Annotated in this window: 41 protein-coding genes (2 of these 41 running past the window's edge); 23 read left to right on the plus strand and 18 right to left on the minus strand. The window is 66.9% G+C overall.

Translation table 11 applies throughout. The annotated features are described in order from the left end of the window. Positions 1–167, plus strand: partial view of a DNA-directed RNA polymerase subunit beta gene (rpoB, locus tag MasN3_RS02895; protein ID WP_281912159.1) — the 3' portion only. 3,943 nt of this gene lie to the left of the window's left edge; the window shows 167 of its 4,110 coding nt (coding positions 3,944–4,110); the start codon falls outside the window, past its left edge; its stop codon occupies positions 165–167. A 225-nt stretch (positions 168–392) separates the two neighbouring features. Then, on the plus strand, positions 393–4,640 hold the full coding sequence (rpoC, locus tag MasN3_RS02900; protein WP_281912161.1) for a DNA-directed RNA polymerase subunit beta': 4,248 nt from the start codon (positions 393–395) through the stop codon (positions 4,638–4,640). Between the two features lie 116 nt (positions 4,641–4,756). On the opposite strand, the gene MasN3_RS02905 is transcribed toward rpoC, so the two are convergent. Beyond that, positions 4,757–5,113 (minus strand): hypothetical protein, encoded by a 357-nt coding sequence (locus MasN3_RS02905; RefSeq protein ID WP_281912163.1) that lies wholly within the window; start codon positions 5,111–5,113, stop codon positions 4,757–4,759. A gap of 252 nt (positions 5,114–5,365) precedes the next feature. On the opposite strand from MasN3_RS02905, the gene MasN3_RS02910 reads away from it, so the two are divergent. Next, positions 5,366–8,137 carry an ATP-binding protein gene (locus MasN3_RS02910; protein ID WP_281912164.1) on the plus strand — a complete coding sequence of 924 codons (2,772 nt, stop codon included), beginning with the start codon at positions 5,366–5,368 and terminating at the stop codon, positions 8,135–8,137. Positions 8,138–8,231: 94 nt separating this feature from the next. Continuing rightward, a complete protein-coding gene (gene sodC, locus MasN3_RS02915; RefSeq protein ID WP_281912165.1) occupies positions 8,232–8,753 on the plus strand; it encodes a superoxide dismutase [Cu-Zn] SodC in 522 nt (173 codons plus the stop codon). A 106-nt stretch (positions 8,754–8,859) separates the two neighbouring features. Here sodC and hpaR read toward each other — a convergent pair whose 3' ends face one another. Next, the gene (hpaR, locus tag MasN3_RS02920; RefSeq protein WP_281912168.1) at positions 8,860–9,339 is read right to left on the minus strand and encodes a homoprotocatechuate degradation operon regulator HpaR; all 480 of its coding nucleotides are present in this window, start codon (positions 9,337–9,339) and stop codon (positions 8,860–8,862) included. A 117-nt stretch (positions 9,340–9,456) separates the two neighbouring features. Here hpaR and MasN3_RS02925 point away from each other — a divergent pair, with 117 nt between their 5' ends. Next, the gene (locus tag MasN3_RS02925; protein WP_281912170.1) at positions 9,457–10,398 is read left to right on the plus strand and encodes a bestrophin family protein; all 942 of its coding nucleotides are present in this window, start codon (positions 9,457–9,459) and stop codon (positions 10,396–10,398) included. Between the two features lie 24 nt (positions 10,399–10,422). Next, positions 10,423–11,931 carry an acetyl-CoA hydrolase/transferase family protein gene (locus MasN3_RS02930; protein ID WP_281912171.1) on the plus strand — a complete coding sequence of 503 codons (1,509 nt, stop codon included), beginning with the start codon at positions 10,423–10,425 and terminating at the stop codon, positions 11,929–11,931. A 140-nt stretch (positions 11,932–12,071) separates the two neighbouring features. Here the strand turns inward: MasN3_RS02930 and MasN3_RS02935 are convergent, their stop codons facing one another. The 3 genes from MasN3_RS02935 to MasN3_RS02945 form a co-directional block, all read right to left on the minus strand. After that, the gene (locus MasN3_RS02935; protein WP_281912172.1) at positions 12,072–13,721 is read right to left on the minus strand and encodes a M28 family peptidase; all 1,650 of its coding nucleotides are present in this window, start codon (positions 13,719–13,721) and stop codon (positions 12,072–12,074) included. A 64-nt stretch (positions 13,722–13,785) separates the two neighbouring features. After that, on the minus strand, positions 13,786–16,125 hold the full coding sequence (locus MasN3_RS02940; protein ID WP_281912174.1) for a M28 family peptidase: 2,340 nt from the start codon (positions 16,123–16,125) through the stop codon (positions 13,786–13,788). Between the two features lie 193 nt (positions 16,126–16,318). Further along, positions 16,319–16,984: an energy transducer TonB gene (locus MasN3_RS02945; protein WP_281912177.1), complete on the minus strand. Its 666-nt coding sequence runs from the start codon at positions 16,982–16,984 to the stop codon at positions 16,319–16,321. A 332-nt stretch (positions 16,985–17,316) separates the two neighbouring features. Here MasN3_RS02945 and MasN3_RS02950 point away from each other — a divergent pair, with 332 nt between their 5' ends. Genes MasN3_RS02950 through MasN3_RS02970 form a run of 5 tightly spaced genes read left to right on the plus strand, consistent with a single transcriptional unit; the run spans position 17,317 to position 22,505 of the window. Then, positions 17,317–17,970 (plus strand): response regulator, encoded by a 654-nt coding sequence (locus MasN3_RS02950; protein ID WP_281912179.1) that lies wholly within the window; start codon positions 17,317–17,319, stop codon positions 17,968–17,970. A gap of 8 nt (positions 17,971–17,978) precedes the next feature. Then, positions 17,979–18,911 (plus strand): hypothetical protein, encoded by a 933-nt coding sequence (locus tag MasN3_RS02955; protein WP_281912181.1) that lies wholly within the window; start codon positions 17,979–17,981, stop codon positions 18,909–18,911. Further along, entirely contained in the window at positions 18,908–20,422 is a 1,515-nt protein-coding gene (locus MasN3_RS02960) for a sensor histidine kinase (RefSeq protein WP_281912183.1), read from the plus strand. The genes MasN3_RS02955 and MasN3_RS02960 overlap by 4 nt, the downstream gene beginning before the upstream one ends. An 18-nt stretch (positions 20,423–20,440) precedes the next feature. After that, positions 20,441–22,129 carry a M14 family zinc carboxypeptidase gene (locus tag MasN3_RS02965; protein WP_281912186.1) on the plus strand — a complete coding sequence of 563 codons (1,689 nt, stop codon included), beginning with the start codon at positions 20,441–20,443 and terminating at the stop codon, positions 22,127–22,129. Between the two features lie 22 nt (positions 22,130–22,151). Continuing rightward, entirely contained in the window at positions 22,152–22,505 is a 354-nt protein-coding gene (locus MasN3_RS02970) for a ribonuclease E inhibitor RraB (protein WP_281912188.1), read from the plus strand. 33 nt (positions 22,506–22,538) lie between these two features. On the opposite strand, the gene MasN3_RS02975 is transcribed toward MasN3_RS02970, so the two are convergent. From MasN3_RS02975 to MasN3_RS02985, 3 genes are read right to left on the minus strand one after another with little or no spacing between them, the layout of a single operon-like run. Beyond that, on the minus strand, positions 22,539–23,288 hold the full coding sequence (locus MasN3_RS02975; RefSeq protein WP_281912189.1) for a LytR/AlgR family response regulator transcription factor: 750 nt from the start codon (positions 23,286–23,288) through the stop codon (positions 22,539–22,541). Continuing rightward, positions 23,285–23,986 (minus strand): ATP-binding protein, encoded by a 702-nt coding sequence (locus MasN3_RS02980; protein WP_281912190.1) that lies wholly within the window; start codon positions 23,984–23,986, stop codon positions 23,285–23,287. The genes MasN3_RS02975 and MasN3_RS02980 overlap by 4 nt, the downstream gene beginning before the upstream one ends. Positions 23,987–24,001: 15 nt before the next feature. After that, positions 24,002–24,493, minus strand: a complete 492-nt coding sequence (locus tag MasN3_RS02985; protein WP_281912192.1) for a hypothetical protein — start codon at positions 24,491–24,493, stop codon at positions 24,002–24,004. A 167-nt stretch (positions 24,494–24,660) separates the two neighbouring features. Between MasN3_RS02985 and MasN3_RS02990 the strand changes: the two genes are divergently transcribed. Beyond that, positions 24,661–25,977, plus strand: coding sequence for an alpha/beta hydrolase family protein (locus MasN3_RS02990; protein WP_281912193.1), 1,317 nt, complete (start codon positions 24,661–24,663; stop codon positions 25,975–25,977). A gap of 36 nt (positions 25,978–26,013) precedes the next feature. On the opposite strand, the gene MasN3_RS02995 is transcribed toward MasN3_RS02990, so the two are convergent. The 7 genes from MasN3_RS02995 to MasN3_RS03025 form a co-directional block, all read right to left on the minus strand. Next, on the minus strand, positions 26,014–27,207 hold the full coding sequence (locus MasN3_RS02995) for a glycosyltransferase family 4 protein (protein ID WP_281912194.1): 1,194 nt from the start codon (positions 27,205–27,207) through the stop codon (positions 26,014–26,016). Next, positions 27,207–28,418, minus strand: a complete 1,212-nt coding sequence (locus MasN3_RS03000) for a TIGR04063 family PEP-CTERM/XrtA system glycosyltransferase (protein ID WP_281912195.1) — start codon at positions 28,416–28,418, stop codon at positions 27,207–27,209. The genes MasN3_RS02995 and MasN3_RS03000 overlap by 1 nt, the downstream gene beginning before the upstream one ends. 16 nt (positions 28,419–28,434) lie before the next feature. Beyond that, positions 28,435–29,712, minus strand: coding sequence for a UDP-N-acetyl-D-mannosamine dehydrogenase (wecC, locus tag MasN3_RS03005; RefSeq protein ID WP_281912196.1), 1,278 nt, complete (start codon positions 29,710–29,712; stop codon positions 28,435–28,437). Further along, on the minus strand, positions 29,696–30,832 hold the full coding sequence (gene wecB / locus MasN3_RS03010) for a non-hydrolyzing UDP-N-acetylglucosamine 2-epimerase (protein WP_281912197.1): 1,137 nt from the start codon (positions 30,830–30,832) through the stop codon (positions 29,696–29,698). Before wecB ends, wecC begins: the two co-directional genes overlap by 17 nt. A 319-nt stretch (positions 30,833–31,151) precedes the next feature. Next, the gene (locus MasN3_RS03015) at positions 31,152–32,957 is read right to left on the minus strand and encodes a DUF885 domain-containing protein (RefSeq protein ID WP_281912198.1); all 1,806 of its coding nucleotides are present in this window, start codon (positions 32,955–32,957) and stop codon (positions 31,152–31,154) included. 16 nt (positions 32,958–32,973) lie between these two features. Then, entirely contained in the window at positions 32,974–34,110 is a 1,137-nt protein-coding gene (locus tag MasN3_RS03020; protein WP_281912200.1) for a branched-chain amino acid ABC transporter substrate-binding protein, read from the minus strand. A 61-nt stretch (positions 34,111–34,171) separates the two neighbouring features. After that, on the minus strand, positions 34,172–34,657 hold the full coding sequence (locus MasN3_RS03025) for an Lrp/AsnC family transcriptional regulator (protein WP_281912202.1): 486 nt from the start codon (positions 34,655–34,657) through the stop codon (positions 34,172–34,174). Between the two features lie 149 nt (positions 34,658–34,806). Here MasN3_RS03025 and MasN3_RS03030 point away from each other — a divergent pair, with 149 nt between their 5' ends. The 8 genes from MasN3_RS03030 to MasN3_RS03065 all read left to right on the plus strand — a co-directional run bounded on the left by MasN3_RS03030 (position 34,807) and on the right by MasN3_RS03065 (position 49,592). Then, positions 34,807–36,771, plus strand: a complete 1,965-nt coding sequence (locus tag MasN3_RS03030) for an aminotransferase class V-fold PLP-dependent enzyme (RefSeq protein ID WP_281914618.1) — start codon at positions 34,807–34,809, stop codon at positions 36,769–36,771. A 154-nt stretch (positions 36,772–36,925) separates the two neighbouring features. Beyond that, positions 36,926–44,989 (plus strand): GH36-type glycosyl hydrolase domain-containing protein, encoded by an 8,064-nt coding sequence (locus tag MasN3_RS03035; RefSeq protein ID WP_281912204.1) that lies wholly within the window; start codon positions 36,926–36,928, stop codon positions 44,987–44,989. 4 nt (positions 44,990–44,993) lie between these two features. Beyond that, complete coding sequence (locus MasN3_RS03040; protein WP_281912206.1) at positions 44,994–45,860, plus strand: outer envelope protein; 867 nt, start codon at positions 44,994–44,996, stop codon at positions 45,858–45,860. Positions 45,861–45,967: 107 nt separating this feature from the next. Next, a complete protein-coding gene (locus MasN3_RS03045) occupies positions 45,968–46,462 on the plus strand; it encodes an Hcp family type VI secretion system effector (RefSeq protein ID WP_281912207.1) in 495 nt (164 codons plus the stop codon). A 165-nt stretch (positions 46,463–46,627) separates the two neighbouring features. Next, complete coding sequence (locus MasN3_RS03050; protein WP_281912210.1) at positions 46,628–46,969, plus strand: hypothetical protein; 342 nt, start codon at positions 46,628–46,630, stop codon at positions 46,967–46,969. A gap of 1 nt (position 46,970) precedes the next feature. Further along, entirely contained in the window at positions 46,971–47,360 is a 390-nt protein-coding gene (locus tag MasN3_RS03055) for a hypothetical protein (protein ID WP_281912211.1), read from the plus strand. A gap of 171 nt (positions 47,361–47,531) precedes the next feature. Beyond that, the gene (locus MasN3_RS03060; RefSeq protein WP_281912213.1) at positions 47,532–47,885 is read left to right on the plus strand and encodes a hypothetical protein; all 354 of its coding nucleotides are present in this window, start codon (positions 47,532–47,534) and stop codon (positions 47,883–47,885) included. A gap of 63 nt (positions 47,886–47,948) precedes the next feature. Further along, positions 47,949–49,592, plus strand: coding sequence for a CehA/McbA family metallohydrolase (locus MasN3_RS03065; RefSeq protein WP_281912214.1), 1,644 nt, complete (start codon positions 47,949–47,951; stop codon positions 49,590–49,592). A gap of 4 nt (positions 49,593–49,596) precedes the next feature. Here the strand turns inward: MasN3_RS03065 and MasN3_RS03070 are convergent, their stop codons facing one another. Further along, complete coding sequence (locus MasN3_RS03070; RefSeq protein ID WP_281912216.1) at positions 49,597–50,172, minus strand: TMEM165/GDT1 family protein; 576 nt, start codon at positions 50,170–50,172, stop codon at positions 49,597–49,599. 131 nt (positions 50,173–50,303) lie between these two features. Between MasN3_RS03070 and MasN3_RS03075 the strand changes: the two genes are divergently transcribed. Both MasN3_RS03075 and MasN3_RS03080 read left to right on the plus strand, forming a co-directional pair. Beyond that, the gene (locus MasN3_RS03075; RefSeq protein ID WP_281912218.1) at positions 50,304–52,157 is read left to right on the plus strand and encodes a M1 family metallopeptidase; all 1,854 of its coding nucleotides are present in this window, start codon (positions 50,304–50,306) and stop codon (positions 52,155–52,157) included. Positions 52,158–52,186: 29 nt separating this feature from the next. Then, entirely contained in the window at positions 52,187–53,800 is a 1,614-nt protein-coding gene (locus MasN3_RS03080) for a serine hydrolase (protein ID WP_281912220.1), read from the plus strand. 105 nt (positions 53,801–53,905) lie between these two features. Here MasN3_RS03080 and MasN3_RS03085 read toward each other — a convergent pair whose 3' ends face one another. Further along, positions 53,906–55,477, minus strand: coding sequence for a S1C family serine protease (locus MasN3_RS03085; protein WP_281912223.1), 1,572 nt, complete (start codon positions 55,475–55,477; stop codon positions 53,906–53,908). Between the two features lie 121 nt (positions 55,478–55,598). After that, positions 55,599–56,399 carry a class I SAM-dependent methyltransferase gene (locus MasN3_RS03090; protein ID WP_281912224.1) on the minus strand — a complete coding sequence of 267 codons (801 nt, stop codon included), beginning with the start codon at positions 56,397–56,399 and terminating at the stop codon, positions 55,599–55,601. A gap of 388 nt (positions 56,400–56,787) precedes the next feature. On the opposite strand from MasN3_RS03090, the gene MasN3_RS03095 reads away from it, so the two are divergent. Continuing rightward, on the plus strand, positions 56,788–57,671 hold the 5' portion of the coding sequence (locus MasN3_RS03095) for a TldD/PmbA family protein (protein WP_281912225.1). Its footprint extends 751 nt past the window's final position; the window shows 884 of its 1,635 coding nt (coding positions 1–884); the start codon lies at positions 56,788–56,790; its stop codon lies beyond the right edge, outside the window.

Raw genomic sequence — 57,671 nt, forward strand, 5'->3', positions numbered from 1 at the left:
AGGAAATGCTGACTGTGAAGTCGGACGACGTGAATGGCCGTACCAAGGTTTACGAGAACCTGGTCAAGGGCGATCACGTGATCGATGCCGGCATGCCGGAATCGTTCAACGTGCTGGTGAAGGAAATCCGTTCGCTGGGTATCGATATCGATCTCGAGCGCAACTAAGCAGGGCCAGCATGGCCGCCAGCCTTCGGGCCCGGCCTGCTGCCTTTGAAACGTCGCCCCGACGCAGGTTGGGGCCTGAGCCCGGTGCATACCGGCTTACTTGGATCCCCGCCGGCGCGGGGATGACGCTTTCAAGGGTAGTGGGTCTGGCAAGCACCGGCGAAAATCGGTGAGAACCTGGCGGAAGTAGTACCAAGTACAGAATTCAATCACCTGGAGTGATACATGAAAGCACTGCTCGATCTATTCAAGCAAGTTCAGCAAAACGAGAGCTTCGACGCCATCAAGATCGGCCTCGCCTCGCCTGAAAAAATCCGTTCCTGGTCGTTCGGCGAAGTCAAGAAGCCGGAAACCATCAACTACCGCACCTTCAAGCCTGAGCGCGACGGCCTGTTCTGCGCCAAGATCTTTGGTCCGATCAAGGACTACGAATGCCTGTGCGGCAAGTACAAGCGCCTGAAGCACCGCGGCGTCATCTGCGAGAAGTGCGGCGTCGAAGTCACACTGGCCAAGGTGCGCCGCGAGCGCATGGGCCACATCGAGCTGGCCTCGCCGACCGCCCACATCTGGTTCCTGAAGTCGCTGCCGTCGCGTCTGGGCATGGTCCTGGACATGACCCTGCGCGACATCGAACGCGTGCTGTACTTCGAAGCCTACGTCGTGACCGATCCTGGCATGACCCCGCTGAAGAAGTGCCAGATCATGTCGGAAGACGACTACGCCGCCAAGTACGAAGAGTACGGCGACGACTTCACCGCATTCATGGGCGCCGAAGGCATCCGTGAACTGCTGCGCTCGATCGACATCCACCGCGATGCCGAAGCCCTGCGCGTCGAGCTGAAAGAGTCGAAATCCGAAGCCAAGATCAAGAAATACGCCAAGCGCCTGAAGGTGCTCGAGGCGTTCCAGCGCTCGGGCATCAAGCCTGAGTGGATGATCATGGAAGTGCTCCCGGTCCTGCCGCCGGAGCTGCGTCCGCTCGTCCCGCTGGATGGCGGCCGTTTCGCGACCTCCGACCTGAACGACCTGTATCGCCGCGTCATCAACCGTAACAACCGCCTGAAGCGCCTGATGGAACTGCGCGCGCCGGAAATCATTACGCGTAACGAGAAGCGCATGCTGCAGGAAGCAGTGGACTCGCTGCTGGACAACGGCCGTCGCGGCAAGGCGATGACCGGCGCCAACAAGCGTCCGCTGAAGTCGCTGGCCGAAATGATCAAGGGTAAGGGCGGCCGCTTCCGTCAGAACCTGCTGGGCAAGCGCGTCGACTATTCGGGCCGTTCGGTCATCGTGGTCGGTCCGCAGCTGAAACTGCACCAGTGCGGCCTGCCGAAGCTGATGGCCCTGGAACTGTTCAAGCCCTTCATCTTCAACAAGCTCGAACTGATGGGTCTCGCGACCACCATCAAGGCAGCCAAGAAGCTGGTCGAAATCCAGGAACCGGTGGTCTGGGACATCCTGGAAGAGGTCATCAAAGAGCACCCGGTCATGCTGAACCGTGCGCCGACCCTGCACCGTCTCGGTATCCAGGCGTTCGAGCCGGTCCTGATCGAAGGCAAGGCCATCCAGCTGCACCCGCTGGTCTGCGCGGCGTTCAACGCCGACTTCGACGGTGACCAGATGGCAGTCCACGTGCCGCTGTCGATCGAAGCGCAGATGGAAGCCCGCACCCTGATGCTGGCTTCGAACAACATCCTGTTCCCGTCGAACGGCGAACCGTCGATCGTCCCGTCGCAGGATATCGTGCTGGGTCTGTACTACGCGACCCGCGAGGCGATCAACGCCAAGGGCGAAGGCATGATGTTCCCGGACGTGTCGGAAGTCATCCGCGCGTACGACAACAAGGAAGTCGAGCTGGCCACCCGCATCACGGTGCGTATCACGGAGTACCCGAAGAACGCCGAGGGCGAATTCGACAAGACCGTGACCCGCTACGAGACCACCGTCGGCCGCGCCATCCTGTCCGAGATCCTGCCGAAAGGCCTGCCGTTCTCGGTGCTGAACCGCGCGCTGAAGAAGAAGGAAATCTCGAAGCTGATCAACACGTCGTTCCGCAAGTGCGGCCTGCGTGCGACCGTTGTCTTCGCGGACAAGCTGATGCAGTCGGGCTTCCGCCTGGCGACCCGCGCCGGCATCTCGATCGCCGTCGACGACATGCTGATCCCGGACGTCAAGAAGGGCATGATCGCGACCGCCGAAGCGGAAGTGAAGCAGATCGAGCAGCAGTACGCCTCGGGTCTGGTCACCGCCGGCGAGCGTTACAACAAGGTCGTCGACATCTGGGGCAAGACCTCGGACGAAGTCGGCAAGGCGATGATGGACCAGCTGAAAGTGGAGCCGGTCACCAAGCGCGATGGCACCGAAGGCACCCAGGAATCGTTCAACGCGATTTACATGATGGCCGACTCGGGCGCCCGTGGTTCGGCAGCCCAGATCCGCCAGCTGGCCGGTATGCGAGGCCTGATGGCCAAGCCGGACGGTTCGATTATCGAAACCCCGATTACCGCGAACTTCCGCGAAGGCTTGAACGTTCTGCAGTACTTCATCTCGACCCACGGCGCTCGTAAAGGTCTGGCGGATACGGCACTGAAGACCGCGAACTCGGGTTACCTGACCCGCCGCCTGGTCGACGTGACCCAGGATCTGGTGGTGATCGAGGACGATTGCGGCACCACCAACGGCACGCACATGAAGGCGATGGTCGAAGGCGGTGAAGTCATCGAGCCGCTGCGCGACCGTATCCTCGGCCGCGTCGCCGGTACCGACATTGTGAATCCGGAAACCCAGGAAACCCTGTTCGAAGCCGGCACGCTGCTGGACGAAGACATGGTCGAAGAGATCGAACGCGTCGGCATCGACGAAGTGAAGGTCCGCACCCCGCTGAACTGCGACACCCGCTACGGCCTGTGCGCCAAGTGCTACGGCCGTGACCTCGGCCGCGGCCTGCTGGTCAACGCCGGCGAAGCAGTCGGTGTGGTGGCGGCACAGTCGATCGGTGAGCCGGGTACCCAGCTGACCATGCGTACCTTCCACATCGGTGGTGCGGCATCGCGTGCGGCAGTGGCCTCGTCGGTCGAAGCCAAGTCGAACGGCACGGTCCGCTTCACCGCGACCATGCGTTACGTCACCAACGGCAAGGGCGCGCAGATCGTCATCTCGCGTTCGGGCGAAGTCCTGATCACCGACGACCACGGCCGTGAGCGCGAGCGTCACAAGGTGCCGTACGGCGCGACCCTGATCGTCAAGGACGGCCAGGTCGTCAAGGCCGGCACCCCGCTGTCGACCTGGGATCCGCTGACCCGTCCGATCATTACCGAGTACGCAGGCACCATCAAGTTCGAAAACGTGGAAGAGGGCGTCACCGTCGCTCGCCAGGTCGACGAAGTGACCGGCCTGTCGACCCTGGTGGCGATCGATCCGAAGCGCCGCGGTTCGGGCAAGGTCCTGCGTCCGCAGGTCAAGCTGCTGAACGAAGAAGGCCAGGAAGTGAAGATCGCCGGCACCGAACACGCCGTGACGATCGGCTTCCAGGTCGGCGCGCTGATCATGGTCAAGGACGGTCAGCAAGTCTCGGTGGGTGAAGTGCTGGCACGTATCCCGACCGAATCGCAGAAGACCCGTGACATTACCGGTGGTCTGCCGCGCGTTGCCGAACTGTTCGAAGCACGTTCGCCGAAAGACGCGGGCATGCTGGCCGAAGTCACCGGTACCGTCGCGTTCGGTAAAGAGACCAAGGGCAAGCAGCGCCTGGAAATCACCGACATGGACGGCAACAAGCACGAGTTCCTGATCACCAAGGACAAGCAAGTGCTGGTGCACGACGGCCAGGTGGTGAACAAGGGCGAGATGATCGTCGACGGTCCGGCCGATCCGCAGGACATCCTGCGCCTGCTGGGTATCGAAGCGCTGGCCCGCTACATCGTGGACGAAGTGCAGGACGTGTACCGTCTGCAGGGCGTGAAGATCAACGACAAGCACATCGAGGTGATCGTTCGCCAGATGCTGCGCCGCGTCGTGATCGTCGACGCCGGCGACACCGACTACATCGTCGGCGAGCAGGTGGAGCGTTCGGAGCTGCTGGAAGAGAACGATCGCATGGAAGCCGCAGGCAAGCTGCCGGCAACCTACGAAAACGTGCTGCTGGGTATTACCAAGGCATCGCTGTCGACCGACTCGTTCATCTCGGCCGCATCGTTCCAGGAAACCACCCGCGTCCTCACCGAAGCGGCGATCATGGGCAAGCGCGACGGCCTGCGCGGCCTGAAGGAAAACGTCATCGTCGGCCGCCTGATCCCTGGCGGTACCGGCCTGGCATTCCACCGTGCCCGCAAGGAGAAGGAAGTGTGGGAGGCGGAAGAGCGCCAGGCACTGCTGCAGCAAGAGAAGGCCAACATGGCCGCCGAGCTGCAGGCGATGGAAGACCAGCAGAATGCTGCGGCTTCGGTTGAGCAGCATCAGGGCGATGGCGAGTGATCGCTGTAGCTAGCTGAAATGAAGACGGCACCCCTAGGGGTGCCGTTTTTTTGCCGATGTTCTTTTACGAACATACCCGGCTCGACCGATCGCCCGGCTCACCTGCATACTCCAGTTCACTGTTTCGGCACGACCTTGGTAGCGATGGACGAGGTGGTCGGAGCACACGCACGCGTGCATCTCAGATAGCTCGCATCGCAGGCATCGAGCCTTTCCCGTTTGCGCTTGTGGAAATCGGACTGCTCCGCCGCCCGCGCCGGCACCGACTCCACCTGCCCATGGTTTGCTACACGCGCAAACCCGTTCTTTTCCTCGACCGGCGGCAGCTTGTCGAACCCGGTCAGCCGGCTTGCACGGCTCGTGCATTGCTGCTTCTCGGATGCGCACACCGAGGTGCACAAGGAAGGCTCGTCCGCTTGCGCCAGCGGCGCCATCAGGCCAAGCAGAGCGACGAGCAGGAGAGAACGATTCATGAGGATTCCTTTCGCTGAAGAGACAGCCCTGACTGACCGAGAAAACCATTCTAAATCGACTCACCACCTCAAGCGGGCAAACCCAGCCCGTACAGCGCCAACTTACCCACCCAGGGTAGGGCGCAAACGCACAGACACAATGACGACACGATGTTATCCATTTAACTCATCCGTACGCCCATCCCCTGTAATGACTGCTATGATCCACAGCTGAGTTAGCGATCCATTCACATTCATTGCCCAGCGAGCACCATGCCTTGGCCCTTTGACGCGGCTTCCGATGCTGCAAGCGCATCGACGACCATGTCGGAAATGGAGCGCCGCATGCGCGCCCATCCCTGGGAGACCACCCCGGTCGGCCCCGTCAGCAGTTGGCCCCAAAGCCTGAAACACGCCGTGCGCACCGTGCTCGACCTGCACATGCCGGCCTACCTCGCCTGGGGCGATGGCTACGTCCAGTTCTTCAACGACGCCTACATGCCCATCCTCGGCGCCAAGTTCGAGGGCGCGCTGGGCAACGACACCCGCGTCACCTGGCCCGAGGCCTGGCCGACCATCGCGCCGCTGTGGGAGCAGGTGCGCCAGGGCGCCACCTTCGGCCACGACGAATTCATGATGACCCTGCACCGCAACGGCTATCCGGAGCGGTGCTACTTCAGCCATTCCTACAGCCCGGTCTACGGCAACGACGGCAGCATCGGCGGCGTGCTGGCCACCCTGGTGGAGACCACCAGGGCCGTGCTGGGCGAGCGCCGCCAGACCTACCAGCTCAAGCTGGCCGACACCCTGCGCCGCGAGACCGAGTTCGCTCCGATGCTGAAGGCGACCATCCGTCTCACCAGCGAATACTTCACCGGCTCCAACGTCGCCTACGTCGAACTCGACGAGGGCAAGCGCACTTTCACCGTCAAGGAAGAGTGGAAGGACGGCGTCGAGACTGGCGGCGCCCAGGGCACGCTGCCGATCGACATGCTGTCGCCGAGCCAGATCGAGGCGCTGCGCGGCGGCGCCACCATCTGCATCAATGACGTCTCGACCGATCCGGAATGCGCGGCCGTCGCCAAGCCCTGCCTGATGCTCGGCATCCGTTCGGTGGTGGTGATCCCGCTGAAGGACGGCGACCGCCTGCATGGCGCCGGCTTCCTCTACAAGGACTATCCCTACCGCTGGACCATTGATGAGCGCACCCTGGCCGAAGACCTGGCGCGCCGCACCTGGGAAGCCTTGCGCCGCATCCGCGCCGAGGAAGCGCTGCGCGAAGAGACCCGCATGCTCGAGCTGCTCAACCGCGCTGGCAAGGTGCTGGCCTCCACGCTCGACATCGACACCCTGCTGCAGTCCGTCACCGACGCCGCCACCGCGCTGACCGGCGCCGAATTCGGCGCCTTCTTCTACAACGGCAAGGACGCCAACGGCGACGCCTACTTGCTATATACGCTCTGCGGCGCACCCCGCGAGGCCTTTGAAGGATTCGGCCACCCGCGCCCGACCCCGGTCTTCGCGCCCACCTTCAACGGCGGCGCGCCGGTGCGCAGCGACGACATCACCAAGGATCCGCGCTATGGGCGCATGGGGCCGCACCATGGCATGCCGAAAGGCCACCTGCCGGTGCGCAGCTACCTGGCCGCTTCGGTCAACTCGCGTTCGGGCGAGGTGCTGGGCGGCCTGTTCTTCGGCCACTCGCAGCCGAAGATGTTCGACGAGCGCACCGAGCAGCTCATCGCCGGCTTCGTGGCCCAGGCCGCGGTGGCGATCGACAACGCGCGCCTGTACGAGCTGGCGCAGCGCGCGGCCCGCGAGCGCGACGGCATCCTGGCCAGCGAGCGCGCCGCCAGGGCCGAGGCCGAGCGCCACAGCAAGATGAAGGACGAGTTCCTGGCCATGCTGGCGCACGAGCTGCGCAATCCGCTGGCGCCGATCACCAATGCGGCCCAGCTGCTGCGCATGCCCAGCGTCGACGAGAACCTGCGCCTGAAGGCCAGCAGCATCATCTCGCGCCAGGTGCGCCACATGACGGAGCTGGTGGACGACCTGCTGGATGTGTCGCGGGTCACGCGCGGCCTGGTCAAGCTCGAGACCGAGACGCTCGAACTGACCGGCGTGCTGCGCGCCGCGGTCGAGCAGGCGCGCCCGCATATCGAGGAGCGCAAGCACGCGCTGGCGGTGGAAGCGCCCATGCATCCGGTGGTGGTGGCGGGCGACCGCACGCGCCTGGTGCAGGTGCTGGTGAACCTGCTGAACAACGCGGCCAAGTACACGCCGCAGGGCGGCAAGATTACGCTGCGCCTGGAAGCCGGTCCGGAACAGGCGCGCATGACCGTCATCGACAACGGCGCCGGCATGGACGCCAAGCTGCTGCCGCACGTGTTCGACCTGTTCACCCAGGCCGAGCGCACGCCTGACCGCTCGCAGGGCGGCCTCGGGATCGGCCTGGCGCTGGTCAAGACCATCGTCCAGATGCACGGCGGCCAGGTGGAAGCGCACAGCGACGGGCCCAACCTGGGTTCCGCGGTGTCGGTGCTGCTGCCCTTGACCCGGGAGATCGAGTCCACCGTGGCGCCGGTGTCGCTGCGCCTGGCGCCGGCTTCGCAGCCGGTCGCGCCGTGCACGCTCACCATCGTCGACGACAATGTCGACGCGGCCCAGTCGCTGGCGGAGCTGCTGCGCGAGCAGGGGCATACCGTGCACGTGTTCGACGGCGCCATGCGCACGCTGGCGTCCACGGACATCCTCGACACCCACGCCTTCATCCTCGACATCGGCCTGCCGGACATGACCGGCTACGAGCTGGCGCGCCGCCTGCGCCGCGACCATCCGACGGCCAGCTTCATCGCGCTCACCGGCTACGGCCAGGCGCGCGACCGCGATCTGTCGAAGCAGGCCGGTTTCGAGCACCACCTGGTCAAGCCGGTGGAATTCCGGGCGCTGTCGGACACCCTGGCCCGGCTGCCGCAGTGCCGGCCCTCGCCGCAGACGGCGCAACAGGGTGTGACGCAGGAACCGGATATCGCAGGCGTCAGCTGAGGCGGCCCGCCCTCCGGGACATCCCCCATCGGGTGAGATGGAATACACTTGCGTGGCATTTTATTATCTCAACCGGATCTTGAAGGAGGTTTGCATGAACATTCGATGGATGTGCGCCGCCGTGCTGGGCGCTAGCTGCGCCCTTGCCAACGCCGCCGACATGAAGGTGACCATGAAGATGGCCACCGACAAGGGAGAGGGCGCCGATGTCGGCACCGTCACCGTCAGCGAGACCAAGTACGGCCTCGTGTTCACCCCGGCGCTGACCAAGCTGCCAGCCGGCCTGCACGGCTTCCACGTGCATGAAAACGGCAGCTGCGGCCCGAACCAGAAGGACGGCAAGACGGTGCCCGCGGGCGCCGCCGGCGGCCACCTCGATCCGGCCAAGACCGGCAAGCACGGCCTGCCCTGGGGCGAGGGCCATCTTGGCGACCTGCCGGCCCTGACGGTGGACGACAAGGGCAACGCCACCAACCCGGTGCTGGCGCCGCGCCTGAAGCTGGCGGACGTCAAGGGCAAGGCCCTGATGATCCATGCGGGCGGCGACAACCACGCCGACCATCCGGCGCCGCTGGGCGGCGGGGGCGGACGGATCGCCTGCGGCGTGATCCAGTAAGCTTCCCGGCAAGCTCAGGGCGTGAAATTAAATTTCATTCTTCATAAGAAAATGAAATAATATTTCACGCCTGCAACGCTCCGGCATCCTGCCGCCGGGGCGGAATTCACTCGTCCGCCGGAGCGTGGTGCTTCGGCAGTTCCACCTGCGGCACCGGGGTCGCCTGCGCCGCGATGAAGCCGGCCAGGGCGCTCGACAGGCCGTCCAGCACGTCTTTTCCCCACGTCTTTTCCATCAAGCGGTACTGACGTTCGATCAGCGGCGCGATCTCGTCGAACAGCGCGTCGCCCTTCGGCGCCAGGCTCACCATCACCCGGCGCGCATCGGCCGCCACGCGCTGGCGCTGCACCAGGCCGACTTCTTCCATGCGCGCCAGCACCCCGGCCATGCTCGGGCTCAGGATCTGGCACAGCTCGCACAATTCGCGCGGCTCGAGCTGTTCATGCTCGTCCAGGGCGCGCAGGATGCGCCACTGCTGCTCGGTCACGCCGAAGTGGTTCAGCACCGGGCGAAAGTGTGACATCAGCGCGTCGCGCGCCTTCAAGAACTGCTGCGGCAGGTCGCGGTTTGTTATGCGGCGGGACACGATTTACTCCAATTGGCGGTTCGATGAGCTTGACTGGCTAACATATTAGTGATTAACTTGCGAACATATTAGCGAATGCCGGCGCCTGCCGGTATCTTCTTTCAAGCGGCAAAGTTCGTGATTATCCGAGACAGGCCCTCCGGCCTCAAGCTGTTCCTGCTGCTGCGCGGCTCTGTCCTGCACCGCATCCTGCCCGTCCTCGCCGTGAACGTGGCGATCGCCATCGCGGTCACCTGGACGCACGGGGTGCTCGGCGGCCTGAAGATCACCGTCACCCCGATTCCCTTCACCCTGATCGGCCTGCCGCTCGCGATCTTCCTCGGCTTTCGCAACAATTCGGCCTACGACCGCTTCTGGGAAGGGCGCAAGCTGTGGGGCGAACTGGTGTTGCGTAGCCGCAACCTGGCGCGCCAGTGCACGGGACTGATCCAGGGCGAGGGCCCGGCCCTGGCCCGCAACGGCCTGCAGGACGTGCGGGTGCGCATGGTCCTGCGCGCCGTCGCCTTCTGCGGCTCCCTGCGCGACCTGCTGCGCCAGCACCCGCCCGACCCGCAGCTGGCGCGCTTCCTCGCGCCGCGCGAATTCGACCGGATGCAGGGCGCGCCCAACCAACCGGACTACCTGATGCGGCAGATGGGCCAGGACCTCGGCCAGTGCGTGCAGACGGGCCGCATCGACGCCTGCCTGGCCGCCGGCATCGACGCCACGCTGTCGGCGATGACGGCCGCCGCCGCCTCGTGCGAGCGCATCAAGAACACGCCGATTCCCTTCTCGTACTCGGTGCTGCTGCACCGCACCGCGTACATGTACTGCTTCCTGCTGCCCTTCGGCCTGGTCGACACCCTCGAGTTCATGACACCGGTGGTGGTGGCGATCGTGGCCTACACCTTCTTCGGCCTCGACGCCCTCGGCGACGAGCTCGAGGAACCTTTCGGCATGGAGCCGAACGACCTGCCGCTGGACGCGATCTGCCGCGCGATCGAGATCGACCTGCGCAGCGCGCTGGAGGACGAGGACATTCCGCCGCCCCTGCAGGCGGTCGACTTCCGTTTGATGTAATTCCGTAGCCCCTTCGAGGACCACATGCACCACGACGAACACGTTCTACACGACCGCATCCGCCTGCCGCAGCTGCGCGAACGCATCACCAGCGCCGCCCAGGCGGCCGCCTGGATCCGCGACGGCATGACCGTCGGCATGAGCGGCTTTACCCGCGCCGGCGACGCCAAGGCGGTGCCGCTGGCGCTGGCCGAGCGCGCCCGCCAGGAAGCCCTGAAGATCACCCTGATCACCGGCGCCTCGCTCGGCGGCGACACCGACAGGCAGCTGACCGAATCGGGCGCCCTGGCGCGCCGCATGCCCTTCCAGACCGACCCGGCGCTGCGCGCGGCGATCAACAGCGGCGAGGTGATGTTCGTGGACCAGCACCTGTCCGAGACCGTGGAACTGCTGCGCACCCGCCAGATCGCGCCGGTCGACGTGGCCGTGATCGAAGCGGTGGCCATCACCGAGACCGGCGGCATCGTCCCCACCACCTCGGTCGGCAACAGCGCCAGCTTCGCAATCCTGGCCGACAAGGTCATCGTCGAGATCAACCTGAGCCAGTCGCCGGCGCTGGAGGGCCTGCACGACATCTTCATCCCGAAGCACCGCCCGCGCCGCGAGCCGATGCCGCTCATGAACGTGAGCGACCGCATCGGCACCACCGCCATCGAGATCCCGCCGGAGAAGATTGTTGCCATCGTCTTCACCGAGAAGCACGACAGCGCCTCGACCATCCTGCCGCCGGACGCTGAGACCGCCGCCATCGCCGGACACCTGATCGACTTCTTCGGCGCGGAGATCGCCCAGGGCCGCCTGACCGAGAGCCTGATGCCGATCCAGGCCGGCATCGGCACCATCGCCAACGCGGTGGTGTCGGGCCTGAACGACGGACCGTTCAAGCACCTGACCATGTATTCGGAAGTGCTGCAGGATTCGACCTTCGAGCTGTTCGACTCTGGCAAGCTGGATTTTGCCTCCGGTTCCTCGATCACGGTGTCCGAAGCCAAGGGCCGCGAAGTGTTCGGCAACCTCGAGCGCTACAAGGACCGCCTGGTGCTGCGCCCGCAAGAGGTGAGCAACCATCCCGAAGTCGTGCGCCGCCTCGGCATCATCGCCATCAACACGGCGCTCGAGTTCGACATCTACGGCAACGTCAACTCGACCCACGTGTCGGGCACCCACATGATGAACGGCATCGGCGGCTCGGGCGACTTCGCGCGCAACGCCTATCTGTCGGTGTTCGCCACCAAGTCGGTGGCCAAGGGCGGCAAGATCTCGAGCATCGTGCCGATGGTCTCGCACGTGGACCACAACGAGCACGATGTCGACATCGTCGTCACCGAAGTCGGCCTGGCCGACCTGCGCGGACTGGCGCCGCGCGAACGGGCGCAGCGCATCATCGACAACTGCGTGGCCGAGCCGTACAAGGGGATGCTGCGGGAGTATGTGGAAGAGGCGAACCGGGGCGGGGGACAGACGCCGCACGTGCTGGAGAAGGCGTTCTCGTGGCATGTGCGCTACCGCGAGACGGGGTCGATGCTGCCCTGAACGGCGGCATGTGAATTGCTGCGAACCGTAGGGTGGTCGGCTTCGCCGACCGCGCGTTCAACCGGCCGGCGAGCAAACGCGCCGTCATTTCATACGTGATTTGAACGCGTGGGCGGGAGACCCGCCCACCCTACAACTGTTTATTTTGCCGCGGTGCGGCCCTTGCCGAACGGATCCCCCGCCTTCCACTGCGGCGCCTTCGGCGAATCCGCCACCATGCGTCCCAGGTTCAGCGTGAACTGCGCCTGCTGCACCATGCCCGACAGGTCCCAGGTCGGATCGTATTCGTCGTTGGCCTGGTGGTAGCGGGCGCCGTAGGCCTTGCGCTTGGCGTTGCTCGCTTCCACATCCTTCACCCAGCTTGAACCCGCGCCCACCGAGAACGCCGGCACGCCGGCCTTGGCGAAGCTGAAGTGGTCGCTGCGGAAGTAGCCGCCGCCCAGGTCGGGGCGGCTCGGGGCGATGCTCATGCCCATCTTCTGTGCGGTGGCGGCCGCCATCGCGCCCAGGTCGCTGCGCTCGCTGCCCGGGGTGCTCACGTCCTTGACCAGTCCCACGAAGTTCAGGCTGTCCAGGTTCAGGTTGGCCACTGTCTTCTCGATCGGCCACAGCGGCGCGGCGGCATAGGCCGCGCTGCCCAGCAGGCCCTGTTCCTCGGCCGCGACCCACAGGAACATCTGGCTGCGCTTGGCCGGGTTGCGCACGGCTTCCTGCGCCATCGCCAGCAGGGCGGCGGTGCCGGATGCATTGTCGACGGCGCCGTTGAAGATGGTGTCGCCCTCGGTACCCTGCTTGCCCATGTGGTCCCAGTGCGCGCTGTAGACCACCAGCTCGTCCTTCAGCTTCGGATCGGTGCCCGGCACGATGCCGGCCACGTTGAACTCGTTCAGGGTGCGCACTTCGGCGCGCGCCTCGCCCTTCACGCGCGCGTTCAGCACGACCGGCTTGAAGCCCTTGTCTTCGGCGGCCGCGCGCAGCTTGTCGAGGTCCTGGCCGCTGGCGGCGAACAGCTTGCGTGCGGTGGCGTCGGTCATCCAGCCTTGCAGGCCGGTGCCCAGCTTGCCCTCGGCCAGCTGGAAGCGCTCGGCGTTGGCCCAGCTGTTCTGCACCACGCTCCAGCCGTACGACGCCGAGGCGTCGGTGTGGATCAGCAGGACGCCGGCCGCGCCCTGGCGCGCCGCTTCTTCCAGTTTATACGTCCAGCGGCCGTAGTAGGTCAGGCCCTCGCCGTTGAAGCGCTTGGGTTCGGCGGCGGTCGGCTTCGGATCGTTCACCATCATCACCAGCACCTTGCCCTTGAAGTCCTGGCCCTTGAAATCGTCCCAGCCTTCTTCCGGCGCGTTGATGCCATAGCCCACGAAGACCATCTCGGCGTCGAGCAGGTGGTCGGCCTTGGCATCGCCCGGACCCCAGACCCAGTCGGCGCCGAACTGCGCGGGCAGCGGCTGGCCGCCCGCGAACAGGCCGATGGTGCTCTTCTCCGGCAGCGAGCGCACGCCGGCGATCTTCACCGGCTGGCGGAAGCTGCCCTTGTTGGCCGGCTGCAGGCCGATCGCGGCGCTCTGGGTTTCGAGGTAGGTGACGGTCAGTTCACCGCCGCGCTGGCCGGTGCCGCGGCCTTCGACGGCGTCGGACGCCAGGAAAGCGAGGTGGGCGCGCAGGGGCGCTTCCTTGACGGTGGCAGCCTGCGCGGACTGCGGCGCCTTGGGCGAGGCGGCGTGGGCCGGGTAGGCCAGCGCCAGGCTGCTTGCGAGGGCGGTGAGGACAACGGAGGAGACGATCTTGTGCATGGCTTCCTGCTGCTTGGTTAATCGGGGTGTGCACGGTGTGCGTCGAACATTGTATGCCAACTGTTCAGTAGAACCGCAACACATCCGCCGCGACCGTCGTGCCCGTTCCCGGCATGCGCGGCGGCGCGCCGGGCGGCAGCAGGTGTTCCGGCAGCCCCGGAATGCGTTCCTCGATCATCACCGCCAGCGGGTCGTCGTTCGGCGCGTCGATGGTGAAGCGCAGCAGCTGGTCTTCCATCCCGTACAGCGACAGCGACCACGGGCTCTCGCCTGAGGTCAGCACGCGGCCGTTGAGGGTGGAGCGGCGCGGCTTGGTGCCGGCCACCCACATCTGGATGTGCGGGGCGCTGTTCTTCGAGCGCAGCGTGAACTCCACCCGGCGCAGCGCGGGATTGGGACCGGGCGGGGCCAGGCGCGGATTGCGCAGCATATAGGCTTCGGGGAAGGCGATGCGGTCCTCGCGCGGCGCGACCGCGAACCACTGGCGCGGGCTGTGCCAGCCGAACACGTCGACGTAGATCGAAGGCTTGTCCAGGTTCGGGAACAACCCCTTCGACCAGGCGTCGAGCGGCTCGGGCGGCAGCAGCCAGTAGGCGCGCCAGCTGTTCATGTCCTTGAAGTAGACCAGGCGGTTCGGCGGGAGGATCGGCTGCTCTTGTACCGGTCTTTGCAGCGCCGGCCCCGAGGCCTGGCCCGGCAGCGCGACGCAGGCGGCGAATGCCGCCGCCACGCCGACGCCGACCAGGCGGCCAAGGGGCAGCAGCAGGAACAGGCTGGCGAAGCACAGCAGCGCCGCGGCGATCAGCACCGCCAGCACATACAGCCCCTGCGGGCCAAGCCCGGTCCAGGCGTCGCGCAGCGCCGGCAGGATGAGCAGCGGCGCGGGCGCCAGGCCGGCGGCCAGGATCAGGACGCGCAGCAGGAAGGGGCGCGGCGCCTCCAGCGCCGTGAAGGCGGCCAGCGCCGCCGCCAGCGGCCAGGCCAGCAGCCATGCGGCCTCCGGCGCCCACAGCAGGATGAGCAGCAGGGCCAGCGCCAGCCAGCTCATCGCGCCCAGGAACACGGGCACTGCGCCGGTCAGCCTGCGAAGCAGGTAGAGCGCGCCGACGAACAGGCAGGCGCCCGACACCAGGAAGACCACGCTTGGGGCCGTTTCCTGCGACTGCGCCAGCGCGCCAAGCTCGTGGCGCCGCTCCCACAACAGCATGCGCGCCGCCAGCAGGATCAGCGCCACGCCGAAGAAGCCCTGCACCAGCGGCGCCACCGTGGTGTCGGTCTCGCCCAGCGCACGGCGGTAGCCGCGCGCCAGCATCAGGCAGGACAGCGCCGCCAGGCCCCAGCACAGGACGACGGAATGCTGGACGCTGCCGAGCAGCGGCACGCTGAACCAGGCACGGGGCTGGTTGCTGCCGCGCGCGAGCGGCTGCGCGCCGAAATGCCTGGACAGGCGCAGCATGGTGTCGCCCAGGTGGCCCAGCAGGGCCGGGTCGAGGCGCTCCACGGCATCGAGCGCGCGCGTGCGGTCGAAGGGCCGGCCGGTGTTCACGAACAGCAGGGTGGGAGCGTCGATGGCGGCCAGGGGACCCATGCGCGGCGTGTCCGGCAGCAGCCGGTAGAAGCGCGCCATCAGCGAGGAGCCGCCCAGGCGGGGCACCGCCTGCGTCCAGCCGCCCAGCGCCCCGCTGCCGGCATTGCTTGCGGCGTAGAGCTGCAAGGGTCCGGCGCTGCCGACGGCGTCGAATTTCAGGGTCAGGCCGACTTCGCCTGCCACCGGATGCCGTTCGGCGAAGCCCTTGGCGCCGAGCGCACCCACTTCCTCGCCATCGAGGAACAGCAGCACGATGTCGTTCAGGTGCGCGTTCGGATGCGCCGGACCGAGGTGCAGCGCCCGCGCGGTTTCGATCATGGCCGCCACCTGGGCCGCCCCGCGCGCCGCGCCGAGCGTGGCGTTGCCGCTGTCGTAGTGCGCCGCCAGCAGCAGCGCCGGACGGCGCATCCGGTCCGGCGCGCTGCCGGGCAGGCGCACCACGATGTTGTGCACCACGCCGAGGGTCACGTCGGTGCCGCCCCAGAAACGGACGGTCGACTTCTGCACAGTGGTGCTTTGTACCTGCGGCCGCAGGCCGATGGCGCGCAGCTGTTCGACGATGTAGTCGCGTGCCCGTGCGTTGGCGGCGGTGGCGATCGGGCGCGGCTGTGCCGCCAGCACGGACACGTGGCGCATCATCCGGTCGAGTGCCGGTGGCGCGGCCTGGGCAACCGGCGCAGGTAGGGCCGCGGGGCGGCTGGCGGTCCAGGCCAGGATGGCCAGCATCGCAAGGGCAAGCAGGCCGGCCGCCAGCGCGGCCAGCGTACGCCTGTCGAGGGCGCGCGGCGGCGCCATCGGTGATCCAGCGGGAAGCATGCTTCTCTCTCCTCGTTATTTGTTTTGTGGGTGCCGTAGGGTGGTCGGCTTCGCCGACCGCGCGTTCGACTCCGGCTTGATCCGCCACTGCGCATGGGGAAGCTGAACGCGCGGCCGGGAAACCCGGCCACCCTACGGATAAGGCGAAAAAAAGCCCGCGATGAAAAGCGGGCAAGGAAGGGAACGGAAATGTTTATTCGAGCGTCCAGACGTAGGCGATCTGCCCCCATCCGGCCTGGGCGACGCCGTTGTTCATGGCGGGCTTGAACTGGCACAGGCTCAGGGCGTTCAGGGCGGCGCGGTCCAGTTCGCGGTGACCGCTGGTCTTCTGGACCCGCGCATCCTGCACCCGGCCGTCGGCGCCGACCAGCAGGGCCAGGGTCACGGTGCCGGTGTCGCCGTTGCGCGCCGCGTTGATCGGGTAGTCCGGCTTGGCGCAGCCGTCGGCATTGGCCAGCACGGCGCTGCCCATCTGGCCCGGGTTGCTGCTGGGCGGAGCCGCCGGAGCCGGCGGGGCGTCGTTGGTCGAGGGCTGCGCCGGTTCGACGGCCGCTTCGGGCTCGAGGCTGGCCTGGATCCGTTCCTCGGCCGGGGGCGGCGGCACCTCGACTTCCACCTTCGGCGCCACGATCGGCGGCTTGACGGCCTTCACCACGGGCTGCGGCAGCTGGGGTGGCGGGGGAGGGGGCGTCTGCGGCTGGATCCAGACCGTGGCGTCGTCGATCAGCTTGGGCAGGGTGATGCTCTTGGCGTTCATCACATTGACCAGGCCCATGGCCACCAGGGCATGCAGGCCGGCGACCAGCGCGAACTTCCCGGCCTTGCAGCCGGTCCCATCGTTGAGTTGCGTGAAGTGCATGGCGATCTCCTCTTCTTGTTGGGCGCTGCGATCGCATCGCAGGACTTTTTACTTAAGGAAAGATATGCATCTGACAGCTGATGGAATGAATATATGCTAGGGCTTGGTAGTGTGTAAAGCTATTTCTTGGTAATTTTGCTTCCACTTGTAAGTCTTCTTCGGGAAAACGCCGGGAATGGCTGGGGTCTCGCGTCGCGGCCCGTTGTATGAAATAATCCTCGTCATACCCGCATGCTTTCTGTTCCTTGGCACACCGTCCTGCCAGAGATTGGTAAGCATATGTAAGTGTCATATTGCGTGCGCCAAACTGGCGGGTAATCAACAGGAGTGAAATGGTGTCCGAACAGAAAAAACCGATCCGCGTCATGCTTGCGGACGACCACCCGATCGTCATGACCGGCTTTGCCATGTCGCTGGAGGCGGCCGGCATGCAGGTGGTGGGGCAGGCCAAGACCCCGAGCGAGGCGGTGGCGCTGTATGCGTCGCAGCAGCCCGACGTCGTCATCCTCGACATGCGCTTCGGGACCGAGCTCACCGGCCTCGATGCCGCGCAGAGCATCCTGAAGGACGACCCGCGCGCCAAGATCATCTTCCTGAGCCAGTTTGACCAGGACAGCCTGATCAAGGAAACCTACCGCATGGGCGCGCATGCCTTCGTCACCAAGGATTGCGACCCATCCGACCTGGTGACCGCGGTGCGCCATGCGCACGATGGCAAGCTGTACTTCCTGCCGCAGATCGCCTCGCGCCTGGCCAGCATGGCGGTGCGCGGCGACGTGACGCCGCAGTCGCAGCTGGACGAGCGCGGGCTGGAGATCTTCAAGCTGATGGCCGAAGGCATGACCAACGCCGAGATCGCCGAGAAGCTCGACCTGTCGACCAAGACCATCAGCAACATCAGCCAGTCGATCAAGGAAAAACTGGGCGTGCATCGCCAGGCCAACATCACCCTGCTGGCCGTGAAGCACGGCCTGATCGAACCTTAACCAAGCCGATGCGCCTCACGACGTCCCTGCGCGCGGCCGTGGCTGCGCTTGCGCTCCTTGCCGGCGCGGCCCAGGCGCAGCTTGCGGATCCGGTCCGCAAGGACGACGAGATCACCGGCTATCGCTTCCAGATCCTCACCGGCGACGACAGCGAGGTCACGCGCCGCATCGCCGAAGACCTGTACAAGCGCCTGGTGCCCACCTTCGCGGGCTTTCGCACCGAACTGGGCCAGAGCCGCCGCATGCTCTACGTGGCCATCGGCCCGGCCGCGCTGCGCGACGCCGTGGCGCGCCGCTGCGACTGCGTGATCATCTCCGCCTTCACCTCCAGCCAGGTGTGGCGTGCGCTCACCGCCAAGACCCCGGCCGCGCGCGCCGGCCTGATCACCGCCGTGTATGCCGAGCCGGCGCCGCCCGACCAGCTGCGCCTGGCCGCGCTGCTGTACGGCCGCCCGGTGCGGGTCGGCGCCATCCTCGGCGAAGACACCACCTTCCTGCGCCCGGCACTGGAGCCGGAGGTGGAAGTGCAGCCCTTCGCCCTGGGCGACGACATCAACCACACGCTCAACCGCATGACACGCTCCGAGGTGCTGCTGGCCATGCCCGACGGCGACGTCTACAACCCGGAGAACGTGCGCAACATCCTGCTCTCGACCTACCGCCGCAAGCAGGGCGTGATCGGCTTCTCGGCCGACATGGTGAAGGTCGGCGCGCTGGCCACCACCTATTCCGAGATCGAGGACATCAATACCCAGGTGGCCGAGATCGCGGCCGCCTTCGTCGTCACCGGCAACCTGCCGCCGCCGCAGTTCCCGCGCTACTTCCGCACCGTGGTCAACGAAGGCGTGGCGCGCTCGCTCGACGTGCGCGTAACCGACGGCGCGCGCCGCTTCTCGAACCTGCCGGCGCGGCTGACGGCACGCCAGGCGGCCAAGCCATGAAGCTGCGCTTCTGGCGCGGCTGGAGCATCGGCCGGCGCATGGCCTTCATCACCATGCTGCCGGTGACCTTCCTGTTCACCGCCTTCGTGTGGTACTCCTACTATTCGCACCGCGCCCAGGTGGCCGAGGAACTGGCCGAGCGCGGGCGCACCCTGGCGCGCGCGCTGGCCGAGACCAGCGAATACAACGTCATCTCGGGCAACCTGTCCGACCTGCGCCTGACCATCAACGGCCTGGTGCAGTCCGACAGCAGCATCTACCGCATCGAAGTGGTGGGCGTGGACGGCATCCAGGCCGTGCGGGTCGACTCCGAATCGGCCATCGACGCCCAGTCGCACCATTACGAGGCACCGATCAAGAAGCAGGTGGTGTGGATCAACCTGTTTACCGACAACGGCACGCCGCACGTGTCGGCCTCCAGCGACCTGCGTCCGCCCACCCTCACCACCGAGATCGTCGGCTGGGTGCGGGTGACGATGTCGCCCTCCAACATGATGGCCAAGCAGACCCGGCGCTTCCGTTTCGAGGTGGGCATGGCCGCGCTGGCGCTGGTGGTCAGCGGCGTGCTGGCCTGGGTGCTGGCGCGCTCGCTCACGGTGCCGCTGCGCGAGGCGATCGGCGCCCTGAGCCGCATCCGCAACGGCGATTTCCGCGTGCACCTGCCGGTCACGACCGGCGGCGAGGTGGGCGAGCTGCAGGCCTCGATCGGCGAGATGTCCCTGGCCCTGGACGAATCCAAGCGCGACCTGGAAAACAAGGTGGCCGAGCGCACCCGCGACTTGCTGGCCTCGCGCAACGAGGCGCTGCGCGCCGACGCGGACAAGCGCAAGCTGATCCAGAAGGTGAACTCGATCATCGAAGATGAGCGCAAGAGCATCGCGGTCGAGATCCACGACGAACTGAACGCGTCCCTGATCGCCGCGCGCCTGGAGGCGCAGTCGATCGGCGCGCTGGCCGCCAAGGCGCCGCCAAGCGCCGAGGTCGAGGAGATCGGTCGCAAGTCGCAGGCCATCACCAAGCTCGCCCTCGACCTGTATGCCAACGGCCGCCGCCTGGTGCGGCGCCTGCGCCCCGAGGTGCTCGACATGCTGGGCCTGCACGGCGCGGTGGAAGAGATGGTGCGCCACTACGACGGCAGCTCCGGCTGCAGCTTCGAGTTCCACGGCGAGGGCGATTTCTCGCGCCTGTCGAACGAGCTGGCGATTTCCGCCTACCGCATCGTGCAGGAAGCGCTGTCGAACGTGATGAAGCACGCCCACGCGACGTCCGCCCAGGTGCGCCTGGTGCTGGACGAAAGCGCCCAGACCCTGCGCATCGTGGTCGCCGACGACGGCAACGGCTTCGATCCGGCCAGCGCCTCGGAAGGCATCGGCATCATCGGCATGCGCGAGCGCGTATACGCCGTGCACGGCGTGATGGACGTGCGCTCCAGCGTCGGCGGCGGCACCGTGGTGGCGATCACGCTGCCGCTGCATGCGCCGGCCACCGTCACCCCGGCCCCAACGGTTTAACTTTCCATAGAAAACACGATGTCCACTGAACTGCTGACGCCCTTCGAGAAGGGCAATCTGAACCAGACCACCACGCATGCCGAGTGCATCGCCTGGTACCAAGACCTCGCACGCCGCTATCCAGGCGTGCTGCGCTTTTACCAGGTGGGCGTGTCGGACGCCGGCGTGCCGATCCACGCGGGCGTGGTGAGCGGCGACGGGGTGTTCGACCTCGAGGCGATCAAGGCCGCCTCCCGTCCGGTCTTCTTCAACAACAACGGCATCCATCCGGGCGAGCCGGAAGGCGTGGACGCCTGCATGGCGCTGGTGCGCGACTTCTGCACCCAGCCCGAGCGTCTCGCCGCACTGGGTAACACCGTGTTCCTGTTCGTCCCGCTGTACAACGTGGACGGCAGCCTGAACCGCGCCGACACCTCGCGCGTGAACCAGGACGGCCCGGAGCAGTTCGGCTTCCGCGGCATGAGCCGCCACCTCGACCTGAACCGCGATTTCATCAAGTGCGACAGCCTGACCGCGCAGGTGTTCAACAAGCTGTTCACGGCCTGGGACCCGGACGTGATGGTCGATACCCACACCTCCAACGGCGCCGACTACAGCTACACCATGACCCTGATCCACACCCAGCCGGACAAGCTGGGCGGCGAGCTGGGCGAATTCCTGCGCACGACCATGCTGCCGGCCATGTATGCCGACATGGAGCAGCGCGGCTGGCCGACCTGCCCCTATGTGAACCCGGTCAAGGACAGCCCGGACCACGGCATCGCCGACTTCCTCGAGACCGCGCGCTTCTCGACCGGCTACGCGGCCCTGCACCACACCATCGGCTTCATGCCCGAGACGCACATGCTCAAGCCTTTCAAGGACCGCTACGCGTCGATGCGCGCGCTGGTGGAGAGCGCGCTGGACTTCACGGTGCACAACGCCGCTCAGATCCAGGCGCTGCGCCGCGCCGCAAAGCAGCTTGGCCGCAGCCGTGCCGAATGGCCGATCCATTGGGCGATGGACGAGGCGAACCCGGATAGCTTCCGCTTCAAGGGTTACGAGGCAGGGTACAAGCCGAGCGTGCTGGGCAGCTATTCGCGCCTGTGGTACGACCGTTCGCGCCCCTGGGAGCGCGACATCGCCTGGTACAACCGCTTCCCGGCCGACATCCACGTGCCGGCGCCGCGCGCCTACGTGGTGCCGCAGCAGTGGCGCGAAGTCATCGAGCGCCTGCAGTGGAACGGCGTGCAGATGGAGCGTGTCGACGCCGACCGCGTCGAAGAAGTGGACTACTACCACATCGTCTCGGTCAGCTCGCGCCCGAACGCCTACGAGGGCCACATGTTCCACGACGACGTGGTGCTGGAGCGCCGCCGCAGCCAGGTCCAGTTGCGCGCGGGCGACTTCATCGTGCCGCTCGACCAGGATAATGCGCGCTATGCGGTCGAGACGCTCGAACCGCTGGGCCACGACAGCTTCTTCCGCTGGGGCTTCTTCAACAGCGTGCTGGAGAAGAAGGAAGCCTATTCGGACTACGTGTTCGAGGACCACGCTGCCGAGCTGCTGAACGACGAGCCGGCGCTGGCGGCCAGGTTCGAGGCATGGAAGGAAGCCCATCCCGCGCTGCTGGGCAACCAGGAGGCGGTGCTGGACTTCATCTTTGCGAACTGCGAGCGCTATCGCGAGCCGGAATGGCGCCGCTATCCGGTGTTCATGCTGGGCTGATCAGGGAAAGACAGGAGACGCCATGATTTCACTGGTTCAGTTGGAAGAGATGTTCGAGAGCATTCGGGAGGGGGCGGGGTGGGACATGTCCCAGCCTATGCTTTGGGGTTACTTCTTTAATGATAAGTCGCGGGAAAAGCTGGAATCGGTCTTGCCCGTCCTGGAAAAAGACGGGTATCGCTTCGTCGACCTGTTCGTTCCGGAACTCGACGAAGGACAGGCACCTTACTTCTTCCTGCGTGTAGAGAAGGGCGAGGTGCACGATCCGGCCAGTTTGTACCAGCGTAACGCCGAGTTCTATGCGCTTGCCGAGCGTTATGGTTTGGACAGCTACGATGGCATGGATGTCGGGCCGCTGTCCGGCCCCGATCATTGAGGCTGCCGCCTCCGTGCCAGGGTGCGAGGCGCCTCATGCGGATCGCTTGTTGAGGTGCTGCAGCGCGTCCGCCAGGGCCGGCATGTAGGTGCGGCTGGCGCGCAGCACGCTGCCGTCGCGCAGGCGCAGCAGGGCGTCGCGGTTGGTGAGCGCGCGCAGTTCGGCGATCATGTCCAGCCGCACGATGGTCGAGCGGTGCACGCGGTGGAACTGGCGTGGATCGAGCTGCATGGCCAGGTTGTGCAGGCGCTCGCGCATCAGCCAGGTCTTGCCGTTCGCGTGCAGGGTGGCGTAGTCGCCGTCGGCCTCGATGCGCTCGATATCGGCCACCGGCACCAGCACCGTGCGCATGCCGACACGCACGCTGAAGCTGCGCGCCGCAGGCAGGATCGGGGCCGCCGGGCGGCCCTGGCCGCGGTAGGGAAAGGCCAGCTGTGCGCGGTCCAGGGCTTCGTCCAGGCGTTCGTCGTCGACGGGCTTGAGCAGGTAGTCGAGCGCGGCCAGCCCGAACGCCTGCAGGGCGAAGCCGTCGTAGGCGGTCAGGAGGATCGCCATCGGCCGCTGCGCGGGCGTCAGCGCGGACAGCACCTCGAGCCCGGTCCTGCCCGGCATCTCGACGTCGACGAAGGCCAGGTCGGGCCGTAGCGCCGCGATGCCCGCATACGCGCTGTCGCCGTCGCCGAATTCGCCCGCCAGTTCGAAGCCGCTGCGCTGTGCCAACCTGATTTTCACCGCCAGCCTGGCCAGCGGTTCGTCGTCGACGATGACCACCCGGATGTTCATGCCGCCGCCTCCAGGCTGCGCAGGGGCAGGGCGATGCGCACGCCGAAGCGTCCATCGGCATGCCATCCCGCCTCGACCTGCTGCTGGTCGCCGTACAGGTGGCGCAGGCGCTCGCGCACGTTGGCCAGGCCGATGCCGCTTCCCCGCTGCGCCGGCGGCTGGCCGTCGTTCCATACCTCGACGACCAGCTGCGCCCCGGCGCGTTCGACACGGATGTCGAGCCGCCCGGGCGCGGCCAGCGGCGCGATGCCGTGACGGATCGCATTTTCGACCAGCGGCTGCAGCATCAGGTAGGGCACCACGCCGTGCACCGCGCAGAACGTGATCAGGGCCAGCCAGCAGCCGTCCAGGCCGCGGAACAGGTCGGCCCAGTCGTAGCCCTTCTCCAGCCTGAGCGAGATCGCCAGGCGCTGCCCCAGCAGGTTGTTGAAGACGGACATCGCGTAGCTGAGCGCCAGCAGCACCAGCGCCATGCGCGGCCAGGGCCATGCGCGGCGCCACATGGCCCGCTGCAGCAAGGCCAGCGGCATCAGCCAGGCCAGGCAGGCGGCGAAATACAGCGTGCGGAAGGCGGCCGCATAGCCGTGGCCGAAGGCGGGCAAGCCGAGAATGGCCATGCAGGCACAGACCGGCAACGCGGCCAGCACGGGGACGAGCAGGGCCGTCTCGACTTTCACGCTGGTGTCCGGCACTGTCATGTTCCGATTCTATCCTCAGTCACCCATCGAAAACAGCATCGAGCTGATTTTCCAGCCGTCTTCGGCGCGCACCATCTGCCAGCTTTCGCTGCCGCGGTTGGTCACCTTGCCGTCGACAAGGAAGTCGAAATCGAACCAGACCAAGGCGACCGCGCCATTGGTATCGATGCGCACGTTATAGAAGCGTTCCTCGACCGGTTTTTCCGAGGTCTGAATATATTCGGCAAACTTCTTCCAGCTCGGAGGCACCACCTTGCGTGCCTTTGGATGGCGCGCCTTGACCTGCGCCCAGGCCGCATCGTCGGCGACCGACAGCCAGCTGTCGTGGTCCTGCAGGAACAGGCTGCCGAGGGTCTTGCCGTCGCGGGCGGCGATGGCGGCCTTGAACTGCTCGACGACGGCGTTGATGGCCGCGACGTCGGCCGCACGGCCGCTAGCGCTATCGGCAGCCTGTGCCTGGCCGGCCAGGCAGAATGCGAGAAGGAGGGAAGAAACGAAAACGCGCATGGAAACTCCCGTGGTTGGAAAACTTTCACCTTAGGGAGAAGGCGGACGGCGGTCCAGCGCAATGCGCCGACCCGTGCACGCCGTGCGGCGAAGCGGTGAAGAGGCTCCACAATCTCTCCATGATGTCTGCGTATCCTGCCTGGACTGACCACTACCTGGATACTGCCATGAAGCCTTCCCTTGCACGCCTTGCCACCGCGCTGGTCCTGCTCGCACTTGCATCCACGGCGTCCGCCGATGCCACGATCAAGCGGTATATGTTCTCGACGCAGAAAGCGGAAGACATCAAGACGGAACTCGGCAAACTGAACGTGAAGCTCAGCCAGGAATGGAAAACGCCGGCAGCGGGACTTCCGATGCGGATGACGGGAGTCGGAAGCAGCGGCCTTCCGACCAGGTTCCTGATCGAGCAGGCCGGCGGCGGTGTTCATGTCTACGCCGAGCGCGGCCGTCCGCAACACCCGGCCGCGCCCCTTCCCTATGTGACGCAGGAGGTCGTTTTCGACACGCCCGATCCGGAGGTGTCCCCTGTGGGGACACTCAGTTATCCATCGGCGGGCGGCCCCTTTCCCGGTGTCGTGCTGGTCGCCGGCACCGGGCCGCATGACCGGGATGGCGGAATGTCCCTGCACAAGACGCTGGCGGTGCTGGCGGATCACCTGACCCGCCAGGGTTTCGCCGTACTTCGGTACGACAAACCGGGCGTCGGGCTGACGGGAGGCAAACGGCATCCCGACTCGACCACGGACGACTATGCCGCCGATGCGCTGGCTGCCGTACGCTTCTTGAAAATCCAGCCAAATGTCCGCGCCTCCCGGGTCGGCATCGTCGGGCACAGCGAAGGCGGCATCATTGCGGCCATGGTGGCGGCGCAGGCGCCGGCGGAGCTGGGCTTCATTGTCATGCTCGGCGGCACCGGCCTGCCCGGCATCGACATCAAGAGCCTGCAGGACGCTGCCGCGCGCCGCGCCGAGGGCATGGACGAATCCCTCGTCCTGCTCAACCGGTCGCAGGAACGCGCGCTGTTCGAGATTGCCGCAAGCGGCCGGACGCATCCTGACGCGCTGGCGGCCATGCGGGCAGCCACGCTTGCCTTGCCGCCGGAGACGAAAACCGCACTCGCGATCCCGCCGGAAGGCATTCCCGACGAAGCGTTCGACGCCTTGCTGACGCCCTGGTTCCGGCGCTTCCTGTCACTGGACCCGCGCCACTACCTGAATCGCGTCAGCTGCCCGGTATTGGCGCTGGGAGGAGAGAAGGATCTTCAGGTTCCACCCGCCGAGAACCTGAAGGAGATCGAACGTGCACTCACGGGCCGCTCTCCCCAGAGCGTCGTGCGCCAGCTCCCTGACCTCAACCATAACTTGCAGACCGCCAGGACCGGAAAGGCGAGCGAATACTTCCTGATCGACGAAACGATCGCGCCAACGGCCCTGGAGCTGATGTCGGCCTGGATGAAGAAGGTGGTGCGGCAGAGCGAGTGACGGCCGGACATGAAAAAACCGGGATACACCCCGGTTTCATCGTGCCTGGGCAGCCTTGCTTGCCAGGGCCGGCACCCGGCCCTGGCGCAGGATGGCCTGGAAGATCGCCAGCTGGCCTGCGGTGGTGTCGTCCCAGCTGAAGCGTTCCGCATAGCGCCGCGTCGCCGCGCGGTCCGGGTAACTGGCGCGCAGCTGGTGCACGCCCTCGGCCACGCCCTGCGGCGTGCGCTCGTTCATCAAGACGCCGGCCTCGGGGGCGGCGACCACTTCCGGCGTGCCGTGCACCCGGCTGGCCACCACGGGCGTGCCGCAGGCCATCGATTCGAGCAGCACGTTCGCCCAGCCTTCGCGGCTGGAGGACAGCACCATCGCATCGGCCGCGTTGTACTGCTCGCGCAGCTGATCCTGCGAGACCGCGCCGAGGAAGTTCACGCGGTGCTCGACCTTCAGGCTGCGCGCCAGGTTTTCCAGCATGGCCCGGTTCGGGCCTTCGCCGGCGATCACCAGGCGGGTGTCCGGCAGCAGGGGCAGGGCGCCGATGCTCAGCTCCTGCGCCTTCTGCGGCACCAGGTGGCCGACCGTCAGCAGGGTGAATTCCTGGTTGGGCTGGCGCTCGGTCGGGCGGAACAGCTGCAGGTCGACGCCGTTGCGCAGCGTGGTCACGCGCTCCGGGTCGCCGCCCAGGGCGACGACTTCGTCGCGCAAGGCATTGGCCACGGTGATCACCGCGTCGGCGCGCCTGATGGCCCACTTGATCATCCTGCGCGGCAGGGAAAATTGCGGGAACAGCGTCACGTCCGAACCGCGCGCGGTGATCACCAGCGGCTTGTTGAAGTAACGCGACAGCATGGCCGCGGCCACGCCGTCGGGATAGAAGTAGTGTGCGTCGATCAGGTCGAAGTCGAAGCCTTCGTCGATCAGGCGGCCGATGGCCGGCTTGGCCGCCTGGGCCAGCAGCAGGGGCGCCACGTTCATGCCGACCTTGGGCAGCACCAGGTAGGGCGGATGCTCGACCTGCAGGCCGAAGCGCACTTCGGAGCGCGGCACCCTGGCCTGGCGTGCATACTGGCCGAAGGCCGGATGCTTGAAGGGGAACCAGGGCGCCGGCGCCACCACGCGTGCCTCGACCTCGCCGCTGGCCACCAGATGGCGCAGCCGCGTCTGGACGAAAATGCCATGTCCAGGCTTTTCGCTGTTCGGGAACAGCGTGGAGAACGTCAGGATCTTCATCAGGCGGCGGCTCCCGTCAGGCGGCCGTAGACGCGCTTGTAGCGGGTCACGCTGGCTTTCCAGTTACGCTCGGTTTCCACGTACTCGCGGCCGGCGGCGCGCAGCTTCGGCCATTCAGCCCGGGCGTCCACCAGCTGGCCGACCTTGTCGGCCAGGGCCTGGGGGTCGTCCGCCTTGAACAGCACGCCGGTCTTGCCGTCCACGATCAGCTCCAGGTGGCCGCCGACGTCGGAGGCGGCCAGCACGCGGCCCTGGGCCATCGCTTCGAGCGGCTTGAGCGGCGTGACCAGGTCGGTCAGGCGCATCGACAGGCGCGGATACACCAGCACGTCGAGCAGGTCGTAGTACATCTGCACCTGGTCGTGCGGCACGCGGCCGGTGAAGACGACCTTGTCGGCAATGCCGAGATCCTTGGCCAGCTGGCGCAGGCGCGCGTCCTCGGGGCCGCCGCCAACCAGCAGCACGCGCAGGTCGGGGCGCTCGGCGGTGAGCGCCGGCACCGCGCGCAGCAGGATGTCCAGGCCCTCGTAGGCATAGAAGGAACCGATGAAGCCGATCAGGCGCGCGTCCGCCAGGCCCAGCTTCGCCTTCAGGGCCTGGTCGGCCACGCCGCCGACGGCGAACTTGTCGATGTCCACGGCATTCGGGATCACCGTGATCTTGTCGGTCGGGATGCCGCGCGCGACGATGTCGCGGCGCAGGCCTTCGCAGATCGTGGTCACGGCGTCGGCGCGTTTCAAGGCGTAGCTCTCCAGCGCCCGGGTCATGCGGTAGCGCAGGCCGTTCTCGGTGGCCGTGCCATGGTCGACCGCGGCGTCCTCCCAGAAGGCGCGCACCTCATACACCACCGGGATGCCGAACTTCTTGCCGGCGCGCAGCGCGGCAATCGCGTTCAGCGACGGCGAGTGGGCGTGCAGCACGTGCGGACGGACGGCCGGGATGATTTCCGCGAGGCGGCGCTCCAGGCTGTCGATCACCTGCTTCTGGTTCAGTAGCGGCAGCTTCCCCAGGAAGCCGTCGACCACCGGCGTGCGGTAGAAGTGCAGGCCGTCCACGGTTTCTTCCAGCTCGCTGCCGGAATCGTGTTTTGGCCCCGTGAGGTGAAAGGTTTCGCACCCCATTGCACGTTGTTCACGCAACACTGAGCGCGTACGGAACGTATAGCCACTTTGCAGCGGTATCGAGTGATCGAATACATGAAGAACGCGCATGTGCCGTTCGTTTGTTTCACTTGCGGGCGCTGGCGAACCCGCAGGTGTCGATAACAACTTTACCTTCAAACAATTCCTTCTTTAACGACTGAAATGGCTTGTGATTGACCAGCATGACGACGATCTGTGAGCGTGCCAGTGCGTCTCGCGGCGTCCGCAATTCGCCCTTGTCCAGGCTGGCCGGCAATGCTGAAATATTCGGCTCGACAACGATGACGCGGCAGTTGTGTGCCGAGGTGATGGCCGATACGATGTCCAGTGCCGGGCTTTCTCGCAGGTCGTCGATGTCCGGCTTGAACGCCAGGCCGAAGCAGCCGATCGTCACGTCGGATTCCTGGCGGCCTGGGTTGGCAGCAAGGTAACGTTCAATTTCCTGCCTGACGTTTTCCAGCACCCAGTGCGGCTTATGGTCGTTGACCTCGCGGGCCGACTTGATCAGCTTTGCCTCTTCCGGGGCGCTATGCACGATGAACCACGGGTCGACGGCGATGCAGTGTCCGCCCACGCCCGGGCCGGGCTTGAGCACGTTGACGCGCGGGTGGCGGTTCGCCAGCGCGATCAGTTCCCACACGTCGATGCCCAGCTTGCCACAGATGATCGACAGCTCGTTCGCGAATGCGATGTTGACGTCGCGGAACGAGTTTTCGGTCAGCTTGCACATCTCCGCGGTACGCGAATTGGTCTCGATGCATTCGCCCTGTACGAAGATCTGGTATAGCTCGATGGCACGTGCCGAGCATTCCTTGGTGATGCCGCCGATGATGCGGTCGTTCGAGACCAGTTCGTGAATGACCCTCCCGGGCAGCACGCGCTCGGGGCAGTAGGCGATGTTGATGTCGGCGGCGTCGTTCGGCCCCTGGGGAATCTGCAGGTCGGGGCGCTCCTCGGCCAGCCAGCCAGCCAGCTTCTCGGTCATGCCGACCGGCGATGTCGATTCGAGGATGACGAGGTCGCCTTTTTTCAGCACCGGCGCGATCGAGCGCGCCGCCGCTTCGACATAACTGATGTCCGGCTCGTGATTGTCGTGGAACGGAGTCGGTACGGCGATCAGGAAGGCGTCGGCGGGCTGCACGGTCGTCGTGGCCCTGAGGTAGCCCTGGTTGACCGAGGCACTGACGATCATGTCCAGGTCGGGCTCGACGATATGCGTGTGGCCGCCGTTGATGGTGTCGACCGCGTCCTGGTTGACGTCCACGCCGATGACGTTCTTCTTGCGAGAAGCAAACATTGCAGCCGTTGGGAGGCCAATGTATCCCAAGCCGATCATTGCGATGGTATCAAACGAGCTGCTCATGGTTTTCCCTCAAAAAGTTGACGATTTGCGAAGCGGATGTGCCGTCGCCATAGGGGTTGGCGGCGTTGCTCATCCGGGCGTATTCAGCGGCATCGGTCAGCAGGGTGCGGGCACCGTCCACGATCGACGATACGGAAGTGCCGACCAGGCGTACAGTTCCCGCGGCCACGGCCTCGGGGCGCTCGGTGGTGTCGCGCATCACCAGCACCGGCTTGCCCAGGGACGGCGCCTCTTCCTGGATGCCGCCCGAATCGGTCAGCAGGATGGAGGCTCGGTTCATCAGATAGACGAAAGGCAGATAGCTCACCGGATCGATCAGGTGGATGTTGGGGTTGCCTTTCAGGATGCGTTGTACCGGTTCCTGCACGTTCGGATTCAGGTGCACCGGATACAGCACCTCGACATCGTCGAGCCGGCTGATGGCGTTCAATGCGTGACAGATGTTCTCGAACCCGCTGCCGAAGTTCTCGCGGCGATGGCCGGTCACCAGTACCAGTTTTTTCCTGCTGTCGAGGAAGCTGAACTGCGACTCCATCTGGCGCTGGAGCGCTCCATCGGTCTCCAGGCGCTGGACCACGTCGAGCAGGGCATCGACGACGGTATTTCCGGTCACGCAGATATTTTTTGCAGGAATACCTTCCTTGAGCAGATTCTGCTTTGCGTGCTCGGTCGGCGCGAAATGCACTTTCGCGATCGCGCCCGTGAGCTTGCGATTGATTTCTTCCGGCCACGGGGAATAGATGTTCCCGGTGCGCAGGCCGGCTTCGACGTGGCCGACAGCGATCCGTTCGTAGTACGCCGCCAGGCTGGTGGCCATGGTCGTGGTGGTGTCGCCATGCACGAGCACGTAATCCGGGCGCCACTCCCGCAGCACCGTGCGCATCCCGGCCAGGACTTTGGCTGTGATATCGGACAGGTCTTGGCCGGGAGTCATGATATCGAGATCGAAATCAGGCCTGATCGAAAACAAGTCGAGTACCTGGTCCAGCATGGACCTGTGCTGCGCGGTGACACAGACTTTGACGTCGAAATCGGGAGCGGTAGCAAGTACACGTACCACTGACACCATTTTGATCGCCTCGGGCCGGGTCCCGAAGACGGCAAGTATCTTGAGGGTCATTTGCGCTTACTTCTTCGTGTATTTAAGTCAATTATTGCAATATTTTCCCTCACAAATGTTAGAAGCATTATTTCATTTCCGTGCCGCAATGATTCGCCGCAAGACGCTGGGGAAGCGTCTTCCTGGCTGAAGTGTCAGCAGGACCTGAATGCGCTATGGATGAATACTGTAAGGCTTCTGCAGGCTAAACAGCCGTATTTCGTCGCCATCGATACGTGTTGTGGCCTCTTCGCACCTGCTTCGGCATGAATATGCCAAGCGTTCCGCAGAGAGCCGTACTCGAGCGGGCATAAAAAAACCGGGGCGAACCCCGGCTTCGTCATCCTTTCGTCTCGGCGATCCACCGATCGATCTTCGCTTCCAGCACCGCCAGCGGCAGCGTGCCTTCCCCCAGCACGATCTCGTGGAATTTCGGCAGGCTGAACTTGCTGCCCAGGGCGGTCTCGGCGCGCTTGCGCAGCTCCATGATCTTCAGCGAACCGATCTTGTAGCCCAGCGCCTGGCCCGGCCACACCATGTAGCGCTCGATCTGCGCCCTTGCTTCGGCTTCCGAGTAGCCCAGCGTGTCCTGGAAATACTGGATGGCCCGTTCGCGGCTCCAGTCCTTGGCATGCAGGCCGGTATCCACCACCAGGCGCGCCGCGCGCAGCATCTCGTCGTTCAGGTGGCCGAAATAATCTTCCGGTTTCTCGAACAGGCCCATCTCCTTGCCCAGGGTCTCGGCATACAGCGCCCAACCCTCGGTGAAGGCATTGTTGCCGCCGAACTTGCGGAAGTTGGGCAGGCCCAGCTCCTGCACCAGGGCGATGTGGAAGTGGTGGCCCGGCTGGCCTTCATGCAGGTAGAGCGTGACCATGCCGGTGCTGCCGTACAGCTTCGGATCGTTCACCACCGACCAGAACACGCCCGGACGCGAGCCGTCGGCGGCTGGCGGGGTGTAGTGGTCCGAGGCGGTGGCGCGCGACAGTTCCGGTTCCAGGCGCAGGTCGAGCGGCGCCTTCGGCTTCAAGGTGAACAGGTCCGGCAGCTTGGCGCGCACCTTGGCGTCCAGCTCGCGGTAGACGTCGATCACCTGCCGGTCCGAGGTGAACGGCTTGTATTTCGGCTGCTCCGACACCCAGCGCGGCAGGCCGGCCGCCGGGCCGGTGTAGCCCATCTTCGGACCGGTGAGCGCGTATTCGCCCTGGATGCGCGCCACTTCCTTCAGGCCGATCTCGTGGATCTGCTCGGGCGTGAGACTGGTGGTGGTCATCGCCGCCACGCGCGCGGCATACCAGGCGGCGCCGTCCGGCAAGGCGTTCCAGCCGGTGCTGGTGCGCGTCTTCGGCAGGTAGTCCCGTTCCAGGTAGGTGGCCAGGCGTTCGAGCGCGGGATTGAGCTTGTTCGCGATCGTCTTGCGGTAGGCCTGCGCCAGGCTGCGCTTTTCAAGAGCCGTGAAGCTGGCCGGCATGTTCTTGACCGGCGTGTAGAAGATGCTTTCCTCGGTCCTGGCTGCCACCAGCTGCTTGAACTGCGGCAGGGCGGACTGGATCGGCTCGCGCGGCTGCACCACGCCGCGCTTGACCCCTTCGCGCATGTTCGCGATCGACTGGTCGATGTAGGGCGCCAGCTGCGCCAGGCGGCTCAGGTAGGCCCGGTAGTCGCGCACGGTAGTCAAGGGCTGGGCGCCCTGGCCGGAGGCGTAGTTCGCCAGCACCACCGGCATGCTGCCCATCTGGTCGATCGGGAGCAGGTGTTCCGGGAAGGCGCCCAGCCGCAGCGCGCTGTCCAGCTCGAACTCGAGGATGTCGTAGCTGGTCTGGTCGCGCTCACCCAGGCGCTCGCGCGGGATGCTTGACAGGCGCTTGAGGTAGCCGCGGTAGAGCGCGAACTGCTGCTCGCGCAGCTTCGGCGAGATCGACAGGCCCAGCTTGTCGTTGAAGCGGCTGTCGCCGTTCTCGGTGGCCCATACCGGCTCGAAGCGGGCCAGCGACTCGTAGTACTCGTCGGCCAGCGCATTGAGCTGGCGGCTCTCCGCGCTTGCGGCGGCGGAGGCCGGCTTGGGGGCGTCCACCTGGGCGGCGGCCGGCCCGCAGGCCAGCAGCGCGGCCGCGGCCAGGGCCGCCAGCTTGAAGCGTGCTTTCATGGTGTTTCCTTGTGAATCAGTAGCTGGCCAGCGGCGTCAAGGCGCCGTTCTTGAAGGTGTACACCGTGACGGCGGTCTTCTTCAGGTTGCCCTTCGGGTCATAGCCGTAGGTGCCCACCACGCCCTGGTAGCTGATGCTGTGCATGGCCGCCCCGACCTTGGCCGCATCGACCGAGTTGGCCGACTTCATGGCCTGGGCGATGAACTTGGTCTGGTCGTAGAACGAAGGCGCATACACGTCCGGGTCGCGCTTGAAGCGGGCCTTGTAGGCGTTGATGAAGGCCGGGCCGCCCGGCTGCTTGGCCACGATCGCGCCGGCCTGGGCGCAGCGCACGTTCTCGCCTACCGCCGGGCCGCCCAGCTTGGCCATCTCGGGACTGCACAGGGTGTCGCCGCCCAGCAGCGGCACGTTCAGGCCGAGCGCCTTCATCTGGCGCGCCATCGGCGCGGCTTGCGGCGCATAGCCGCCGAAGAAGACGGCGTCGACGCGCTTGGCCTTGAGCGAGGTGAGGATGGCGGCGAAGTCGGTCGCCTTGTCGGTGGTGTACTCGTGGCCGGCGACCTTCATGCCGTTGGCGCTGGCCTGGCGCTTGAATTCCATCGCGACGCCCTGGCCGAAAGCGGTGCGGTCGTCGATCACGCCGACGTTCTTCACCTTCAGCTCCTTGGCCGCGTAGGCCGCCACCGAGCCGCCCACCTGGGTGTCGCTGGCGACGATGCGGAACACGGTCGGGTAGCCGGACTGGGTGATCTTGGGATTGGTGCCGACGGTCGACATCAGGATGCCGTTGTCGTTGTAGACGCGCGAAGCGGGAATCGCCACGCCCGAGTTGTACGGGCCGAGCACGAACTTCACCTTGGCGTCGGCGAATTTCTGCGCCACGTTGACGCCCTGTTTCGGGTCGCCCTGGTCGTCCTCGGACTGCAGCTCGAAGCGGATGGTATTGCCGCCGACCTGGATCTTCTGTGCGTTGAGTTCTTCGATGGCGAGGCGCACGCCGTTCTCGTTGTCCTTGCCGGCGAAGGCGTTGGAACCGGACAGCGGACCGCTCACGCCGATCTTCACGACCTGTTCGGCGGCGTTGGCGGTATTGACGTCAATGGCGAGCAGCGCGGCCAGCGCGAGCGGCGCCATGTGCAGTTTGGATGGCATTCCCTGGGTCTCCGTTTATATATAAAAACGGACGCCATCATCGCATGAAACCCGCCAGCGGTTAAGCAGGCAATCCGTGCGAGATCAACTCCAGCGGCAGCGCGGTGGTGCACTTGATCTGCTCCATCGAGAAGGCCGAGGAGACGCCGGTCAGGCGCGCGGTCTTGATCAGCTTCTTGTAGAAGCGGTCATAGCCGGCGATGTCGGTGGTGACGACCTTGAGCAGGTAGTCGACGTCGCCGCTCATGCGGTGGAATTCCAGCACTTCCGGCAGCGCGATCACGGCAGCGGCGAAGCGCGCCAGCCATTTTTCGTCGTGCTCGGTGGTGCGCACGCTGACGAACACCGTCACCGGCAGGCCGACTTTCTCGCGGTTGACGATGCTGACACGGCTTTCGATATAGCCCTCTTCCTCGAGACGCTTGACGCGTTTCCAGCAGGGCGTGCTGGACAGGCCGACCTTTTCGCTGAGGCCGGAAATGGAGAGGGTGGCGTCCGCCTGTAACGCGGCAAGAATAGCGCAATCAAACTTGTCAAGTGAGTTCATTTTCACTATATCGATATATCGAGAACGTATATGCTAATCCCGCGCCATAATGCGGATAAATTAGGATATGTTTACCGGCGCGACTCCGTAACATACTCATCAACAATAACACGATCCGCAGCAATTAATTACTTTTTTGTAATGTGATGATGAACAACGAAGTCTACCTCGACGCCAACGCCACTTCGCCGGTCCTCCCGGCAGCCATCGAAGCGGCGGCCGCCGCCATGCGGGAGGGCTTCGGCAACCCGAGCAGCAGCCACGCCTGCGGCCTGCGCGCCAAGGCCCTGCTCGATGCCACGCGCGCCCGGGCGCGCCGCGTGCTGGGCGCCGCCACCGGGAGGGTGATGTTTACGAGCGGGGCGACCGAAGGCATCCAGACCGCGGTGCTGTCGGCGCTGTGCGCGGTGCGCGAACGGCGTGCGCGCGGCGAAGCCTGCGGCGACCTGCTGCTCTACGGCGCCACCGAGCACAAGGCGGTCCCGGAAAGCCTGGCGCACTGGAACCGCCTGCTCGGCACCGGGCTGGAACTGCGTGCGCTGCCGGTCGACGGCAGCGGACGCCATTGTCTCGACCAGCTGCGTGAACTGGCGCCGCGTGCCGCTCTGGTGTGCACCATGGCCGCCAACAACGAAACCGGCGTCGTGTCCGACCTGGATGGCATCGCGCGCGTGCTGCTGGAAACGGGCAGTCCCGCGCTGTGGATGGTCGACTGCGTGCAGGCGCTCGGCAAGCTGCCCCTCGCCCTCGACGCCACCCGGATCGACTACGCCCCCTTCTCGGGCCACAAGCTGTATGCGCCCAAGGGCATCGGCCTGCTGTACGTGCGCGAAGGCGCGCCCTACACGCCGCTGATGTGCGGCGGCGGCCAGGAAGCCGGGCAGCGCTCCGGCACCGAGAACATGGGCGGCATCGCCGCTTTTGGAGCGGTGCTCGGCGCGCTGGAAGAGGGCGGCACCTTCCGCACCCACGCCCAGCTACGCGTCTACCGCGACCGCCTTGAGGCAAGCCTGCGCGAAGCCTTCCCGGGCCTGGTGTTCAACGCCCCGCTCGAACACGCCCTGCCCACCACGCTGAATTTCTCGGTGCCGGGCCTGGGCAGCAAGGAGCTGCTCGACCTGTTCGATGCCGCCGGCGTGCGCGTCAGCGCGGGGTCGGCCTGTTCGGCCGCCAAGGCGGCGCCCAGCTATGTGCTCGATGCGATGGGCGTGCCCCTGGCGCGCAGCGCCTCGGCCGTGCGCCTGTCGTTCGGGCCGCTGGCGGACGACGACTTCATCGAGGCCGCCTGCGCCCGCATCGCGCACTGTGGCCGCGCGCTGGCGCAGGCAAGGCCGGCGGCGCGCCTGCAACAGACGGAGGCGGGCGGCGCCAGCGGCTGGCTGCTGTTCGACGACGAGGGCCGACACTGCATCGCGATCGATCCGCCGGAAGCGCTGGCGGCGCGCATTGCCGCCGACCTGAGCACGCGCGAATGCCGCCTGCTGGCCTGTTTCGCCACCGGCCAGGGCGCCGGCGGCGCCGACACGCTGTGCGACATCCTGGGCTTGAGGCCGGGCTGGCCGGGCGGGGCCCAGCAGGTGGAGCTTGCCGGCGCCAGGCTCGACGCGATCGCGCTGGGCCGCGACGTGCTGGCAAAAAATGGCGACAGCTACCTGCTGGGGCGTCCGGAAAACGGCGCGCTGGCCCCGGGCGCGGTGCGCTTCGTGTTCGGCACCGACCCGGGGAACGACGGCTTCGACGCCGCCCTGCATTGTCACCGGATCGGCGAACCCGCGGTGTCGCGTCCCGGCGCCGATGCCCTGCCGGACGAGGGCATCGACCTCGACCCGACCACGGCCGCCGCCTACCTGGCGGCCCACCCCGACGCCCTGCTGGTCGACGTGCGCGAGCTGCCGGAACACGCGGCGGCCTGCGCCCAGCTGCGCGGGCGCGGCGCCCAGCACGTGCCGCTGTCGCAGCTGGCCGGCCAGGCGGCGCACTGGCTGCGCGAACCGCGTCCGCTGGTGTTCCTGTGCCGCAGCGGCAACCGCAGCGCCCGCGCCGCGCGCCTGCTGCGCCGCCTCGGCCATGCCCAGGCCTGGCACGTGGCGGGCGGCCTGGCTTTGGCGGGCTGAATCCCGCGCCTGTGTACGGCACCGCACAGTAGCCACCGCCGGCTTCTTCTAGCATGGCGGTGGCCGTGCGCGCCCTGCGTTTCCTTCCCATTGACCTGCTTCAGGCGTCGCGCGCCGGCGGTCGACAGCGCGCGCCTCTGTGTCGAGGTCCCTGTTGAAGCAAGAGAAGAACCCGAAGGCTGAATCCGGCATCGCCGCAGTCATGAGTAATGCGCGCGATGAGGGCGCACGCGGCCTGCGGGCGCAGCTGGACGAACTGGCCGGCGCGATCGACGCCGCATGCGATGCGCTCGACCGCGCCCGCCGGCGCGGCAGCGAACTGCCGCCCGCCGCCGGCGCCATCCTCGACAACAGCCCCCTGATCGACGCCCAGCTGCGCCAGGCGCGCGGCCAACTGCTGCACGATCGCGGCGCGCTGCCGGGACCCGGGGGCCAGGCCCGCATCCTGGTGCTGGCGCGCGACGCCGTGCACCGCAATGACGGGCGCATCGAACGCGCCGGGCTGGCGGATCTTCTCGACAGCTCCCGGCAGGAAGCGCCCTTGCTGCTGGCCGAGCTGCGCCTGTTTCCCGCGGCCTTGCGCCTGGCGCTGCTCGACGGGCTGCGCCAGGTCGCGGTGCGCGGCGCCCGTGCCTGCGAAGAACGCATCCTCGCGGCCGACTGGGCCGGCAGGCTGCGCGATACCGCCGCGCAGCGCTCCGGCGACCTGGTCCTGCTGGTGGCCGACATGGCGCGGCAGGCGGAGCCGATGGGCAGCAGCTTCGTGGCGGAACTGTCACGCCGCCTGCAGGGGCAGGGGCCGGTGGTCGCGCAGGCACTCGGCTGGATCGATGCGCGCCTGGCCGACCAGGGCTCCAGCATCGGCCAGATGGTCGCGGACGAGCGCGACGCCATGGCGGCGGACGGCACCCGGGTGGCGCACACCCTGGCCAGCCTGCGCCTGCTCGGCGGGATCGACTGGCGGCTGCTGCTCGAAGGCGCCAGCACCGTCGAACCGATCCTGCGCGCCGACCCGGACGGCAGTTATCCACGCATGGATGGCCCCACGCGCGACCTGTACCGCCTGGCCGTCGAACGGCTGGCGCGCCGCAGCCGGCGCAGCGAGACCGAGGTGGCGCAAGAGGCGCTGGCCCTGGCGGGCCGCAACCTGACGCCCGGCGAAGGAGGGCTCGACGCACGCCGGCGCCACATCGGCTACTACCTGGCCGGCCCCGGCTTGCCGGCACTGGAAGCGCGGCTGCAGCCGCGCCCCGGCCTGGCCGCGGGCCTGGGGCGGCGCCTGCGCCACGCGCCGCTGGCGGCGCGCATCGCCGGCGTAGGGGTGCTCACGCTGCTGTTCGCGGCGGCGGTCGTGATCGCCGCGCGCCAGCAGGGCGCCGGCCTCGGGCTGCAGATCGTCATCGGACTGCTTGCGCTGGTCGGTGCGAGCGGCCTGGCGCGTTCGCTGGTCGACATGATGGCCGCCTGGCTGGCAAGCCCGGCCCCGACTCCGCGCATGGACTTCGACGACGGCATCCCGGCCGAGGAGCAGGCCCTGGTGGCGGTGTCGGCGCGCCTGGTCAACAGCGCCCAGCTCGACGCGCTGTGCCGCGACCTGGAGGTGCGCTACCTGGCCAACCGCGATCCGCGCCTGCGTTTCTGCCTGCTGGCCGACCTGTACGACGCGCCTGGCGAGACCATGCCGGGCGACGAGGCGCTGGTGGCGCATGCCGCCGCCGCCATCGAGACCCTCAACCGCAAGCATGCGCGCGACTACCGCTTCCCCACCATCGACGAAGACGGCCAGCCCGCGACCGGCAGGGTGCGCGTCGAACCCTTCCTGCTGCTGCAGCGTCCCAGGACGTGGAACGCCGGCGAGCACGCCTGGATCGGGCGCGCCCGTCGCCGCGGCCAGCTGGCGGACCTGAATGCCTTCCTGGCGGGAACCGGGCGCGAGCGTTTCGCGGCGGTGGCCGGCAACACGGCCGGGCTGGCGGAGATGCGCTACGTGATCACGCTCGACGCCGCCACCGACCTGCCGCGCGACGCGGCGCGGCGCCTGGTCGGCGCCATGGCCCATCCGCTCAACCAGCCGGCGCTCGATGCCGGCGGCACCCGCGTGGCCGAAGGGCACGCGATGCTGCGTCCGCTCGTCGGCGGCGCATTGCCCGACCCGCAGGCATGCCGCTACCAGCGCATGTGGCTCGAAGGCCACGGCACCTGGGCCGCCGCACTGGCCGGGAGCGAGTCCGAAGCGCAGGGCATGTTCGGCTGGTCCGCCATCTACGAGGTCGATGCCTACGAACGGGTGCTGCGCGGCCGCCTGCCGGACGAAGTCCTGCCGGCTCCCGGCATCGTCGACGAAGGCTGCCTGCACGCCAGGAGCGACTGCGAGGTGCGGCTTGCCGAAGCGCTGCCCGGCAGCTACGGCGAACATGCGGTGCGCCGCCACCGCGCGGTGCGCGCGGCCTGGCAGGTGGCCGGCTGGATCCGCCCGCGAATCGGCAAGGCCAAGGGCGAGCGCGAAGCCAACCCGATGACCGCCGGCGCCCGCTGGCAGCTGTTCGACACCCTGCGCGACAGCCTGGTGGCGCCGGCGCTGGCGGCCCTGCTGGTGCTGTGCTGGAGCCGGCTGACGGAGCCCGCGTTCTGGACCGCCATGGTGCTGTCGGTGTTCTTCCTGCCGGCCCTGCTGGGCAGCCTGGTGGCGCTGAGCGACCGCCCCCACGATGCGCCCTGGCGCCAGCACCTCGACAGCTGGGCGCGCGGCGCGCGCGTGCCGCTGGTGCGCGCGGCGCTGGCGACCAGCTTCCTGCCGCATGCGGCCTGGTGCCAGCTCGATGCGGTGCTCAAGGCGCTGTGGCGCAGCCGGGTGTCGCGCCGGCGCCAGCTGGAATGGCGCCCGGCGGCGCTGGCGCGCCCGGCCAGGGTGGTGGCCAACAACTGGCTGACGATGTGGTTCGCGCCGGCGCTGGCGGTGGCGACCAGCCTGCTGCTGACCTTCGCCAACCCGTATTCCCTGTTCACGGCAGCCCCGGTCCTGCTGGTGTGGTTCCTGTCGCCGCTGCTGGCCTGGTGGACCAGCCTGCCGCAACGCGCCCAGGCGCGCCTGCCCGCAGCGCGCCAGACCAGCCTGCAGCGCCTGGCGCGGCGCAGCTGGAGCTTCTTCGAGGACCACGCCGGCCCCGCCAGCAACTGGCTGCCGCCGGAAAGCGTGCAGGAGCATCCCCATCCGCTGCTGGATGCCCGCACCACCCCGAGCGGCATGGCGCTGTTCCTGCTGTCCACGCTCGCGGCGCGCGATTTCGGCTTCATTGCGCCGGGCGAGCTGTTGCGGCGCCTGGATGCCTCGCTGGCCTCGATGGCGCTGCTGGAGCGCTGGCAGGGCCACTTCCTGGCCGCCTACGACAGCGCCACTCTGGCGCCGCTCGAGCCGGCCTGCGTCGCCACCCGCGACAGCGGCTGGATGGCGCTCGGCCTGCGCGTCCTTGCCGCCGGCCTGGACGAGCTGCCGGACGCGCCGATTGCCGGGCCGCGCGCACTGGACGGGATCCGCGCCGCGGTGCACGTGGTGGACGAGCTGGTCCAGCACCAGGCCCATGGCGTGCGTGCGCTGGTGGCCGAGGTCTGGGGCGCGCTCGACCCGCAGCGCTGCCGCGCGGCCGACACCTTGCCCGGCCTGTCGGCGTGCCTGCGCCACGTGGCCGCCGCCGCCGATGCGCTCGAAGCCGGCCTGCCCGACACCGCCGACGCCGCGCTGCGCGGCTGGGCTGCGCGCCTGGCCGCGCAATGCCATGCGCAGCAGGACGAACTGCTGGCGCTGGCACCCTGGATGCGCGCCGAGCAGGAATACGTGCTCGACGCCGGCCTGACGCGCATCCCGACGCTGCGCGAACTGGCGGCCCTGGAACTGCCTGCCGGCAGCCATCACGGCCTGGCGCGGCTGGTGCGCGAAGGCCAGCACGCGCAAAAGCTGCTGGCGGAATGCGCCCGCCTGGCCGGGCAGGCACGCGGCTTCGCCGACATGGATTTCGCCGCACTGCTCGACCCTGAGACCGGCCTGCTGGCGGCCGCCTGCCACGTGCGCGACGGCCGCCTCGATGCCGCCAGCTGCGACCTGCTGGCGGCCGACAGCCGCATGGCCACCTTCGTGGCGGTGGCGCAGGGCCAGCTCGGCCAGCGTCACTGGTGGGCGCTGGGGCGGCCGCTGCGCATCGCCGGAGCGGAGCAGCTGCTGCTGTCGCGCACGGGCAGCCTGTCCGACTACCTGGCGCCGCAGCTACTGATGCCGACCTGGCGCGAGACCCTGCTCGACCACGCCGGCCGCGCCGCCGTGCGCGCCCAGGCGGCGCATGGAGCGCGCCACGAGATGCCCTGGGGCTTTTCGGAATCGAGCTGCAACGCGGTCGACGCCCAGTTGCTGTTCCAGTTCGGCCGCTTCGGCATTCCGGCGGCCAGCCTGGAGCGCAGCGTGGACGCCGGCCTGGTGGCGGCGCCGTATGCGGCCATGCTGGCCTTGCCGGTGGCGCCGGCCCTGGCCCTGGATAACCTGGAGCGCATGGCCCAGGAAGGCCTGGCCGGCGATTACGGCTATGTCGATGCGGTCGACCATACCCCGGGCCGGCTGCCCTACGACGAGCGCCGCCACGTGGTGCGCCTGGCCGCCACCCGCCACCAGGGGATGGGCCTGCTCGCGCTGCTGCAACTACTGCACGGGGCGCCGATGCAGCGCCGCTTCAGCCTCGACCCGGAACTGCGCGCGGCCCTGTCCCTGCTGCAGGAACCGGTGCCGGCTTTTGGCGCATCCCTTGGGGAGGCCTACGACGGCGCGCAGCAGCACCCGGGTCCCGCCCAGGGACGGGTGATCGACCGCGCGGATGCGTCGGCGCCGGACGTGCAGCTGCTGTCGAACGGCAGCTACCACGTGCTGGTGGACAGCATTGGCGCCGGCTACAGCCGCTGGGGCGAATTCCCGCTCACGCGCTGGCAGCCGGACCCGCTCGGTGCCCGGGGCGGCCTGGCCTGTGTGCTGCGCGACGGCGCATCCGGCGAACTGTGGTCGCCGACACTGGCGCCCATCCACGGCGAACCGGCACGCTACGAGGCGGTGTTCGCGGAGGGACGCGCCAGCTTCCGGCGCGAAGAGCGCGGCCTGGCGATCGTGAGCGAGGCGGTGGTCGCACCCGAGGACGACATCGAGCTGCGCTGCATCCGCATCCACAACCTGGGCGACACGCCGCGCAGCCTGGAGGTGACCAGCCAGGTCGAGCTGCTCGCGCCGCAAGGACAGGCGGCGCAGCTGCGCATCGATGCGCCGACCCAGGCCCTGCTGTGCACCCTGGGGCCGGGGGCGCCGACCGTCCTGCAACTGATGGCGGTGCATGGCGAAGCGGGCGCGCCGGAATACAGCGCCGCCTGCCGCGATCCGCTGGCGGCGCTGGCGCCGCTCGATGAAGCATCGTCCGTTTCCCGGCCGGCGCTGGCGATCCGCCGCAGCATCACGCTGGCGCCGAACCAGGAGCTGCGCATCGACCTGGTGCTGGGCGCGGCGCCGACGCCCGCCGGCGCGCGCGAACTGGCCGCGCGCTATGCCGGCACCCAGGCGGTGGCGCAGGCTGTGGAAGCAGCATGGACACATGGCCAGGCCTTCCTGAGCGCGGCCGGCATCGGCGAAGCGCAGGCCCGGCTCTACAACCGTCTGGCCGGCTGCCTGCTCGACCCGGTGCCGGGCTTGCGGGCCGAGCCCGGCGTCATCGAGCGCAACGTGCGCGGACGCGCCGCCCTGCGGCCCTACGGCGTGGACGGCAGCCGTCCGCTGCTGGTGCTGCAGCCCGGCCCGGACAGCGCCCTGGCGCGCGAAGTGTTCCAGGCCCAGGGCTACTGGCGTGCGCGCGGCTTCGAGGCGGACGTAGCGGTGCTGTGCGAGGATCGCGCCTCGTTCGACCAGCTCACGGCGCTCGCATCGGGCGCAGGAGAGGGCATCCACCTCCACCTGCTGCCCGAGGTGCCGCAGGAAGACCGCATCCTGCTGCGGGCGGCGGCGCAGGTGCTGCTGCTCGAGGAACGCGGCAGCCTGCTCGAGCAGCTGCGCCGCGCGGCCCCGGGATTGCCGGCGCTGCCGCCCCCGTTCGCGGCCCAGGAACAGCCCGCTCCCTGGACCAGCGAGGCGCGCCTGCCTGAGGACGAAGAACTCCAGTCCGGCCAGGGATTTTCCCGGGACGGGCGCGAGCTGCTCATCCGCGACGGGCAGCCCCTGCCGGCGCCGTGGGAACACGCACTGGCCAACGGCGTGTTCGGCGCCGTGCTGCCGCACACCGGCCCGGGCAGCACCTGGTGCGGCCGGCGCTCGCTGCTCCTGAGCGCGCCGCAGGGCGAAGCCTTCTACCTGCGCGACGAGGACAGCGGCGCCGCATGGTCGCCGACGCCCTGGCCGATGCCGTCCGGCGAGCCCTACCGCACCCGCCACGGTTTCGGTTACACCCTGTTCGAGCACGTGGCGCACGGCATCCGGTCCGAGCTGCGCTGCTTCGTGGCGCCCGGCGCGTCGCTGAAATACGCGGTCATCAAGCTGCACAATGCCTCCAGCGCGCCGCGCCGCCTGTCCGTCACCGGCTACGTGCAATGGTGGATGGACGACGCCGCCGCACGCCCCGGCCTGCAGGTCGTCACCAGCGTCGACGTGGCCAGCGGCGCCCTGGTAGCGCGCAATGCCTTCGGCGACGGCTTTGGCGACCAGCTCGGCTTCTTCCACCTCGACGCGCCCCAGGTCGCCTCCACCTGCGACCGGCGTGAATTCGTCGGCCGCCACCGCAGCCTGGCGCGGCCGGCGGCGCTGGAGCGCAAGGGCTTGTCCGGCGCCCATGGGGCCGCGCTCGACCCCTGCGCGGCCCTGCAGACGCGGGTAGAGCTGGCGCCGGGCGCCGCGATCGAGCTCGTGTTCCTGCTCGGCGCCGCCGGCCCCGACACGCTGGCGGCGAGCCGCGCGGTGCAGCAGCACGGCGGCGCGAAAGCGGCGGCGCTGGCGCTGCGCCAGGTGCACGCCTTCTGGGACGAGCTGCTCGGCAGCCAGCGCGTGTCCACGCCGGATGCGGCCTTCGACCTGCTTGCCAACGGCTGGCTGCCCTACGCGGCGGTGGCGGGCGCCATGGGCGGCACGCCGGCGCAGCAGCTGCAAGGCGCGCTGGCGGCGGCGCACGGCAACCCGGCGGTCTTGCGCGATGCGCTGCTGCGCGCCGCGCGCGCCGACATCGGCGCCGAAGGCCGGCCGGTGGAAGACTTCCTGTGGCTACCGTATGCGCTGCACCGCTACGCCGGCATCACCGGAGACTACGGCATCCTGCGCGAGCCGGCCGGCGGCGACCCCTCCAGCGGCACGCGCCTGGCGCGCGACGACCTGTACCAATACTGCGTGCACGGCCTGCGCGGCTGCCTGCGCTTCGGGGTGCACGGCATGCCGCTGCAGGATGCGCGCATGCACGAGGGCGACGAGGAGCTCGACGCCAGGGGCGAGAGCGTGCTGCTGGCCTTCCTGCTGGCCGCGGTGCTGCAGCGCTTTGCCGAGGTGGCCGACCGGCGCGCCGATTTCGGCTTCGCCACCACCTGCCGCGGCGCCGCGCTGGCGCTCAAGGCGCAAGCCGAGGAATACGGCTGGAACGGCGCCGCCTATGGCGACGGCGGCGCCGCCACCCAGGCCTGGGCCGCCATGGCCGGCGCCGAGCCCGGCCGCGTCCAGGCGGTGCTCGCGGCGCTGGGTACGAGCGAGGTGCAGGATGGCCGCACCGCCGCCTGGACGGCGCTGGCCCTGGCGGGGCAAGGCGCCGGCACGCCCGCCTGGGAACTGGCGCGCCGCCTGAATCCGCTTGCGCCCGATGGCGCCACACGCGTGCGCTTCTCCGGCGCGCCTTGCTTCATGATGGATGGCGCAACCGCCGGCTGGACGCAGCTGCTGCTGAGCGACGCGCTGCTCGGCCTGCAGCGCACGGTGGACCGCCTGGCGCCGGCGCCGCTGCTGCCGCTGGGCTGGGACAGGCTGCATTATCGTTACCGCAACGGCCGGACCGATTATCATGTCACGGTTTTGCCGGCCGATACGGGCGAGCTGCTCGTGTTCGACGGCACGCCGCAGCAGGAGCGGGTGATCGAACTCGTCGACGACGGGCGCGAGCACAAGGTGGAACTGTATGTGGAACGCAAGCCGGGCGACGCGCTCGCCGGCCATCAACCAACCAGCCAGGAATGAGGACATGAGTAAACGATTGACGACATGGAGCGGCGCCGCCTGCGCCGCCCTGCTGTGCTGCGCCGCGCCGGCAAGCGCGGTGGACTGGAGCGACAATGCCATCAGCTACCGCTACGGCACCCGCTTCGCCGAGCCCTTCAATCCGGAGCACATCAAGAAGCACATCGTGGCGTTCACCCACGCCAGCGGCTACAAATACGGCAGCAACTACCTCAACCTGGACGTGCTCAAGTCCGACAGCACCGACCCGCGCGACCTCGGCAGCAACAGCGGCGCGCTCGAGGGTTACCTGCTGTACCGCCACACGCTCGACATCGGCGCCCTGCGCGGCCAGGAAATCCGCTTCGGCAAGGTAAAGGGCGTGGGCCTGACGGTCGGCTTCGACCTCAACCACAAGGACGACGTCGGCTACAACTCGCGCAAGCGCATGCTGGTCGCCGGCCCGACCCTGATGTGGGACGTGCCGGGCTTCCTGAACACCAGCATCCTGTGGCTGCGCGAATCGAACGCGCCGAGCGGCCCCTTCCCGCCGATCGCCAACGTGCGCGGGCGCTACACCTACGACACCCACCCGATGTTCGGCGCCAGCTGGGGCATCCCGGTGAACGAACATTGGTCCTTCGAAGGCTTCCTGAATTTCATCGCCGCCAAGGGCCTGGACGAAACCGGCGCCCCCACCAGCGCCGAGACCAACCTGGACTTCGCTTTCATGTATGACGTCGGCCCGCGCCTGGGCTACGCGCCGAAGAAGGTCCGGGTCGGATTCGGCTATCAGTTCTGGAACAACAAGTTCGGCAATTCGCGCCGGACGACGGGTGGAGCGGGGCAGCGGGCCAGCACGCCGATGGTGCGGGCGGACTTTCATTTCTGATAGGCCGCGTACCAGCCTTTGATCTTTTGCCGCTTGAGCCTTGAGCACCGCTAAGTTGCTCTAAGCTAGCTCTGCCACGATGCCTCTTTGTTCACAGAGGAGGCATCATGGCAATCGACGTGTACCTGCAGATCGACGGCATCAAAGGCGAATCAGCCGATTCCACGCATCAGGGATGGATCGAGGTCAGCTCGGCCCAGTGGGGCGTCGTTCAGCCCACGATTGCAGCGGGATCGGCGACCGGTGGGCGTAACACTGGTCGCAGCGAATATCACACCCTGTCGATCATGAAGCACGTCGATCTTGCGTCACCCGTGCTGATGCAGTCCTGCTCGTCGGGTAAAACCATCCCGAAGGCGAAGATGGAGTTCATGCGCGCCGATGGCGACGGCAAGCGGGTGAAGTACTACGAGCTCGAGCTGGAGAATGTGCTGATCTCCTGCATGGAGCAGATGGTCACCGAAGGAAGCATTCTTTGTGACCGTATCGGCCTGCAGTTCGCCAAAGTGAAGTGGAAGTACGCGCAGCAGAAGATTCATGGCGGCATTGGGGGCAACACCGCTGGCGGCTGGGACCTGTCCTGCAACAAGTCGTGCGCGTGACCGAGGCGGACCATGGCCCCTCAACAGAACGACCCGCTCCGGCCTACCCAGGATACGCGCGGCTTCTACATGTTGCCGCAGACGCCAATGGATTCCGGTTAGCACACTTACGGCAAGATGGATGGTAAGCCGGACAGAGGCGGGTATCAGTACGCGCATCCAATCATGATGACGGCGATCCTTCGCGTGGCGATGGAGTGGCAGGCCATCGACAAGCGCCGCTTTGGCGTCGGGAATATCAGCCGGGCTGACAAATTCGACGACGATGAGCACCAAACCCATCTGGACGGGCTTCAGGTGGACGTGCGTGCGCTTCGAAAAGATGGTTTGCATCTGCCGGTAAGGTGGACCGACAGGGAGTATGACCAAGAGGCCACTGCAAAGCTGATTGGATTGTTCCGCACCTTCGCACCAGTGATCGTTGTCTATTTCAACGATCCGAAGATACCGTTCGTGAAGCTCCTCATCGGTCACAATGACCACTTCCACGTAGGACTGCGAGGATGAGATGCGCAAGATTGCTATGACTGTCGTTGCGACGTGTGGCCTTGTTTCGCTGACCTTTGCGGCTGACTCGCTTGGCACGTGGCAGCCGCTTCAGGAAGGGCGTTACAAAATCTTTTCTGGCGAAACCGTGGCCTATGGTGAGGCGCCCACTGCCAAGGATCGGAAATTGTCGATCGTGGTGAAGGGCCAGGCTGCGAAGGAAATATTCGATTCGATTGGTTCTGACGCGCGTGACATCTGTAGCTCGGAAAAGGGGGACCGGGAACGGAACAGAGGGGGTGTCCAGTGCATGTACAAGGCCAAGGATGCCAGCTCACCCGGGAAAGGCTATCGGTGCTGGATCGGGGTCGACCTCACAAGCGGTCAGGGCGCGCCAACGGTGTCTTGTTAATTGACGCGTTTCCCAGCTGAAGCACCTCGTTGTCGAAAGTAGCAACCCCGCATTAACGGCATCAACTACCTCAGCCCGAACTTAGTCAAGTCCGACAGCACGGACCCGCGCGACCTCGGCAGCAACAGCGGCGCGCTCGAGGGCTAGCTGCTGTACCGCTCGCGCAAGCACATGCTCGTGGCCTGCCCCACCCTGATGTGGGATGTGCCGGGCTTCCTGAACACCAGCATCCTGTGGCTGCGCGAATCGAACGCGCCGGGCGGACTCTTCCGCCGATCGCCAACGTGCGCGCGCTACATCTACGACACCCACCCGATGTTCGGCACCAGCTGGGGCATCCCGGTGAACGAACACTGGTCCTTCGAAGGCTTCCTGAACTTCATCGCTGCCAAGGGCGTGGACGAAACGGTGCCCCGACCGGCGCCTCGGCTACGCCAGAACGCCGACGGTGCGGGCGAACTTTCATTTCTAGGACGATTTGAAGAGTCTGTAGGGCACTTGAACTGGCTTAAAGGTTGTAGCTAAATTTGCAATTATTGAGAAGAAACGGCGCAAGATGTTTTTCCATGCAATTGCAAAAATTGCATTATGAAAACCATCATCCTGCCCCCCACCTTCGGTGCGCTGCTGCTGGCCCTGTGCTGCAACAGCGCGTTCGCGGCCCCGGCCGAGCACAAGGAATTCGAAGCCACCCTGCACGCGCCCTTCCAGGGCGCGGCAGACGCGCGCCGAACCTTCAGTCTGAACTTCAGCTATCCCGGCCTGGAACAGTCGGGCACCGTCTACTGGAAGCTGGAACTGGTGGACCCGGGCGGGCGCGTCGTCCGGGTCTGGCGCGGCAACGGCGCCGTCTCGGGCGAAGCCGCCTCCGTCCAGGTCGCCTGGGACGGCCGCATCAAGCGCATGCCCGCGCCCGCCGGCCTGTACCGGGTACGCATGCGCGCCGTCCTGCGCGGCGTGCCGATTGACGATCACCACGACGCCGTCGAGCAGGACTGGCAGATCGCGGTCGGCGCCCCGCTTGCCCAGCGCACGCCGCGCTTCATCCCGCTGCCGGGCGCACGCGATGCCGCCTCCACCGGCGCCGCGGCCGCGCCGGCCACCGCTTCGCTGCCCTACACGGTTTACCTGGCCAACCTGCACAGCCAGAGCAACCACAGCGACGGCGGCGCCGTCCTCGAGGCCTGCAAGGGCGCGCAAGACCCGCTCAAGGCAAAATATGGCCCCGAAGCCGCCTTCGCCTATGCGCGCGGCCGCGGCCTCGACATCCTGGCCGTCTCGGAGCACAACCATATGTACGACGGCTCGGACGGCACCGACCCCAAGGCCGAGCCGTCCAGGGCCAAGGACTTGTACCAGGCCGGCCTGGCCAGCGCCGCCGCCTTCAATGCCACCAAACCGGGCTTCCTGGCGCTGTACGGCATGGAATGGGGCGTCATCAACAATGGCGGCCACGTCAACATCTTCAACAGCGACGAGTTGCTGGGCTGGGAGACCAATGCCCTGGGCGAACTGCTGGCCGACACGCGCACCCCGCGCAGCGACTACGGGGCGCTCTATACCCTGATGCGAAAGCAGGGCTGGGTGGGGCAGTTCAACCACCCCGCGCACAGCGGGCAGTTCAAGGTGAACGGCGTGCTGCTCGCCTACACGCCCGATGGCGACGAGGCAATGGCGCTGTGCGAGGTGATGAACAGCACCGCCTTCTCGACCAACGATACCGAGACCGAAACCCGGCGCAGCAACTTCGAGCAGGCCTGCAACAAGTTGCTGGAAGCGGGCTACCACGTCGCCTTCAGCACCAACCAGGACAACCACTGCGCCAACTGGGGCGCGTCCTACACCAACCGCACCGGCATCCTGCTGCCCAACGGGACGGCGCTGACGCGCGATGCTTTTGTGGAGGCGCTCAAGGCGCGGCGCGTGTTCGCCACCATGGACAAGGGTTCGCAGCTGGTGCTCACGGCGAACGGCAAGATGATGGGCGAGCGCTTCACCAACCGCGGGCCGCTCACGCTGGTTGCCAACTTCGCATCCAGCGCGGGCAAGAAGGTGGCGGCGGTGTCGATCCTGGCCGGCGTGCCGGGGCGGAACGGCAGCGTCACCGAGGTCTCGAACCTGGCCACCAGCACCTTCACGCCGGCGCCGGGCAAGCATTTCTTCTATGCGCGGGTGACGCAGGAAGACGGCAACGTGCTGTGGTCGGCGCCGGTGTGGGTGACGCAGGAGTAGGGGATCAGAAGCCCATGGAGTCGCCTGCGCCCATCAGGGTCGCCATGCCCAGCACCGCGAAGACCAGCGCCGCCAGGCCGTGCACCAGCCGGAGCGGCACGCGCTTGGCGATGCGCTCGCCGAACACCACCGTCGGCACGTTCGCCAGCATCATGCCCAAGGTGGTGCCGGCGACGACCGCCGCCATCGATTCGTAGCGCGCCGCCAGCGCCACGGTGGTCACCTGCGTCTTGTCGCCCATCTCGGCGATGAAGAAGGCGAGCAGGGTGCTCAGGAAGACGCCGAAGCGCGCCAGCGGCAGCTCGTCCGCATTCAGCGTGCTGGGCACCATGACCCAGGCGGCCATGGCGAGGAAGGACAGGCCCAGCACCCAGCGCATCGCGTCCGCGCCCAGCAAGTCGCTCACCAGGGCGCCGACGGCGGCGGCGAAAGCGTGGTTGAGCACCGTCGCCACGAGAATGCCGAACACGATCGGCAAGGGACGGCGAAAGCGCGCGGCGAGGAGGAGGGCCAGCAACTGGGTCTTGTCGCCCATCTCGGCAAGTCCCACGATGCCGGTCGATACGAGAAAGGCGTCCATGAAGCGGCAGATGCGAAAGTCCCGATCTTAGCAGAGCCCCCGGTCCCTGCAGCGCGCGCCAGCCTCGGCCAGGTGCTTTCCGGCCACGATCGAAAATGCTATTCTGCCCGCTTCCTTCCACGCGAGAGACCATGAAGACTAGCACCCTGCTGCGCGCCTCGGCCTGCGCCTTTATCTGCCAGTGGAGCGCCTACGCGTTCGCACTCGACCCCCTCAGCTACGCCAAGTACGACCAGGTCAAGACCACCGCCCTGCACCTGGATCTGAAGGCCGACTTCGCGCGCAAGACCCTGGCCGGCTACGCCGACCTGACCCTGAACTGGGTCGACAAGTCGGCCAGCACCCTGGACCTCGACACCCGTGAACTGAAGATCTCGAAGATCGAGGCGCAGGACGCGAAAGGCGCGTGGAAGCCTGTCAAGTACACCCTCGACAAGCTGGACCTTGAGAAGGGCCAGGCGCTGCACATCGCGCTGCCCGGCCAGCCGGGCAAGGTGCGCATCCACTACCAGACCGCGCCCACCGCGCCGGCGCTGCAGTGGCTCACGCCGAAGCAGACCATGTCGGGCAAGTACCCCTTCATGTTCAGCCAGTCGCAGCCGATCGCCGCGCGCTCCTTCGTGCCGATCCAGGATACGCCCGCGGTGCGCTTCACCTACACCGCGCGCATCCAGGCGCCGGAAGGCATGCGCGTCGTGATGAGCGCCGATAACGACCCCAAGGCCACCGGCAAGGGCGGCTGGAAGTTCACCATGCCGCAGCCGGTGCCATCCTACCTGATCGCCATCGGCATCGGCGAACTGGAAGCGCGCACCCTGGGCCCGCGCACCGGCGTCTACGCCGAGCCGATGCGCATCAAGGCCGCCGAGTACGAGCTGCTTGATACCGAAAAGATGGTGGCCGCGGCCGAATCGCTGTACGGGCCGTACCGCTGGGGGCGCTACGACATGCTGGTGCTGCCGCCGTCCTTCCCGATCGGCGGCATGGAAAACCCGCGCCTGACCTTCCTGACTCCGACCATGATCGCGGGCGACCGCAGCCTGGTGGACCTGGTCTCGCACGAGCTGGCGCACAGCTGGTCGGGCAACCTGGTGACCAACGCCTCGTGGAAGCACTGGTGGCTCAACGAAGGTTTTACTACCTACGTCACCACCCGCATCCTCGAGAAGATGTACGGCGAGGAAGTGGCGACCATGAACCTGCAGCTCGAGCAGGAAGAAGCGCTCGATTCGTTGAATAGCATCCCGAAGGCCAAGCAGGCCCTCGTCACGCGCGACCCGGACACCAGTTCCGAGCACTATACGGACGAAGGTCTGGCCTATCCGAAAGGCGCCTGGTTCCTGCGCACCCTCGAGCAGCGCGCCGGCCGCGCCGCCTTCGACACTTTTCTGCGCAGCTGGTTCGACCAGCACGCCTTCCAGAGCGTGACCACCGACCAGTTCGTCGCTTTCCTGCGCGCCAAGCTGCTGGCCAAGAATCCGAAGATCATGAGCGACGCGGAGCTGGACGAGTGGCTGTACGGCCCCGGCATCCCGGCCAGCGCTACCCGCGCCGTCTCGACCCGTCTGGCCAAGCTGAACGACACCACCGCGCGCTGGCTCAAGGGCGACATCACCACCGCCCAGCTGCCTGCCAAGGACTGGAACGCCGCCGAGTGGATGAAGTTCCTGAACGACATCGACAACAAGGCCGATGCCGCCAAGCTGGAAGAACTGGACAAGGCCTATGGCCTGGCCAGGACCGGCAACAACGAGGTGGCTTTCCGCTTCTACCGCGCTGCGGTACACGCCGGCTACCGCGGCATCCGCCCGAACCTGGAAGCCTTCCTATTGAAGGTGGGCCGCCAGAAGTTCGTGGTGCCGCTGTATGGCGCGCTGCGCGCCAATGCAGAGGACCGGGCCTGGGCCGAGCGCGTGTACAAGGCCGCACGTGAGCGTTACCACCCGGAGACGCAGAGCAGCGTCGACAAGCAGATGAACAAATAACAGACTAGGGGATGAACAGAGTGTTTGCCATGAATCGCATTGCAGCCGCGGCCCTGCTCGCGCTGACCGCCAGCGCCACCGGCGCCGTATTCGCGCAGGACGCCGCGCCCGGCAGCGCCGCCGTCGCGCCTGCCTATGACCTGCGCGCCGACGTCGAGCGCGTCATGAAGGAATTCGACGTGCCGGGCATCGCCATCGCCGTGGTCAAGGACGGCAAGGTCCTGGCCGCCGAAGGCTTCGGCGTGCGCAAGCGCGGCGAGCCGGCCAAGGTCGACGGCAAGACCATCTTCGAGATCGCCTCGAACTCCAAGGCCTTCACCGCCGCGGCGCTGGCCATGCTGGTCGACCAGGGCAAGCTGGGCTGGGACGATCCGGTGATCAAGCACCTGCCGGACTTCCGCATGTACGACTCCTACGTCACCGCCGAGATGACCATCCGCGACCTGCTGGTGCACCGCAGCGGCCTGGGGCTGGGCGCCGGTGACCTGATGTGGTGGCCGACCACCAATTTCACCACCGACGAGATCATCCACAATCTCCGCTACATCAAGCCGGCCACCAGCTTCCGCAGCGCCTACGCCTACGACAACCTGCTTTACATCGTGGCCGGCAAGATCATCGCCGCCAAGTCGGGCAAGACCTGGGGCGAGACCATGCACGAGTGGATCCTCAAGCCGGTCGGCATGACGAACACCACCACCAGCCTGGAAGAGAACGCGAAGTTCGCCAACGTGTCGGCGCCGCACAGCAAGATCAACGGCAAGGCCGTGCCGGTCAAGCCGATGCCGGTGGCGAACGCGGTCGGCGCGGTTGGCATCAACACCAATGCCGAGGACATCGCGCGCTGGATGAACGTGCTGCTGGACAGCGGCAAGCTGGGCAAGGGCGCGGACGGCAAGGACGTGCGCCTGTGGTCGGACAAGCAGGCGCGCGAAATGTGGACCGCGCAGACCCCGATGACCATCAACACGCCGCGCGCGCCGCTGGCCGCCACCAAGCCGAACTTCTACGCCTACGGCCTGGGCTTCCAGCTGCGCGATTACCAGGGCAAGCTGGTGGCGATGCACGGCGGCGCGCTGCAGGGCTTCTACACCCGCGTGCTGCTGGTGCCGGAGTCGAAGCTGGGCATCGCGATCTTCACCAACGCCGAAAGCGGCCCCTCGCTGAACGCGCTGCAATACCGCCTGCTGGACCAGCACCTGGGCGTGGCGCCAACCGACTGGATCGGCCGCATCGCCGACATCGACCGCGAGAACCAGGCCAAGGAAGCGGCCCGCGTGAAGGGCGAAGCGGCATCGCGCGCGGCGGGCTCGAAGCCGTCGCTGCCGCTGGCGTCCTACGAAGGGGAGTATGAGGATGCGTGGTATGGCAAGGCGTCGATCAAGCGCGTGAACAACAAGCTGGTGCTGTCGTTCGCGAAGACGCCGGACCTGACCGGGGAGATGGAGCACTTCCAGCACGATACCTTCATCGTGCGCTGGAAGGAGAGGAACTTCAATGCGGATGCCTACGTCACCTTCTCGCTCGACCATGACGGCAGCATCGAGCGGGTGCGCATGAAGCCGGTGTCGACCGAGACCGACTTCAGCTATGACTTCCAGGATCTGCTGTTCACCCCGGTGAAAAAAGAGAAGAAGGTCTGATCCAAAGCTGGCTGGACGCGCGGCCGGCGAAGCCGACCACCCTACGGTAGGGTGGTCGGCTCTGCCGACCGCGCGTTCAACTACACGTCAAGCCGTCGAAACGCCTTACTTCCCGTTCCACACCTTCAGCATATCCTCCGACCCCTGGGTCCGAATCCCGTTATCCGACAGGATCCCCTCGGTCGCATCCAGCACCGCCTTGCGCGGCAAAATCATGTTCTCGCCATAGCGCTGGTCGAACTTGAACACGACGTGCTCGTCCTTCAGGTCGCGCAGCGTCGACACCAGGTGGGCCAGGCTGCGGATCTTGATGCCGTTGACCGTATCGACCACCGAAGCGAAGCGGTTGTTGTAGCCGCGGATCAGCGGATGCGGGAAGAACGGGCCGCTGATCACCACCAGCTCGTCGCGCGTGGCGTCCGGCGAATCGCCGCGCCGTGTGATCAGGGGGCTGTCGTTGAATGCGTAGGCGTTCGCCGCCGGCGCGCTCGCCATCAGGAAGGACAGGAATTCGCTGGTGGCGCGGGTGAACACCACCGGGCCGTAGACGAAGTAGGACGGATAGCCGCCGTTCAGGTCCGGAATCAGGAGCGGACGCGGGCCGCTGGTCGGCACCTCGACCTTCATCGGCTTGCCGGCGCGGATGATCGACATCGGCACCTTGCCGTTCTTGGCCAGTTGCTGGATGCGGTACTGGAAGCGCACGCGCAGGTTCGAACCCAGCTTCACCATGCCCTGGTTGTCGATCGGGTGTTCGCCGATGTGGGTGACGATGTCGCCTTCCTTCAGCGGCCAGCTGGCGTCGTTCTTGTACGGACGGTGCACCAGCGCGCCTTCCACCGACTTGTCGATCTTCAGGTACTGGCGCAGCCCCGGGTTCTCCAGGTTCTGGAAGCTGTCGTGCAGCAGCGGCTTGCCGTCGTAGCGGCCGTCCGCCACGTCCTTCAGGAACAGCTCGATCTCTTCGTTCGGGATCACGTAGCCGATGTTCTGGGCATTGGCCGCCATCGAGAAGGCCAGGCCGATCATCTTGTCGCCGGCGATCACCGGGCCGCCGCTGTTGCCCGGGTTGATCGGCGCGTCGATCTGGATACGCAGGCCCGAGCTGAACGAGCCGTAGCCGACGAATTCCACGCGCGAGACGATGCCGCGGGTGGTCGACAGCGAGTTGCCGCCTACCGGATAGCCGTAGGCGAACACCGCCTCGCGCACGTCCGGCAGCACGGCGGCGCGCTCTACCTTCGGGCGCTTGTCGAAGAAGGACGGGTCTTCCAGTTCCAGCACGGCCAGGTCCAGGCCGCGCGCCAGCGCGATCACCTTGGCCGGCACCCGGTCGCCCGACTGGCTGGCCTGCACCTCGACCTGGCTGGCGTAGCCGACCACGTGGGCATTGGTCAGGATGCGCTTGCCCTCGATGATGACGCCCGAGCCGGTGACGTCGGCCGGCGAGGCCTTGGTCCAGGGCTTGTACGGGTCCGGACGGCGCACGGTGGCGAAGATCTTGACGACCGAGTTCTCGACCGCCGGCAGGGCCGGGGCGGTGGTGGCGGACGGGGTGGCGACGGCCGGCGAGGGCGGCGTGGCGGGCGTCGGTGCCGGAGGCGGGGAGGTGTCCTGGGCGTGGACAAGGCCGCTCAGGGCGAATGCCACGGCGGCAGCAAGGCATGCGGTTTTCATGGATTCCTTCGGTGGCTCAACAGTACGAGTGGCAAGAATATACACGCTCGCCGCCGAAGGATATACACCAATCGTCACGGGAGGGGCAGCCCAGCGGGCTGCCGGCCTCCGGGTGGAGCGATTACTGCTTGACGAACTTGAGCGTCATGCGGTCGCTCTCGCCGATCGCCATGTACTTCTCGCGGTCCTTGTCCTTGTTCGACAGCACCGGCGGCAGGGTCCACACGCCTTTTTCGTGGTCGGCGGTGTCCTTCGGGTTGGCATTGATCTCGGACTTGGCGGCCAGCTTGAAGCCGGCGCCTTCGATGGTCTTGATGACCCAGGCTTCGTGCACGTAACCGCTCGAGGCCTTGGCGTCCTGCGTCATCGAGGCCGGCAGGCGATGGTCGACGACACCCAGCACGCCGCCGGGTTTGAGCACCTTGTGGATCTCCTTGAAGGTGTTCTTCAGCGCGTCCTCGCCGTTGCCGACCCAGTTGTGCAGGTTGCGGAAGGTGAGCACCATGTCGACGCTGTTCGGCGCCGCGATCTGGTAGGTCGCAGGCGGCTCGAACACGGCCGGGACCACCTTGTCGTAGACCGCCGGCGTGGCGTCGAACTTCTGCTTGAGCGCCATGCCGCCGCGCTTTTCCGGCACGAAGGCCTGGCCTGCCGCGATCAGCTTGCCGTTCTGGCGCAGGTAGGGCGCCAGGATCTCGGTGTACCAGCCGCCGCCGGGCGCCAGTTCCACCACCGTCATGTTGGGCTTGATGCCGAAAAAGCTGAGCGTCTCGTAAGGGTGGCGCGCGGCGTCGCGCGCCTTGTTGGCGGCGCTGCGGTGTTCGCCCGCGATGGCCGCTTTCAGGGCATCGTCCGCCAGTGCGGTGCCGGCGGCGCCGGCCAGGCCGGTGGCCAGCATGGCAGCCAGGATCAGTCGTTTCATCGGTTCGAAGTCTCCAAGTGATTGTGCGCGGCCGGGCGGGACGCCGCCGCCGCGCTGATGATCGGTCACAGCTGCCGGACAGTCAAGCGTTGCTTACGTATGCATATTTCCCTCGTAAACATGTCCGCGCCAGTGTCCGCGGCGGACGCCCGGACAGTCGCCCGGACACTTTGCGCGGACAGTGGGCATCCACTAAATCATGGGCTTAAACCATGCTTTGATCTGGCACAACAATTGCCTATTCAAAATCCCGAGTTGCTGCTAAGGTTGACAGGTTTAGCGAGGCCAACAGCCCCGCCGACACCACTCCCTCCGTAGTAAATACAAGAGCGGGCCGCACCACAAGGCGGGACCGCTGCCCAGAAGTAGGTTGATTTCAGGAGACTTTATGGAACGCCGTACCTTTCTCAATTTCAGCAGCCTGGCGCTCGCCTCCACGCTCGTTCCCTTCACCCGCGCGATCGCCGCGGACGAACTGCTCAGCTCAATGCCCACGGCCGCCAAGAAGGCGCTGGCCGACGTCGCACTGAACGCCGCCACCAAGGCCGGCGCCAGCTATGCCGACGTGCGCATCGGCCGCTACCTGAACCAGTTCATCACCACGCGCGACCTGAACGTCGAGAACGTGGCGAACACCGAGTCGGCCGGCGTCGGCGTGCGCGTGATCGCGAACGGCGCCTACGGCTTCGCCGCCACCTCGGACATGAGCAACGACGGCATCGCCAACGCGGCGCGCCAGGCGGTGGCGATTGCCAAGGCCAACGCCAAGCTGCAGTCCGAACCGGTGCGCCTTGCACCAGTGAAGGGCGTCGGCGACGTCTCCTGGTCCACCCCGATCAAGAAGGACTGGCGTACCGTGCCGATCAAGGAGAAGGCGGACCTCCTGATCGCCGCCAACAAGGCCGGCATGGAAGGCGGCGCGGCCTTCATGAATTCGATGCTGTTCCAGGTCAACCAGCAGAAGTACTTCGCCTCGACCGACGGCTCCTACATCGAGCAGGACGTGCACCGCCTGTGGGCGCCGTTCCAGGCCACCGCCGTGGACAAGGCCACCGGCAAGTTCCGCTCGCGCTCCGGCCTGGGCGCGCCGGTCGGCAAGGGCTATGAATACCTGGATGGCCTCAAGGAGCACAAGATCAAGGCTGCGGGCGGCGTTGCCACCCTGTACACCGATACCTACGACATCATCGAGGACGCGCGCGCCGCGGGCCGCGATGCCAAGGCCAAGCTGACCGCCAAGTCGGTCGCCCCGGGCAAGTACGACCTGATGCT

The organism is Massilia varians, from assembly GCF_027923905.1.
GTDB lineage: Bacteria > Pseudomonadota > Gammaproteobacteria > Burkholderiales > Burkholderiaceae_D > Telluria > Telluria varians_B.

Coding starts and splice junctions, on each gene's coding strand:
- MasN3_RS02930 (WP_281912171.1), top strand. CDS start 10,423: ATGCACCACGACGAACACGTTCTACACGACCGCATCCGCCTGCCGCAG.
- MasN3_RS03050 (WP_281912210.1), top strand. CDS start 46,628: ATGATGACGGCGATCCTTCGCGTGGCGATGGAGTGGCAGGCCATCGAC.
- MasN3_RS03000 (WP_281912195.1), bottom strand. CDS start 28,418: ATGCGCGTTCTTCATGTATTCGATCACTCGATACCGCTGCAAAGTGGC.
- wecB (WP_281912197.1), bottom strand. CDS start 30,832: ATGACCCTCAAGATACTTGCCGTCTTCGGGACCCGGCCCGAGGCGATC.
- MasN3_RS02985 (WP_281912192.1), bottom strand. CDS start 24,493: ATGCGCGTTTTCGTTTCTTCCCTCCTTCTCGCATTCTGCCTGGCCGGC.
- sodC (WP_281912165.1), top strand. CDS start 8,232: ATGAACATTCGATGGATGTGCGCCGCCGTGCTGGGCGCTAGCTGCGCC.
- MasN3_RS03065 (WP_281912214.1), top strand. CDS start 47,949: ATGAAAACCATCATCCTGCCCCCCACCTTCGGTGCGCTGCTGCTGGCC.
- MasN3_RS03045 (WP_281912207.1), top strand. CDS start 45,968: ATGGCAATCGACGTGTACCTGCAGATCGACGGCATCAAAGGCGAATCA.
- MasN3_RS02905 (WP_281912163.1), bottom strand. CDS start 5,113: ATGAATCGTTCTCTCCTGCTCGTCGCTCTGCTTGGCCTGATGGCGCCG.
- MasN3_RS02945 (WP_281912177.1), bottom strand. CDS start 16,984: ATGCACTTCACGCAACTCAACGATGGGACCGGCTGCAAGGCCGGGAAG.
- MasN3_RS02965 (WP_281912186.1), top strand. CDS start 20,441: ATGTCCACTGAACTGCTGACGCCCTTCGAGAAGGGCAATCTGAACCAG.
- MasN3_RS03030 (WP_281914618.1), top strand. CDS start 34,807: ATGAACAACGAAGTCTACCTCGACGCCAACGCCACTTCGCCGGTCCTC.
- MasN3_RS02995 (WP_281912194.1), bottom strand. CDS start 27,207: ATGAAGATCCTGACGTTCTCCACGCTGTTCCCGAACAGCGAAAAGCCT.
- MasN3_RS03085 (WP_281912223.1), bottom strand. CDS start 55,477: ATGAAAACCGCATGCCTTGCTGCCGCCGTGGCATTCGCCCTGAGCGGC.
- MasN3_RS03020 (WP_281912200.1), bottom strand. CDS start 34,110: ATGCCATCCAAACTGCACATGGCGCCGCTCGCGCTGGCCGCGCTGCTC.
- MasN3_RS03075 (WP_281912218.1), top strand. CDS start 50,304: ATGAAGACTAGCACCCTGCTGCGCGCCTCGGCCTGCGCCTTTATCTGC.
- MasN3_RS03060 (WP_281912213.1), top strand. CDS start 47,532: ATGCTCGTGGCCTGCCCCACCCTGATGTGGGATGTGCCGGGCTTCCTG.
- rpoC (WP_281912161.1), top strand. CDS start 393: ATGAAAGCACTGCTCGATCTATTCAAGCAAGTTCAGCAAAACGAGAGC.
- MasN3_RS03070 (WP_281912216.1), bottom strand. CDS start 50,172: ATGGACGCCTTTCTCGTATCGACCGGCATCGTGGGACTTGCCGAGATG.
- MasN3_RS02910 (WP_281912164.1), top strand. CDS start 5,366: ATGCCTTGGCCCTTTGACGCGGCTTCCGATGCTGCAAGCGCATCGACG.
- wecC (WP_281912196.1), bottom strand. CDS start 29,712: ATGAGCAGCTCGTTTGATACCATCGCAATGATCGGCTTGGGATACATT.
- MasN3_RS03055 (WP_281912211.1), top strand. CDS start 46,971: ATGCGCAAGATTGCTATGACTGTCGTTGCGACGTGTGGCCTTGTTTCG.
- MasN3_RS03015 (WP_281912198.1), bottom strand. CDS start 32,957: ATGAAAGCACGCTTCAAGCTGGCGGCCCTGGCCGCGGCCGCGCTGCTG.
- MasN3_RS03090 (WP_281912224.1), bottom strand. CDS start 56,399: ATGAAACGACTGATCCTGGCTGCCATGCTGGCCACCGGCCTGGCCGGC.
- MasN3_RS02935 (WP_281912172.1), bottom strand. CDS start 13,721: ATGCACAAGATCGTCTCCTCCGTTGTCCTCACCGCCCTCGCAAGCAGC.
- MasN3_RS02980 (WP_281912190.1), bottom strand. CDS start 23,986: ATGACAGTGCCGGACACCAGCGTGAAAGTCGAGACGGCCCTGCTCGTC.
- MasN3_RS02950 (WP_281912179.1), top strand. CDS start 17,317: ATGGTGTCCGAACAGAAAAAACCGATCCGCGTCATGCTTGCGGACGAC.
- MasN3_RS02975 (WP_281912189.1), bottom strand. CDS start 23,288: ATGAACATCCGGGTGGTCATCGTCGACGACGAACCGCTGGCCAGGCTG.
- MasN3_RS02955 (WP_281912181.1), top strand. CDS start 17,979: ATGCGCCTCACGACGTCCCTGCGCGCGGCCGTGGCTGCGCTTGCGCTC.
- MasN3_RS02970 (WP_281912188.1), top strand. CDS start 22,152: ATGATTTCACTGGTTCAGTTGGAAGAGATGTTCGAGAGCATTCGGGAG.
- MasN3_RS02960 (WP_281912183.1), top strand. CDS start 18,908: ATGAAGCTGCGCTTCTGGCGCGGCTGGAGCATCGGCCGGCGCATGGCC.
- MasN3_RS02940 (WP_281912174.1), bottom strand. CDS start 16,125: ATGCTTCCCGCTGGATCACCGATGGCGCCGCCGCGCGCCCTCGACAGG.
- MasN3_RS03080 (WP_281912220.1), top strand. CDS start 52,187: ATGAATCGCATTGCAGCCGCGGCCCTGCTCGCGCTGACCGCCAGCGCC.
- MasN3_RS03040 (WP_281912206.1), top strand. CDS start 44,994: ATGAGTAAACGATTGACGACATGGAGCGGCGCCGCCTGCGCCGCCCTG.
- MasN3_RS02990 (WP_281912193.1), top strand. CDS start 24,661: ATGAAGCCTTCCCTTGCACGCCTTGCCACCGCGCTGGTCCTGCTCGCA.
- MasN3_RS03025 (WP_281912202.1), bottom strand. CDS start 34,657: ATGAACTCACTTGACAAGTTTGATTGCGCTATTCTTGCCGCGTTACAG.